Raw genomic sequence first — 56,934 nt, forward strand, 5'->3', positions numbered from 1 at the left:
GTGTATAAGAGACAGCGTCATGACGAGCCGACTCGGCGGTGAATCCCGTCAGTTCGTGCCGACTCGACAGAGGCTAGGTTTGCTTCCATGAAGCATCACCGGGGACGGCACGTCGACATCGAGTCCGTCGCGGAGCTGGACGGGCACGTGGCCGCCGGGGCGGGCAGTCTGAAGGGATGGCGGCTGCGGGCGCTGGATCTGAGCTCGCGCTCGGCCACGCTGCGCGAGACCGAGCTCGCCGGGGCGACGTTCCTCGGGTGCACGTTCGCCCCGGGGGACGTCGACTACGCCGAGAACGAGGGTGCACTGGTCATGCCGGTGATCCCGGAGGCACCGGTCGACGTCTACCGCTCCCGGCTCTACACGCCCGAGGAGCTCTACGACGACCCGATCTACGCCCGGAGCCTGGACGCGAAGGCGTACGCCTGGCTGCAACAGCCGCTCGATGCCGACGACGAGCTCGCGATGACCCTGCACGACCACGCGATCGACGCCGCTCTGGAGGCGTGGGTGCGCGCCCGACGCGACGAAGGGACGCGGATCGTCGGCGTGATGGGCGGGCACGCGCTGCAGCGGGGCGAGGAGGCGTACGCGACCGCAGCCCGCCTGGCCCAGCACCTGGCGAGCCGCCACGTGGTTGCCACCGGCGGCGGCCCCGGGGCGATGGAGGCCGCCAACCTGGGCGCCTTCCTCGCCGGGGCACCGAAGACCGCCCTGGAGGACGCGCTCGAGTCGCTGGCCGCGGTGCCGTCGTTCCGCCCCTCGATCAGGGCCTGGGCGCAGGTGGCCCTCGGCGTACGCAACCGGGTGGAGGGCAGGCCCGTACGGTCATTGGGGATCCCGACGTGGCACTACGGCCACGAGCCGCCCAACGTGTTCGCAGGCGCGATCGCGAAGTACTTCCGCAACGCCACCCGCGAGGCGGTGCTGCTGGAGGTCTGCGACGGCGGGATCGTCTTCCTGCCGGGCGCCGGGGGCACCGTGCAGGAGGTCTTCCAGGACGCCTGCGAGAACTACTACGCCGACACCAGCGCGGTCGCGCCGATGGTGCTGGTCGGGCGACGCTACTGGACCGAGGAGCTGCCCGTCTGGCCGCTCCTGCAGGCCCTCGCTCGTGGCCGCGCGATGGAGGACCACGTCCACCTCGTCGACACCGCCGAGGAGGTCCTCGAGGTCATCGCAGCTGGCGTGACCGGATGACGTCGCGGTAGTGGTCGACGAGGGCCGCGTTCACCGCACCCCAGGACTTGTGCGCGACGCTCTTGCGGGCCTCACGCCCCATCCGCAGCCGCAGCTGGGGGTCGTTGTGAAGCAGCGCGACATGGGAGCCGAGGTCGTCACGGCTGCCGGGCTCGTAGAAGAACCCGGTGACGCCGTCGGCGACCAGGTCCAGCGGCCCGCCGGAGCGTGGCGCCACCACGGGGACGCCGGAGGCGAGCGCCTCTTGGACCGCCTGGCAGAACGTCTCGTGGGAGCCGGTGTGCACGAACACGTCGAGCGAGGCGTACGCAGCGCCCAGCTCCTCCCCCTGCAGCACGCCCAGGAAGGTCGCCTTCGGGAGCAGCTGGCGCAGCTCACGCTCCTGGGGACCACCGCCCACGAGCACGACCCGGTACGCCGGGTTGCGCGCGAGCGCGGTCAGCAGGTGCAGCTCCTTCTCCTGGGCCAGGCGGCCGACGTACCCGACGATCGTCTCGCCGTTGGGCGCGAGCCGGGCGCGCAGGTCATGATCGACCCGGCTCGGGTGGAACAGCTCGACGTCGACGCCGCGCGGCCACAGACCGGTGCGCTGGACGCCGAGGCCCTCGAGCTGGGTGAGGGCCGAGGAGCTCGGCGCCAGGGTGCGGTCGGCGGCCGAGTGGGCCTGCCGGGTGAGCATCGCTGCCGCCTGCGGGCCACCGACCGCCTTGTACTTGTCCCAGAAGCCCACCAGGTCGGTCTGGTAGATCGCCACGCTCGGGATGCCGAGCTCCTTGGCCACCAGCACGGCCTGCCGACCGAGCAACGCGGGCGAGGCGACGTGGATGACGTCGGGGGCGAACCGGCGCATCACCGCGCGCAGCTTGCGCCGCGTCTCGAGACCGACGCGGAAGTCCTTGTAGACCCAGAACGTCGCGCCCCGGGTCCGGGTCACCGGGAACCCGGCATACTCGGTGGGTCCGGTGGGGGCGACGACCTCGACGGTGTGACCGTCGACGGCGAGATGCTCCAGGACGCGGCGTACGGAGTTCGTCACTCCGTTGACCTGCGGGAGGAACGACTCCGTGACGATGAGGACACGGAGCGGCTCCGAGTTGGCGGCGACCATCGGGACCCGATCGAGGCTGATGCTCATGTTTCTGATCGTGAGCGTCCTCCGGCAACGTGATCCCCGACTTGGTTGACGTGTCGGTGAACCTACCGTGGCCAGAACTCGGTGCCGGACGACAGATAGTCCAGGCGGTGTCATCAGCGGAAACGCTGCGTGACTCTCAGAAATCTGTCATCGCACCATCGTCGTCGACAGAAGCCGGTGAGCCCTCGTTCCTAGGCTCGCGACGTGCTGCGCGCGGCATCGTGAAGGGGGACGTACGCGGGCCGGGCCATTCGGGCCGGTCCGCGTACGTGGTGCCGATCGGCCGCGAGGGGTTGCCGTCCGCTCGCCCGTCTTGCCACGATCGCGGCATGACCACCGACGAGGAGCACATCCGGCCAGAAGGCGTCGACGACCTCACCGTCGAGGCGCTCGGCACCATCAGCGAGGCACTCGAAGCGATCGAGATCGCTCGCGGTCATCTGTACGCGCTGCATCGCATCACCGGCACGGCCGACCTCACTCTCGGCAAGGGCGTCCAGCAGCTGCGCGAGGCCGGCCACAGCGAGCTGGCGGACACGTTCGAGCGCGAGCTCGTGGGACGCAACGTGCTCTACGGCAGGTGGACGTTTCAGATCGTCGAGGAGTACGACGACGGCTACTACGCCACCTTCAAGCGGCTGGAGAAGGAGGCACGCGACACCCTCGTCGAGGGCAAGCGACACCTCTACGAGTCGGAGATGAAGGAAGCCCGCCGCACCCGAGGTCGCGACGGGCACGAACAACGGCCCGAACCAGAGGCCTGAGCCGGCCGATCGTGCAGTCCTCGTTGCGCGAGGACACGGCCCCAGCGGCTACTCGGCGGCGGCGAGCTGGCCGCAGGCACCGTCGATCTCGCGGCCGCGGGTGTCGCGGACGGTCGTGGAGATGCCCTTGGCCTCCAGGCGGCGTACGAACTCACGCTCGTCGGCCGGGTCTGACGCGGTCCACTTCGAGCCGGGGGTCGGGTTGAGCGGGATCAGGTTGACGTGGACCCAGCCCCAGTCGCCGTAGCCGTTCAGGACGTCGGCGAGGAGGTCGGCGCGCCAGGCCTGGTCGTTGATGCCGCGCATCATCGCGTACTCGATGGAGACGCGGCGCTTCGTGACGCGCGCGTAGTTCCAGGCGGCCTCGACGGTCTCGGCGACCGAGAAGCGGGTGTTGATCGGGACCAGCTCGTTGCGCAGCTCGTCGTCGGGCGCGTGCAGCGAGAGGGCGAGGGTCACCGGGATGCCCTCCTCGGTGAGCTGCTTGATCCTCGGGACCAGGCCGACCGTCGAGACGGTCACGTGGCGGGCGGAGAGGCCCAGGCCTTCGGGGGCGGGCGAGGTGAGGCGGCGTACGGCACCCATGAGCGCCTTGTAGTTGGCCATCGGCTCCCCCATGCCCATGAAGACCACGTTGGAGAGGCGGCCGGGACCGCCGGGGATCTCGCCGCTGGCCATCTGCCGCGCGGCGACGACGACCTGGTGGACGATCTCGGCGGTCGACATGTTGCGCTCGAGGCCGCCCTGGCCGGTGGCGCAGAACGGGCAGGCCATGCCGCAGCCGGCCTGGGAGGAGATGCAGACGGTGGCGCGGTCGGTGTAGCGCATCAGCACCGACTCGACCAAGGCGCCGTCGAAGAGCTTCCACAGCGTCTTGCGGGTGGTGCCCTTGTCGGCCTCCTGCTGACGGATCGGCGTCATCAGGTCGGGCAGGAACGTGTTGACGAGTTCTTCGCGCTGATTCGCCGGAAGATCGGTCATCTTGGCCGGGTCGTCGACCAGCCGCTCGAAGTAGTGCACCGAGAGCTGCTTGGCGCGGAAGCCCGGCAGTCCGGCCTCCTTCGCCGCGTCCTGTCGGCCGGCCAGGTCGAGGTCGGCCAGGTGGCGCGGCGGCTTTCCGCGACCCTTGGGCGGCGCCATCACCAACGGCAGGCGGCGCCCTTCCATCGCGGCGGCCTCTGCCTCGGGGCTGTGCGGGGCAGGTACGGTCACTGGGTCGGGCTCGGTCACCCCTCCAGTGTCCCACCGGGGTGCGGGGTAGGGCGAAACCTCGATCCGGCCCGACCGGTCAGCCCGTCTTGAGCAGGATCCAGAACACCAGCGCGCCGACGCCGACCACGACCAGCACGGTCAGGATGATCCCCAGCCAGACGAACTGGGCCAGACGGCGGGTCTTGCGCGGGATCAGCAGCGCCAGCGGCACGAGCAGGGTCAGCGCCACCCACGGGAACAGCTCCTCGGCCCGCTCCTGGCCGACGACCCAGGTCAGCAGGGCACCCCAGGTGCCGGGAACCAGGATCGCGTAGGCCAGGCCGAGATAGAACCCGACCAGAGCGGCGACGGTCGGGTGCGAGTCGTGCAGCCACGCCCACAGCCCACCGGACCCCGAGGACTCCTCCTCCGGGCCGTGATCAGCCTCGACTTCTGGATCGGGGTCCACGTCGAGGTCCGCGGGACGCTGGGTCACTCTTCAACCGTAGCGCCGAACCCAGCCCGTCTTTGGTAAAGAATCGCTGCCGTGGCGAACTCGGCGACCCCACGCGATCAGACGTCGACGGTGAACACGTCCGGGAAGCCGAGGCCCCGCCACCGGACGAGGTCCGGCGGCGCGCCGGTGAGGTCGCTCGCCAGGACGGTCCACGCGGTGCCGTGGCCGACGAGCACGACGTCCTCGCTCGCGTGGGCCGAGAGGATCCCGGAGACCGCCTTGGTCACACGGGTCCGGCACTCGGCAAGCGGCTCCCAGCCGTCGTACGCAGCCACGGCAGGTTCCGCGAAGGCGCGCTCGACCGTGGCCTCGAAGTCATCGATCCAGTCGGCACCACGGCGGTGCTCGCACAGCGCGTCGACCACGCCGACCTCACCGTCGGTGAGCAGCTGGGCGGTCTGCCGCGCCTTGGGCTCGGACGAGGAATACCACGCCGCCCCGGCCGGGAGACGGTCACGCAGAGCCCAGACGTCGTCGAAACCGGCCGGATCGAGCTCCCAGTGCTCCGCGGCGACGCCGCGGACCTGGAGGGGTCGGCCATGGCGTACGAGGTGGAGCATCAGAAGTAACCCCCTCAGAAAACCGCGTAGTGGAGGATCAGCCAGACCGGCGCGACGGTCGCCAGGAGCGAGTCGAGGCGGTCCATCAGGCCGCCGTGGCCGGGGATGATCTGGCTCATGTCCTTGATGCCGAGGTCGCGCTTGATCACCGACTCGACCAGGTCGCCGAGGACTGCCATCACGCAGGCAACCACGCCCAGCGCGACACCGACCCACCAGGATCCGTCGAGCAGCCACACGACCAGGCCGACGCCGGTCGCGACGGTGAAGACCACCGAGCCGGCGAAACCCTCCCAGGACTTCTTCGGCGAGATCACCGGCGCCATCGGGTGTCGGCCGAAGAGGACCCCGGCGACGTAGCCACCGATGTCGGACATGATCGTGAGCAGGACCCAGACGATGATGCCGCGTACGCCGTCGTCCGAGAGCCCGCCCGAGGTCCAGCCGCCGCCCTCGCCGAGCATGAGCGCGACGAAGGATCCCAGGAACGGCAGGTAGAACAGCGTGAGTACGGACGCTGCCGACGTACGCACGTAACCCTCGACCCCACGACGCAGCACCCACAGCATGATCACCAGAGCGGTGACCGCCGTGGCCGTCACCAGCGCGTCGGAGCCCAGGAAGTAGGCGACCAGGACCATCACCGTGCCGCCGATCATCAGCGGCTGCTCGGGGACGTCCATGTCCTTGGCCATGAGACCTCGGTGGAGCTCCCAGGTGGCCGCGACGACACAGCCGACGACGATCAGCATGAACGCCGTCTTCACGAACATCAGGCTGAGCGCGATGGCAACCAGCAGGACGACCGCCGAACCGATCGCAGCGGGCAGGTTGCGGCCGGCGCGGCCGTAGTCCTTCTTCGGTGGCTCGGAGGCTGATGAGGAAGGAGACGGCGGCGTCTGGCTCACAAGGGATTCCTTCATGCTCAGGTCTTTCTTCTGGATCCCGACCGCGCCGCTTGTGGGGCTCGCTACGTCGCTGACTGGATCTCGACACGCGGTCGCCGCTTCGCAAGCTCAGCGGCGCGCTCGCTCGATCTCTTCGCGTTGTGACCCTGCGACTCCGTCGCAGGGTCACAGGCTCAGACCTCGAGCAGCTCGGCTTCCTTGGACTTGAGCAGGTCGTCGATCGCGTCGGTGTGCTTCTTGGTGAGGCTGTCGAGGCGCTTCTCGGCGCCGGTGACGTCGTCCTTGCTCGCCTCGCCGTCCTTCTCGAGCTTCTCCAGACGCTGCTTGGCCTTCTGGCGCACCTGGCGCACCGAGACGCGGCCCTGCTCGGCCTTCTCCTTGGCGAGCTTGATGTATTCCTTGCGGCGCTCCTCGGTCAGCTCGGGGAAGACCGCACGCAGGATCTTGCCGTCGTTGGACGGGTTGACGCCGAGGTCGGAGTCGCGGATCGCCTTCTCGACGTTGGCCATCGCGCCGATGTCGAACGGGGCGATGTTGATGATCCGCGGCTCGGGGCTGGTGAAGGAGGCGAGCTGCTGGATCGGTGTCGGGGTGCCGTAGTAGTCGACCAGGATCTTGTTGAACATCTGCGGGGTGGCCCGGCCGGCGCGGATGGTGGCGAAGTCCTCACGCGTTGAGTCCACCGACTTCGCCATCTTGCTGTCGGCCTCGTTGAGGATGTCGTTGATCACCAGATGCTCCTGTGCGCTCGAAAGTGTTGTGGGTGTGGGGTGGCGTGTGGCTCGCGCCGCTCAGCCGGCGGTGACGAGCGTACCGATCTTCTCACCCTGGACGATGCGGTAGATCGCACCCTCGTCCTCAGCGCCGTAGACCACGATCGGCATCTTGTTCTCCATGCAGAGGGCGAACGCGGTGGCGTCGGCGATCTTGAGCTGCTTCTGCAGCGCCTCGCCGAAGGTGAGCTCATCGTACTTCGTCGCCGTCGGGTCCTTCTTCGGGTCGGCGGTGTAGATGCCGTCGACGCCGTTCTTGGCCATCAGGACGACCTCGGCGTGGACCTCCAGGGCCCGCTGGGCGGCGACGGTGTCGGTGGAGAAGAAGGGCATCCCGGAGCCGGCGCCGAAGATCACGACGCGACCCTTCTCGAGGTGCCGCATGGCCTTGCGCGGGATGTAGGGCTCGGCGACCTGGCCCATCGTGATCGCGGTCTGCACCCGGGTGTCGACGCCTTCCTTCTCGAGGAAGTCCTGCAGGGCCAGGCAGTTCATGACCGTGCCGAGCATGCCCATGTAGTCGGCGCGCGACCGGTCCATGCCGGCCTGCTGCAGCTCGGCGCCACGGAAGAAGTTGCCGCCACCGACGACGATCGCGACCTGCACGCCAGAGGCGGCGACGGCCGCGATCTCCTTGGCGATCGAGGCGACCACGATGGGGTCGACGCCGACCTCGCCACCGCCGAAGTTCTCTCCGGACAGCTTGATCAGGATGCGCTGGTAGCGGGTCATGCCGTGGCCTTTCCTCGGGCGACGTCTTGCGGGGTGGTGCCGGTGGGGGTGGCGTGCGAAAGGGCCGGTCCGATGATCACCATTCGGTTCATCGGACCGGCCCTTTCGTCGTACGTTGCTGCTCAACCTAACTGATCACGCCTCGCGGCGCGGGAATCAGGCTCGGTTCAGGCGCCGACGTCGAAGCGGGCGAACTGCTTCACCTGCGTGTTGGCGGCGTCGAGGACCTGCTTGACGGACTTCTTCGACTCGAAGACCGACTCCTGGTCGAGCAGGACGATCTCCTTGAAGAACGCCTTGATGCGACCCTCGACGATCTTGGCGACGGCAGCCTCGGGCTTGCCCTCCTCGAGCGTCTTCTTGGTGAGGACGTCCTTCTCGGCGTCGACCACGTCGGCCGGCACCTCGTCGGAGGTGAGGTACTGCGCCTTGAGCGCGGCAGCCTGCTGGGCGGCCTGCTTCGCGGCCGCCTCGTCACCCTCGTAGGCGACCAGGACGCCGAGGCTCGGCGGCAGGTCGGAGGCCTTCTTGTGCAGGTAGACCGTGGTCTCACCCTCGAAGTAGGCGACCTGGCCGAGCTCGATCTTCTCGCCGATGGTGCGGGCGAGCTCCTCGACGGTCTCGCCGACGGTCTTGTCGCCGAGCGAGACGGCCTTGAGGGCCTCGAGGTCGTTGATCTTGTTGGCGTCGGCGGCGTCGGCGATCTGCTGGGCAGCGGCGACGAAGCCCTCGTTCTTGGCGACGAAGTCGGTCTCCGAGAGGAGGCTGACCAGCGCGTTGCCGGAGGCGGCGACGAGGCCGGCCGAGGTGGTGCGCTCCGCGGCGCGGGCAGCAGCCTTGGCCGTGCCCTTGACGCGAAGGATCTCGACAGCCTTGTCGAAGTTGCCGTCAGCCTCGTCGAGCGCCTTCTTGCAGTCCATCATGCCGGCCTGGGTCAGCTCACGGAGCTTCTTGACGTCGGCAGCGGTGTAAGCCATGTGTGTCTTCCTCTGACTTGTTAAGTGGCTCTTGGGTGGACGATGAGGCTCAGGCCTCGGCCGGGGCCTCGGGGGTTTCGGCGGGGGTCTCCTCGGCGGCCTCAGCAGCCGGGGTCTCCTCGGCCTTGGTCTCCTCGGCGGCCGGGGTCGCGAGGAGCTCGCGCTCCCACTCGGCCAGGGGCTCCTCGGCGGTGGCGCCCTCGGTGCCCTCGGTCTTGCCACCGGAGCGGGCGATGAGGCCCTCGGCGACGGCGTCGGCGACCACGCGGGTCAGCAGGCCGACCGCGCGGATGGCGTCGTCGTTGCCCGGGATCGGGAAGTCGACCTCGTCGGGGTCGCAGTTGGTGTCCAGGATGCCGACGATCGGGATCCGGAGCTTGCGAGCCTCCTCGACGGCGAGGTGCTCCTTCTTGGTGTCGACGATCCACACGGCGGACGGGGTGCGACCCATCTCGCGGATGCCGCCCAGGGTCTTCTCGAGCTTGTCACGCTCCCGCTTCATCTGCAGGAGCTCCTTCTTCGTGCGGCCCGAGCCGGCGACGTCGTCGAAGTTGACCTCGTCGAGCTCCTTGAGGCGGTTGATCCGCTGGTGCACGGTCTGGAAGTTGGTGAGCATGCCGCCCAGCCAGCGCTGGTTGACGTAGGGCATCCCGACGCGCGTCGCCTGCTCGGCGATGGCCTCCTGGGCCTGCTTCTTGGTGCCCACGAACATGATCGTGCCGCCCTTGGCCACGGTCTCCTTGATGAAGGCGTAGCTGCGGTCGATGTAGGCCAGCGACTGCTGCAGGTCGATGATGTAGATGCCGTTGCGGTCCGTGAGGATGAACCGCTTCATCTTCGGGTTCCAGCGACGGGTCTGGTGTCCGAAGTGGACGCCGCTCTCGAGGAGCTGGCGCATGGTCACGACTGCCATGATGTTTTTTCTCCTAGGTGGTGGCCCGCGTGTGCACCGCTGGTGGCTCGACCTTGCGTTTCTCGAGGTCGGGCGGGTGTCGGCGCGAGCCGGTCGGTTTTCAGTTTCGCGCCCATCGGTGGTGATGGGCCCTGACGCCTGCACGCGGTCCGACCTGAGCGTGATGCTCGGGACTGAGGGCCGCGCCCGCGGGCGACCGGCGTCTCGGAGCGAGACACCGTCGCGGTCTGCTGGCGTGCGAAGTCAGCCCACAGGGGGCTGCCGGTCCAAGACTAGCCGTCGACGGGGGTCTCGGGCCAATCCCGCGCGGCTGGCTCCTTCGCGGGCCGATCGGTGTCCACAGGGGCATCTCGGGACGGGGTTGTCCACAGGACGTACGAAGCCCGTTGTGCGGGTCCTCGTCCCGGGGTTGTCTGCTCGTCATGACCTCGTTCTGCCTCACCGACCGGGCCCGCGCCCTCGTCGCGGCCCTGTTCCTCGTCGTCCTCATCGCCCCCGCAGGCCCAGCCCTCGCAACGCCACGTGTCGAGGTGGCGCCGCCAGGCGCCTCGCTGGGTGGGGCTGGGGGTCACGGCGAGGGTCCGAGTCCGGTCGGAGGGGCTGAGGAGGTGCCTCAGGGCGAATGGCCGCTGGCTCCCCGGCCGGAGGTGGTCCGTCGCTTCGACCCGCCGGACGCTCCGTGGGGTGCGGGGCATCGCGGCGTGGATCTGGCGGGGCCACCGGGGGCGATCGTGCGCACGGCGATGGCCGGAACGGTCGCCTTCGTCGGAGTGATCGCCGGGAAGCCGGTGGTGAGCGTCGACCACGGAGCGACCCGGACCACCTACGAGCCCGTGGCAGCCACCGTGACCGAGGGCGACCCGGTCGCGGCCGGTGCTCCCCTCGGGCGGCTCGGCATCGCCGGGTCCCACTGCTTCCCCGCAGCCTGTCTGCACTGGGGATGGATCCGCAACGCGGACGAGGTCTACCTCGACCCGCTGCTGCTCGTCGACACACCGCGGCCGGTGAGGCTCCTCCCCCTCTGGCGCGGCGACCCGATCCGATAGACGCGACCACCGGGCCGGGCACCCGCCGAATCGGTAGCTGTGGCGACCGAGTGGTGAGTTGTGGACGATGAAAGTCGAGTTTCGCCGCCCACAACTCACTTCTCGGCCGCCATTTCTGCAATCTCGGCCGACACGGCTGACGCCTCGGCGGGTCAGGCGCGGGGGTGGGCCTGGCGGTACGCCTTGCGGAGCCGGTCGCTGCTCACGTGGGTGTAGATCTGAGTGGTGGCGAGGCTGGCGTGGCCGAGGAGCTCTTGGACCGAGCGGAGGTCGGCGCCGCCCTCGAGGAGATGGGTGGCGGTGCTGTGGCGCAGTCCGTGGGGACCGAGGTCGGGGGCGCCGGGGACATCGACGAGGCGGCGGTGGACGAGGGTGCGTACGGCGCGCTGGTCGAGGCGGCCTCCACGTGCGCCGAGGAACAGAGCCGGACCGGAGGACTCGGTGATCAGCTGAGGACGGCCGCGGACGACCCAGCGATCCAGCGCCCGGGCCGCGGGGCCACCGAAGGGCACCATCCGTTCCTTGCGTCCCTTGCCGAGCACCCGGACGACCCGGCGTTCGTAGTCGACGTCGTCCAGGTCGAGGCCGACGAGCTCACCTACCCGGGAGCCGGTCGCATAGAGCATCTCCAGGACCGCGATGTCGCGCATCCCGACCGCGGTGCCGTCCTCGGCGGCCGCGATCGCTGCGGCGATGAGGGACTCGACCTCGTCGGGGCGTAGTACGGGCGGAAGGGTCCGGTGCGCCTTGGGCGAACCGAGTGCCGCGCCGGCGTCGACCTGGGCCCGACCGGTCCGAACGAGCCAACCGCAGAAGACGCGGGCCGCGGTGGCCCTCCGGGCCAGGGTCGTACGTGAGTGGCCGGTGGTCTGCTGCTTGGCCAGCCAGCTGCGCAGCGTGCGCAGGTCGATCGCCTCCGGATCCGTGCGGCCCATGCGGCCGGCGTGGTCGAGCAGGCTGCGGACGTCGCCCAGATAGGCCCGGACCGTGTGGTCGGAGAGGCCGCGCTCGGCACTCAGGTGTCGTTCGTAGTCACCCAGGAGCGCGGCGTAGGCCTCGGAGAGCTCCGCTTCCGCGGACCCGCCCTCCGCGTCTGCCTCCGGATCAGCGCTCACCCGAGCCAGGATAGTTCTTGACGGTCGGCTCAGGTGCGAGCCGCGCCAGGAGCCAGCTGCCAGCCCTCGGGGAACCGCTCGGCCAGGCCGAGCGCTTCGAGCCGCGACAGGGCGGTGCCGGCTGTCTTCGGGTGCAGGCAGGCCGACCTCGCGATGTCGAGCTGTGAGGAGGGACTGCTCACCGGGACGGCATCGAGGACCTGCTTCTCGACCGAGGTGAGGGAGTCGCGGCGGCGGACGGGGCCTCGGGGCTCCACAGGGAGCGCTTCGCCCATGTCACCCACCAGCTCGCGTACGTCGAGACCGTCGGTCACGAGGACACCCCTGCCGCTGCGTACGAGGTCATGGGTGCCGACCGACGTCATCGCCCCGACCTGTCCCGGCACCGCCATCACCGGGGTGTTGATGCTGTAGGCCCAGTGGGAGGTGTTGAGGGAGCCGCTGCGCGCCGCCGCCTCGACGACCACGGTGCCCCGGGCGAGGGCCGCGATGATGCGGTTGCGGGAGAGGAATCGATAGCGCGTGACGGGAAACCCGGGCGCGATCTCGGAGATCACCGCTCCGCTCTCGGCGATCGCATCCAGCAGACGCCGGTTGCGCAGCGGGTAGGGAACGTCGACACCGCCCGCGAGCACCGCGACGGTGCTCCCCGGCGGGCCGGTGAGCGCGCCTCGGTGCGCCGCGGCGTCGATGCCGACCGCTGCCCCCGAGACGGTCACGAAGTCGTTGACCGCGAGGTCCGCGGCGATCCGTGCCGCCGCGTCGGCACCATAGGCGGTCGCATCCCGGGACCCGACGACGGCGACCGAGCGGTCGAGATCGCTGAGCAGGAGCGGCCCTCGCACCCACAGGCCCAGTGGCGTCCCGGTGCGGTGCTGGAGCGGCTCCTGCCCGGCGAGCCGCTCGACCTGGGTGGGCCACTCCTCGTCGCCGGGGATGACGTAGCGGAAGCCGGCGTTGGTCGCCCGCTCCAGGTCGCGGTCGGGGTGGATCTGGGACAACCGCATCCTCGCCTCGAGCCCGTCGTCGCCGAGCTCGGGATCCTCCTCGGCGAAGCGCCGGTAGACCTCGGTCGCGGTGGATCCGACCATGCAGGTGTCGAGCAGCGGGGTGCCGGGCTCGACCAGCTGGGTCAGCGCGATCCTGGCCAGACGCTCGCGCTCGAGGTCGGTGATGGTCGGTGCGACCGGCGCCGCGGTCATGCCGACCTCCCCTCGATCGCCGAGACGGTGAGTGAACCGCCGCCGCGCAGCGCGAGCGCGGTCTCGGTCTCGGTGACCCCCGGCCAGTCGACGCCGGCGAGGTCGGCCACCGTCCACGCCAGGCGATGCACACGCACCGCACCGCGTCTGGTCAGGGCACCGGAGAAGATCCGTGAGTCGATGAGCGCCTCGGCCGCGGGCGGCAGCGGCCAGTTGTCGCGCAGCGCGATCCCGCTGGCCTGGCCGTTGAGCCGCCACCCGAAGTCGGCGTAGCGCTCGCGTTGGCGGCGCCTGGCCGCCGTGACCCGTTCGCGGATGTCGGCGCTGGTCTCCGACCCCCAGGGGTCGTGGTTCTGCTCGGACATCGGCCGAAGCGTGCGGATGATGTCGATGCGGTCGGTGATCGGTCCGGAGACCTTGCGGTCGTAGGCCTGGCGCTCGTTGGACCGGCAGATGCAGCCGTCCTTGGTGATCGAGGCGTCGTAGTTGCCGCACGGGCACGGGTTCGCGGCGAGCACGACGAGCGCACGTGCCGGGAGCGTCACCGACTCCTCCCCCCGGGAGACGGTGATGTCGCCGCTCTCCAGCGGCTCGCGCAGGCACTCGATGACGTCGCTCTTGAACAGCGGGAACTCGTCGAGGAAGAGGACGCCGGCATGGGAGAGCGAGACCTGGCCCGGACGGACCCGGCCGCTGCCGCCGCCGACGATGCCGGGTTTCGAGGCGTCGTGGTGGGGCGCCGAGAACGGCGGCCGGACCAGCAGTCCCCGGTCGACGTCGAGCACCCCGGCCAGCGACTGGACCGCCATCACCTCGAGCGACTCCTCGCGGGACAGGTCGGGCAGGATCGTCGGGATCCGCTCGGCGATCGACGTCTTCCCGCAGCCCTTGGGTCCCTTGAGCAGCAGGTGATGCCCACCGGCGGCGGCGACCTCGACGGCGAAGCGGGTCTCCGGCATGCCGCGGAGGTCGGACATGTCCATGTCGTCCAGCCTCCGGTCGCCGCGCCAGCCGAGCAGGCTGCCGCCGGTGCCGGTCGCCACCGGCGGCGCGTCGGGCACCGGCTCGCCACGCAGCTCTGCCACCACCTGGCCGAGCGACCGGAACCCGAGGATCTCCATCCCCGGCACCATCCGCGCCTCGGCCACCTGCGGCTCCGGGACCACGACCCGGGCGATCCCGGCGTGAGAGGCGGCGAGCACCATCGGAAGCACCCCTGAGGTCGGCCGCAGCCCGCCGTCCAGGGCGAGCTCGCCGATGAAGACCGTGCGCTCCAGCCCGGTCGTCTCGATCTCACCGCCGGCCGCGAGGATCGCCAACGCCATCGCCAGGTCGTAGTGCGACCCGCCCTTGCGCAGGTCGGCCGGCGAAAGCAGCACGGTGATCCGCTTGGTCGCAGGCCATTCGAGGTCGGAGTTGATGATCGCCATCCGCACCCGGTCGCGCCCCTCGGCCAGCACGCTGTCGGCGCGGCCGACCAGCGTCACCCCCACCAGACCCGGCGAGACGTCGGCCTGCACGTCGACCAGGTGACCGACCGCGCCGCGAAGTGCGACGCCATGAGCTCGCGCGTATCCCATCACAGGCCCCTGACATGCTCGACCAGCGCCGATCCGCGGGGTGCGTGCATCACCGCGACGAGATCGATCCGGATCCCCGGAGCTCGCACGCCGTGCTGCTGCAGCCAGGTGATCGCGAGCCGTTTCAACCGGTCGAGCTTGGTCTTGTCGACCGCCTCGTGCGGGGTGCCGCAGCCGTCATGGCTGCGGGTCTTCACCTCGCAGACGACCAGGGTGTCGCCCTCGCGGAGGACCAGGTCGATCTCTCCGTCGTCACACCTCCAGTTGCGGTCGAGCAGCGTCATGCCTGCCTCGACCAGATGCCTCTCGGCGACCGATTCGCCGTAGTTTCCCAGCGCGATCCGCGCCGGTGCCGTTGAACTCATCGTGGACCTCCTGCCCTTCGGCTTCGAGGTCCAGACTCATCGCGAGCACCGACAATCCGGGCTGGTTCCGGAGCGGCTGGGGATAACCCAGGATCGAGATCGCCCTGTGGACGGCAACTGGCCCGCAGAGCCGTGCGCCGTCAGTCCAGCGGCTGGTCGATGTCGGTCGGGTTGAGCGTCTCGACGTTGACGTCCTTGAAGGTGAGCACCTTGACCGCCTTCGCGAACCGCGCCGGCCGGTACATGTCCCACACCCAGACGTCGTTCATCGACACCTCGAAGTAGACGTCCCCCGAGTCCGTACGCGCCCGCACGTCGACCTGGTTGCACAGATAGAAGCGGCGATCGGTCTCGACGACGTACTTGAAGATGCCGACCACGTCGCGATACTCGCGGTAGAGGGTCAGCTCCATCTCGGTCTCGTACTTCTCGAGATCCTCCGCACTCATGATCAGGACTCTAAGACCAACGCCGGCGAAGTGCCGGGAAGACTCCACGAGCGGCGGTGATATGCCGAGGGACCGAGTCGTTCGAGCGCGGCGATGTGGGCGGGCGCGGAGTAGCCCTTGTTGTCGGCCCACGCATACTCGGGAAACTCCGAGTGCAGCGCGATCATCAGCGCGTCGCGCGAGGTCTTCGCCAGGATCGAGGCGGCGGCGACGGCCGCGCACTTCATGTCGGCCTTGATCATCGTCGTCACCGGCGGGACCTCGACCTCCTCCACCATCGCGGAGACCTCACCGAACAGCCCCTCCTGCACGGGCGGGGTCAGATAGTTGTGGTTGCCGTCAAGGAGCAGCGCGTCGGGACGTACGTCCAGGGCGCCGAGCGCGCGCTGACCGGCCAGCCGCATCGCAGCCATGATCCCGACCTCGTCGATCTCCGAGGCCAGCGCGTGGCCGACGGCCGAGTCGACGGCCCAGCGGCGCACCTTCGGTGCGAGCATCTCCCGGGCCTCGGGCGTGAGCAGCTTGGAGTCGCGTACGCCCTGCGGTGCTGTGCGCGTCGCCTCCGAGATCACCACGATCCCGATCGAGACCGGCCCGCAGAGCGCGCCTCGCCCCACCTCGTCGACGGCACCGAGATGGGTGATGCCGTCGCGCAGCATGGACCGCTCGACACGCAGGGTAGGCGCGGTGCTCACTGTGACGGCACGCCCTCGAAGCTCTCGGGCCGGTGGATCCACTTCGCCCGGTCGATCGGCCAGCCCAGGGCGACGACCTTGCCGACCACGTTGTCCTCCGGCACCCACGGCACCAGCGCGCAGTCGGTCTCGTTGGCCGTGCACATGTGTACGGTCGAGTCGGCCGAGTTGGCCCGGTTGTCGCCCATCACGAACAGCGATCCATCCGGGACCGGACCGACCTCCCAGTGCCGGGTGCCGGGCATCGGCCCGAAGCACTCGCCCTCCTTGTTGGGGCGGCCGCACTTGGTCTCGGAGGGCCGCGCGTACGGCTCGTCGATCGGGACGCCGTTGACGATCAGCCGGCCCTGCTTGTCGCAGCACTCGATGACGTCGCCGGGGACTCCGATGACACGCTTCACCAGGTGGCCGCCCTCGGGGTAGAGACCGATGACCGCGAGGCTCTTGCCGATGATGTTGTCGGGACCGGCCGAATCGTCGGCCCCGAGCCAGGAGCCGGGGTCGGAGAAGACCACGACGTCACCACGCTGAGGCGTGCCGGAGAGCCAGTAGGACGGCTTCTCGACGAGCACCCGGTCGTCGGTGGCCACCGAGGGACCGCCCTGCAGGCCGGGCTCCATGGACTCGGAGGGGATGTAGAAGGCCTGCACGAACAGCGCCTTCACGACGACCGCCACCAGCACGGCGAGCACGACCAGGACGATGCCCTCCTGCCAGGCCGACAGGCGCGGCTTGTGCTCCTCCTCGTGGGCCGGCGGGGCCTGGCGCGGCGCCGGGCGCGGACCGTTGCCCGGATGGTTGCCCGGATGGTTGCCCGGGCCCGCCTGCGCGGCGGACCAACGCGGAGCCTGGGGGGAAGACGAGAACGACCGCGATCCCCCCATGTCGGGCCCGTCCCAGCGGGCCTGGGGCCCGACGCCGACGGAAGGATCGCGGTCGTTCGAAGTCACGCGGTGAGTCTAGAGAGTTCCTCCACAACGAGCCTCATCGACTCGCAATGCTCAGGAAACCCTCAGACCTCCGAGGCTCGCGCCTCGGTCTGGGGCAGATCGGGCGTCGCTTCGCTCCGCCGATCGAACCCCAGCCGCTCACGCCTCGCGGCGCTCCTTGATCTTCGCCTTCTTGCCGCGCAGGTTGCGCAGGTAGTAGAGCTTCGCGCGACGGACGTCACCACGGGTGACGACCTCGATCTGCTCGAAGATCGGGGAGTGCAGCGGGAAGGTGCGCTCGACACCCACGCCGAAGGAGACCTTGCGGACGGTGAAGGTGCGGCCGATGCCGGAACCGTGGATGCGGATCACGACGCCCTGGAAGACCTGGACGCGGGACCGGTTGCCCTCGACGACCTTCACGTGCACCTTGACGGTGTCACCGGCGCGGAACTCCGGCAGGTCATCGCGCTTGGAGGCGTTGCCGACCTCAGCGAGTACGTTGCTCATCATCTCTCCTCACGCTCGCCACAGGCCGATCGCGGTCATCAGTGCCCTGGTCAGGGCGATCTTCGGCGGTGGTCCAGACACGCTGGCCGGCGGCGCACGGTTCCCCCTGTGGCAGGAGCCCGTCGCGACACCTCCGGGTGTCTTCTTCGGAGCGTGCCTCGGCCGACTGGACCGGCCCACAAGTCTGCCACAGCGCCACGGACCGCCAGGAATCGAGACGACCGGCGAGCAGCCGCGCGGAGCTCGCAGACGTACGCAGCAGCTGGGCGCCCGTGCAAGGATTCCCCCGTGACCGACAGCGACTGGCCGCCGCACACCTACGTGACGCGCCCCTACCGGCAGCGGATCCCGCGCGGGCCGCGCGCGGACAGGTTGCTCCGCGAGGTCACCGTGGCGTTGCCGCCCCACATCGCCGACCTCGACCTGGCACTCGAGCGCCCGGTGGCGGCGATGACGACGGCCAGCGCCGGAGCGCTTCGACACCTCGATCTGGTCCACGGCCGGACGATGGACGGGCTCAACCACCTACAGCTGCGCACCGAGGCGATCGACTCCTCCAAGATCGAGCACGTCGAGGCCAGCCTGGCCGACTACGGGCGAGCTCTGCTCGGCATCGGCGCCAACTCCTCGGCGACCTCGATGGCGTCCGCGACCCAGGCGATGCAGCGACTGATCAGCGAGGCCGACACCACCCGCAAGATCACCTCCGACGCGATCCTGCGCGCCCACCGGGACCTGTTCGCACGGCACCCCGACGAGGCGGCCAACGCCGGCAGGTTCCGCGTCGTGCAGAACTGGGTCGGCGGCTCCGACTACGCGCCCCGTGACACCCTCCACGTGCCGCCACCACCGGAGACCGTGGTCGACTACATCGAGGACCTGGTCGCCTTCGCGAACCGCGACGACCTCTCCCCCGTCGCCCAGGCGGCCATCGTGCACGCCCAGTTCGAGTCGATCCATCCCTTCATCGACGGCAACGGCCGCATCGGTCGGGCGCTCATCCACGCCGTGCTCCGACGACGCCGTGCCTCCCGCCACCTGGCCGTCCCGATCGCCTCCGCCCTCGTCGCCCACCGCGACCGCTACTTTGCCGCCCTCAACGACTACCGGGCCGGAACGGCGTCCACGATCATCGCCATGCTCGCGGCCTCGACGACCATCGCGACGACGGAGTCCTGGAAGACGGCCGAGACGCTGGAGAGCATTCGGGGAGCCTGGGGCGAGGCGGCCGGCGGCCCTCGACCGGGGTCTGCTGCGTACCGTCTTCTCGACCTTCTCACCGAGGAGCCCATCCTCAACGCCGAGCTCGTGACCGAGCAGCTGGGGATCGAGAATGCCGACGGGACGATCGAGGGTCTCGAACAGGCCGGGGTCCTCACCCGTGCCAAGCGCACCCGCCGATCCCCCGTGTGGCTCGCGCCGGCGGTGCTGGCCGAGGTCGAGGACCTCAGCGCCCGCATCCAGCACCAGGCCAGGCAGCTGCCCTACGGGCCCCGCTGAGGGCCTGTTGGTCCAGCAAGGTATGCAGCCGAGACAACACATCCCGCGCGGAGCTCCGCCAGGGATGTGTGAGTTCGCCTGCATACCTTGACGAACATCCCCGTACGCAGCGAGGCCCGCCCCGGCGAACCGGGACGGGCCTCGTCGAACCTGAGAGGTCAGCCGACCTCTTGGTAGCCGGGCTCGTGGATGGCGAGGTCGATACCGGCGACCTCGTCCTCCTCCTTGGCGCGGAAACCGATGGTCTTCTCGATCGCCATGCCGACGACGTAGGCGACGACGAACGCGAAGGTGATCACGGCCAGCGAGGAGCCGAGCTGCTTGATGAGCTGGTCGAAACCGCCACCGAAGAAGAGGCCGGCGCCGCCGACCTGGGCGAAGAAGCCGAGGTAGACACAGCCGATGAAACCGGCGACCAGGTGGATGCCGACCACGTCGAGGGTGTCGTCGAAACCGAGCTTCCACTTCAGCTCGACGGCGAGGCAGCAGACGACACCGACGAGGAGGCCGAGGAAGATCGCCCAGATCGGGGCGATGTGGGCACAGGCCGGGGTGATCGCGACCAGGCCGGCGACGACGCCGGAGGCGGCGCCGACAGCGGTGGACTTACCGTCCTTGAACTTCTCCACGATGATCCAGCCGATCAGACCCGCGGCCGGGGCGATCAGGGTGTTGAGGAAGATCAGCGTGGTCTGGCCCTGGGTGGTGCCCGGGACGCCGGTGTTGAAGCCGAACCAGCCGAACCAGAGGATCGCGGTGCCGATCAGGACCAGCGGTACGTTGTGAGCAGCCGTCTCCTCCTTGGAGAAGCCGACCTTGCGCTGACCGAGGACGAGCGCCAGGGCGAGCGCGGCCGCACCGGCGGCCTGGTGGACGATCGTGCCGCCGGCCCAGTCCAGGGCACCCCACTTGCCGATCCAGCCGATGTAGTCGCCGTCGGCGTTGAGGGCCCACACCCAGGCCTGGCCCGGGAAGTAGACGACGGTCGCCCAGATGCCGGCGAAGAGCAGCCACGGCCAGAACTTCGCGCGGTCGGCGATCGAACCCGAGATAAGCGCCACCGTGATGATGGCGAAGGAGCCACCGAAGGCGAGGCCGCCGAAGAAGTTGGTCGAGTCCTCGACCGCCGTGCCGTCGTCGAACTCCTTGACCAGGTCACCGAAGGCGCCGGTCAGACCGAAGTCCTGGAACGGGTTGCCGAAGTAGTTCGTGATGCCGGACTCGGAGATGGTTCCGATGCCGCTGAAGCCGTAGAGCACCCACAGCAGGGTGATCAGGCCGAGGGAGCCGAAGCTCAACATCATCATCGACACGACGCTCTTAGACTTCACGAGGCCGCCGTAGAAGAAGGCGAGGCCAGGAGTCATGAAGAGCACGAGCGCCGTGCACAGCAGCTGCCATGCAAGATCGGTAGTCATTCGTACCTCATAGGGTCGGGGTTCGGATCGCGTGAGCCGAGCACACGTTTCGCCGGATCTTGTCGAGCCCCCGTTTCGGTAACAAACTCTTTATGTTACAGACGCGTAACAGACTTCCGATGTGGGTGACTTGTTATCCAACTGCTCGCCTGGGTTTGGTGAGGATCACAGCGCCGGGCGGCGCGTCGAGGTCACGACGGAGCCTGAAACCGGCCTTCTTGTAGATCTTCTGGTTCCTCTCGCTCTTCGCCCCGGTGAAGAGCGCGAGGGTCGTGGCGCCGGCCGGAGCCACCGCCTGAATGTGGTCGAGCAGCTGCCGGCCGAGCCCTCGTCCGTGCATGTCCGGGGCGGTCATCAGCCGGCCGATCTCCCACACGTCGCCCTCGAGCCGGGCGCGGACCGAGCCGACCAGCCGTCCGGCGGAACGGACCACGTAGACGTCGTGCGTCTCCAGCGCGCGGACCGTGTCGTCGAGCGACTCGTGGAGCGGCGGGATCAGGACACCGGGGTTGTCGTGCATCTCCTGCACCCAGCAGGCGAGCTGCAGCGTGTGCAGCTCCGGCGCGTCGGCGCGGACGGCGGGAACGACCTCCCACTCCGTGGCTGCCTGGGACGCGTGGAGCAGGTCGGGGCGGCGTACAGAGGTTCTTTCCACGGCCTGCTGGTGACGCCACTCGGCGATGCGCTTGTGGTCACCGCTGAGCAGCACCTTCGGGACCTCGAGGTCGCGCCAGGAGGCCGGTTTCGTGTAGACCGGGTACTCCAGCAGGCCGTCCTCGTGGGACTCCTCCACGAGCGACTCGGCGTTGCCCATGAACCCGGGAAGCAGGCGTACGACGGCCTCCGTGATCGCCATCGCGGCGACCTCTCCCCCATTGAGCACGTAGTCGCCCAGGGAGATTTCACGGACCTCGGCACGCGTGGCGGCATGGTCGAGGACCCGCTGGTCGATGCCCTCGTAGCGGCCGAGCAGGAAGACCAGCCGGGTCCGGGTCGAGAGCTCGCGCGCGAGGCTCTGGGTGAACGGCTCACCGCTCGGCGTCGTCACGATCACGGTCGCGCCGTCGATCCCCAGCTCGTCGAAGGCCTCGCCGAACGGCTCCGGCTTCATCACCATGCCGGCTCCGCCGCCATAGGGGGTGTCGTCGACGGTGCGGTGCTTGTCATGTGTCCAGTCGCGTACGTCGTGGACGTGCATCTCCAACAGCCCGGACTCGATCGCCTTGCCCGGCAGGCTCAGCCGCAGCGGTGCCAGGTAGTCGGGGAAGATGGTGAGGTAGTCGAGCCTCACCTGGTCTCGTCCTCGTCCTCGGTGCTCTCGGGGAAGGGCGTGACCAGGCCGGGCCGGTCGGCGATGACGACCTTCTTCTCGGCGAGGTCGACGACCGGCACCAGCGCCTTCACGAACGGCACCAGCGCGTCGCGCCGGTCAGGGGTACGGATCGTCAGCAGGTCCTGCGCGCCGCCGTGGACCAGCGCCTTGACGGTGCCCAGCTCACGGCCCTCCTCGTCGAAGGCGGTCAGGCCGATGAGCTGGTGGTCGTAGTACTCGTCGGGGTCCTCGGGCGACTCTTCGGCCGGGACGTCGGCGAAGAGCAACGTTCCGCGGGCCGCCTCGGCCTCGTTGCGGTCGGTGATCTCCTCGAAGGCGACCTGGAGCACCTGCCCGTGCCAACGAGCGCCCTCCACGGTCAGCCGCTTCGCGGCGTACGTCGATCCTTTGGGGGGCTGCGTGCGCAGCACCGTCCCCTCGGCGAACCGCCTCTCGGGCTCGTCGGTGCGCACCTCGACAGTCACGAACCCTCGGATCCCATGCGGCTTGCCGATCCGTCCGACCAGCACCTCGATCAACTCCACGAGGTGAGCCTAGAGGGTCGCGTACATCGGGCCGAACTCCTCGGTGCGGGCCGCGGGGGACGGCTGTAACACGCAACGGGCGCCACCCCCGAAGGAGTGACGCCCGTTGTGAGTTGGTGCAGCCGGTGCTCAGCGACCGCCGTCGACGTCGACGTCGACGAAGTCGATCCGCGCGCCGCCCTTACCGGCCAGCGCGGAGATGACCGTGCGGAACGCGGTGGCGGTGCGGCCGCCGCGGCCGATCACCTTGCCGAGGTCGTCGGGGTGGACCCGGACCTCGAGGACGGAGCCGCGACGAAGCTGCTTGTCGCGCACGCTCACCTCGTCCGGGTTGTCGACGACTCCTCGGACGAGGTGCTCGAGAGCTTCGGCGAGCATGCTGCTCAGGCCTCGGCCTCGGCGGCCTTGGGCTCCTCGGCCGGGGTCTCCTCGGCCTTGGGCTCCTCGGCCTTCGGCTCCTCGGCCTTGGGCTCCTCGGCCTTCTTGGCGGACTTCTTGGTGACGGCCTCGGCACCGGCGGAGGCGTGCGCCTCGGCGAGAGCCTTGTTGAAGAGCTCCAGCTTGTCGGGCTTCGGCGGGGCGACCTTGAGGGTGCCCTCGGCGCCCGGGAGGCCCTTGAACTTCTGCCAGTCGCCGGTCACCTTGAGGATCGCCTCGAGAGCCGGGGTCGGCTGGGCGCCGACGCCGAGCCAGTACTGGGCGCGCTCGGAGTCGACCTGGATGAAGCTCGGCTCCTCCTTGGGACGGTAGAGACCGATCTCCTCGATGACAGCGCCGTCACGCTTCTTGCGGGAGTCGACGATGACGATGCGGTACTGCGGAACCCGGATCTTGCCCAGGCGCTTCAAGCGGATCTTGACAGCCACTGTTGGTGGTATTCCTTCGGAATCGAATATGGGTGAAGAGGCCCGTGTCGGTGTGGGGACACCCGTCAGGCAACTTCGGCGGGCACTGAGCGCCGGGTGAGAGGGTCCCTGCGCACAGGACACGCGGCTCAGTTTGCCAGAGGTCCCCGGCACCGGCGAAATCTCAGGCGTAGATCTTCCCCCGGAGTACGACGGCGGTCGGACGGCCGAGGACGGTGAGGTCGTCGAGGGGGTTGGTGTCGTAGACGACGAAGTCGGCCGGGTCACCCTCGGCGAGGCCGGGGTTGTGGCCGAGCCACTCCCGGGCGCGCCACGAGGCGGCGCCGAGGACGACATCGGCCGGGAGGCCGAGGCGGTGCATGGCGAGGACCTCCGTCGGAAGTACGCCGTGCAGCTGGTCCCCCGCGCCGTCGGAGCCGGCGAAGAGAGCGACCCCCGCCTCGTAGGCGCTCATGATCGTCTCGCGACGGCGGGCGTAGAGGTCCTCCATCGTGGCGGCGTACGTCGGAAACTTGGGCGCCGCGGCGGCGGCCAGACCGGGGAAGATCTCCAGCTGGGCCACGGTGGGGACCAGCGCGGTGCCCTGCTCGGCCATCGTCTCGACGAGATCCGGGGTCAGCCCGGTCCCGTGCTCGATGCAGTCGATCCCGGCCTCGATCAGGCCCGGCAGGACCTCGTGGCCGAAGCAGTGCGCGGTCACCCGGGCGTCATTGTCGTGGGCCACCTTGATCGCCTCGGCGAACGACTCGGCCGGGAAGGAAGGCTTCAGGTCTCCCTCGGCACGATCGATCCAGTCACCGACCAGCTTGACCCAGCCGTCGCCGGAGCGGGCCTGCCGCTCGACGGCCTCGGCGAGGCCGTCGGGCTCGACCTCGTCGGCGTAGTTGCGCATGTAGCGCTTCGTACGTCCGATGTGGCGGCCGGCGCGGATCAGCCGCGGCAGGTCGTCGCGGGACTGGACCCAGCGGGTGTCGGCGGCGCTCCCGGCATCGCGCAGGAGCAGGGCACCGGCGTCGCGGTCGGCGACGGCCTGGGCCTCGGCGGTCTCCTGGTCGACTGCGCCGTCCGGCCCCAGCCCGATGTGGCAGTGGGCGTCGACGAGGCCGGGGACGATCCAGCCGGACGCGCCGGTCTCCGCCCCCGACGGCCGCTCATAGGTGATGCGGCCGTCGAGGACGTAGAGGTCGCGCACCTCTCCGTCGGGAAGGACCGGGCCGGAGAAGCGCAGAGCAGTCATGTGACGCAGGCTACTAGCCTTGCTGCCGGGGTCACTTCCTCGCCGCGGACACGTCGACCCCGGCCGCCTCGAGGATCGGGAAGTGCTGGGCGAGCGGGATGACCTGGCCCGTGACGACGTTGTTCTCGTCCCAGCCGATGGAGGTCGGTACGCCGACGAGCTCACCGTCGTCGTTGACCGCGGCACCGCCGGAGTTGCCGCTGGAGATGCGGGCGGTGACGTCGAAGACGGCCCGCTCCTCCCCCTCGAAGGAGAGGATCGTCGCCACGTTGCCCTCGGCGACGGTCGGCGGCTGGAAGAGCACGCCCTCCTTGTCCGCGAAGCTCTCCTTCGGCAGCATCGGGAAGCCGATCGTGGCGATGAAGTCGCCGCGGTCGACCGCGTCGGAGTTGCCGAGCGAGATCGTCGGCAGGTCCAGCGAGGACGGGTTCACCGGATTGCCCTCGCCGTCAGCGATGATCTGCACGACCGCACTGTCGACCTCGCCGTCGGACTCGATGACCTTGGCGACGTAGTCGGGCTCGCCGACCTTGTAGCCCTCGGCCGGGTCGGTCAGGTGGATGTTGACGAACTCGGGCGAGACCTCGCCCTTCGCGGCGTACTCCGGGATCTTCGCCGGGTCGGCGACATGGGCGTTGGTGAGGATCTTGCCGTCCTCGGTGACGATCGAGCCGGAGCCCATCGCGATGGTGTCCTCGGTCGGCGCGTAGGTGATCCAGACGGCGGCCCGCTGGGCGCTGTTGAGCTCGTCCTTGGTCAGGCTGTTGTCCTGGGCGGCCGGGTCGCCGCCGGGGACCACGAACATCGCCACGACGAGCCCGATGACCACGATCGCGGCCGCGGCCCCGATCCCACCCCACAGCAGGAGCTTGTTGCGGCGCTTGGCGGCTGCCCGGGCGACCTCGACCTCGGCCGCGTAGATCGGGATGACCTTGAGGATCTCGCCGGCCACCGGGTGCCCCAGGCGGATCTCGGTCTCCTCGTCGATCTCCTCCCGCGCCAGCGGCTTGCCCTTGAGGAACGAGCCGGTCTGGGAGGCGTTCTCGAAGGTCCAGCCGCCGGGCTTGGCGACCAGCCGGGCGTGCTGGCGCGAGACACCCTGGTCCTCCAGCACGACCGAGTTGTCGGCCGCGCGGCCGATGGTGACCGTGACCGGGTGGCGGAAGCGGTGCTCCTTGCCCTCGGCCACCAGCAGCAGGTCGGGTCCGGTCGGCGGGGTCGGCGGCTGCCCGGGGGCGGTCGGCCGCGCCATCCCGGGGGCGATCGTCATCTCCGAGATCCCGTCGTCGGCCGACGGAGCCGGGGGCGCGGGCGGCCGGTATCCGGGAGCAGCGGGGGCCGCTGCGGGCACACCCGCGGGCGGGGCCACGGTCGCGCCGGGCCCGGCAAAACCCGCCGGCGGAGGCGGAGGAGCCGGCGCCTGCGCCCGTGGAGCCCCGGCCGCCACCGGGGCGTCGTCGAGGGTGACGGTGATCGTCGAGCCCGGCCCCGCCGGTCCGAGCTGGACCTCGGTCGCCCCGGTCAACGGCACCTCGGTGACGCGGCTGCCAGAGACGTACGTCCCGCCGGCGGAGCCCACGTCGACCAGCTTCCACCCGGTGGGATCCGGGCGGAGCTCGGCGTGAGCACGCGAGACCGAGGAGGACGAGAGCACCACGTCGGCATCGATCGAGCGTCCGATACGGACGATCTTGTCGGGCGGGAAGCTGAGCGCACGTCCCGATACGTCTACGCGAAGCGTCTGCATGCACGAATCATGCACCGAAATGGCCCGATCCAAGTGTCGCGAATCGAAGATTCGGACAACTCGGACCGGGCCAGTTCTGCTATCGGTGGGTCCGCAGCCCGTGTCCGTACGCGAACAGCGGGTCGTAGTCCGGGTCGCCGATGTTGATCGGCTCCTGGTCGACCGAGCGCGGCCAGGTCACCGGGAGCTTCCCGGTGAAGGGACGCTTGCCGAAGAGCACATCGGCGACACCCTTGCCTTCGCTGCCCGGCAGCCAGGAAGCGACCAGGGCGTCGATCTGCCCGAGCAGCTCGGGCGGGATGATCATCGGGCGCCCGGAGACGACCAGCACGGTGCAGGTCGCCGCGGCCGCGCAGACCGTCTCGATCGCCGCGGTGTCGGCGTCGCTGAGGTGCATCGTCAGCGCCGGCCGTTGCACGCCGCCCTCGCCCGGGTCGTAGCCCCAGCGCGGGCCGCCGACGTCACCGAAGCCCTCGGCGTACGGGTGCTCGCCGACGACCACGACACCGTGGGCCCCGGCCGGGACCGGCGCGGAGGCGTCGGGCGAGTGGGTCACCTCGCCGCGGGCGGCCGACTCGATGCCGTCGAGGACGGTGTCGCCGGGGATCTGGTGGGTCGAGTTGCCCTGCCAGGTGATCGTCCAGCCACCGGCCTGGTCACCGATGCTGTCGGCCTTGCTGCCCGCGACGTAGACGTCGTCGCCGCCGGCGAGAGGAAGCGTGTGTCGCCCGTTCTTGAGCAGGACCTGCGACTTCGCCACCGCCTCACGCGCGACGCGACGGTGGGCGGCGCTGCCGATCTCGTCGATGTTGCGCCGGTCGGTGAACGGCTTCTCGAAGAGGCCTAGATCGAACTTCGCGGTCAGGATCCGGGAGACGGCATCGTCGATGCGGGCCATCGGGACGGCGCCGTCCTCGACCGCCGCGGTCAGCGTCTCGATGAACTGCGGATATCCGACCGTGTCACCGGAGAACGGCTCCATGAACATGTCGACGCCGGCGTTGACCGAGATGGCGACCTGCTCGGCGTAGGTCCCCGGGATCTGGTGGATCGCCCGCCAGTCGGAGATGACCAGGCCGTCGAAGCCCTGCTTCTCCTTCAGCCAGCCGGTGACGAGCTCCTCGTGGGCGTGCATCTTGAGCGGGTTGCCGAGGCCGTCCTCGGTCCAGTCGACGCTGGAGAAGGACGGCATCACCGAGCCGACGTCGTGCTTCTTGATCGCGGTGACGTAGGGCGAGAGCGCGAGCTTGGCGAACTCGGCGCGCGAGGCCTGGGTGATGCCCTGGTCGATCGTGTAGTCGCCCTCCCCGGTGCCGAAGGTCGTGAACCCGTCACCGGCGAAGTGCTTGGCGGTGGCGAGCACGCGGTCGGGGTCGTCGAGCTCGCCCCGGTCGCCCTGGAACCCCTCGATCATCTGGGACATCTTGGCGGCCAGCCTCGGGTCCTCGCCGAAGGACTCGTAGGTCCTCCCCCACCGGTCGTCGCGGGCGACGCAGATGCACGGGGCGAAGTTCCACTGCGGTCCGGAGGCGCGGGTCTCCTCGGCGGTGATGTGCCCGATCTTCTCGGCGAGCTCCGGGTCACGGGTGGCACCCAGGCCGATGTTGTGCGGGAAGACCGTCGCGCCGTTGAGGTTGCCGTGACCGTGGACCGAGTCCACGCCGTAGAGAAGCGGGATGCCGAGCCGGGTCGAGAGGGCCTGCTCCTGGAAGGCGTCGACCGTGTCGGCCCATGCCTCGGGGGTGTTCTCGGCCGGGGTCGAGCCGCCGCCGGAGAGTACGCTGCCGAGCCCGAGCTCGGCGATCTGAGCGGGGTCGGCGGCGACGTCCGCGCGCTCGGCCTGGGCCATCTGGCCGACCTTCTCGGCCAGCGTCATCCGGGCGAGCAGGTCGGCGACGCGGGTCTCGGTGGAGAGGCGTGGATTCTTGTAGGGCAGCGCGTGGCCCGAGCGGGTGGCTGCGGTGTCGGCTGCGGTGTTGGCAGAAGCCGCGGTGGACGCGGGAGTGACGAGGAGCGTGGCGCAGAGCAGGCCGGCGAGAGCCGAAGCTCCGCCGATCGCGCCGCGCTGTCTGTGTGATCGCACGGGACAGGCCTCCTGAGAGTGATCTGCCGGCGCCTCACCGTCGAGGCGCCAGGGCTCGTGAGAGCGCTCCCAGAGTGGCGGTGATCACATCAGGGGTCAATGGCTACGCGTGCGTAACCCGCCGAATTCCTCAGATCTGGTCAAGCAACCAGGACGGTCCCAGGGCTGTGGCGCCGCCACAACGCGCCTGCAGCATCCGGTCGGCGCTCACCAGGGTCACCCGATCGCCCTTCTCCACCGCCTCGCGGACGACCTCGACGATCGCGGCATCACCGTCCTTGGGCGCGTGGACGGTCTGCACGTGGGCGTCCCGCCCCGGACGTACGCCGCCCTTGGCCTGTCCCTCCAGGACCAGGACGATCCGGTCGTGCGGGAGATCGGCCACCAGCAGCGCCTCGTGCAGCCGGCGCGCGGCCCCGGCGCGGTCCTTCCACCAGCCGTCGGGGCGGGCACCGACGACGTTGGCGCCGTCGACGACCAGGACCGTCGCCACTAAAGCCTCGACCAGGAAGTAGTCGGCGCGTCGCGACGCAATGGCACGCACTCCGCAGCGTTGCCCCGCCTCGGAATACCCCGGTATGCCTTCGACGGGAAGCCTGAACGAAGTGGCCCTTGCGGAGCACGCACCCTGACGACGCGAAACATCCAACTAGTTCCTGTTCGAGCCCTACTTTAGGAACTTGGAGAAGTCCGCGGGCAGGTTGAGGTCGGCGGCGGCCTTCTCATAGTCGATCTCCTCGCCGCCGGGCACGCCGAACGGGTTGGCGGCGACCGGCTTCTTCTCGGCCTCGGCCTTGGCCTGCTGGGCCGCCTTGGCCGGGTTGCCGGACTTGCGCGCGCCCTTGCCCTTCTTCTTCTGGGCGACCTGCTTGGCGCCGGCGCGCTTGCCGAAGCCGGCACCGGGCGCGCCGGGCATCCCCGGCATGCCGCCGCCGGAGGCGAGCTGCTTCATCATCTTCGACGCCTCGGTGAAGCGCTGGATGAGCTGGTTGACGTCGGAGACCTGGCGGCCCGAGCCCTTCGCGATGCGGGCACGGCGGGAGCCGTCGAGGATCTTCGGGTTGGCGCGCTCGGCCGGGGTCATCGACTGGATGATCGCCTTGATCCGGTCGATCTCGCGCTCGTCGAAGTTGTCGAGCTGCTCGCGGAACTGCCCCATGCCGGGCAGCATGCCCATCAGCTTCGACATCGAGCCGAGCTTCTGGAGCTGCTGCATCTGCTTGAGGAAGTCCTCGAGCGTGAACTCGCCGCTCGCGATCTTGGCCGCGTCCTGCTGGGCCTGCGCCTGGTCGAAGGTCTTCTCGGCCTGCTCGATCAGGGTGAGCATGTCGCCCATGTCGAGGATGCGGCCGGCCATCCGGTCGGGGTGGAACAGGTCGAAGTCGGTCATCTTCTCGCCGTTGGAGGCGAACATGACCGGCTTGCCGGTGATCTGGACGATGGAGAGCGCCGCACCACCGCGGGCGTCACCGTCGAGCTTGGTGAGGACCACACCGTCGTAGCCGACGCCGTCGAGGAAAGCCTGCGCGGTGTTGACCGCGTCCTGACCGATCATCGCGTCGACGACGAAGAGGACCTCGTCGGGGTTGACCGCTGCCTTGATGTCGGCAGCCTGCTTCATCAGCTCCTCGTCGATGCCGAGGCGGCCGGCGGTGTCGACGATGACCACGTCGTGGAGCTTGCGCTTGGCCTCCTCGACGGCGTCGCGGGCGACCTCGACCGGGTTGCCGACACCGTTGCCGGGCTCGGGCGCGTAGACCGGGACGTTGACCCGCTCACCGTTGACCTGGAGCTGGTTGACCGCGTTGGGCCGCTGCAGGTCGGCGGCCACCAGCAGCGGTGCCTTGCCCTGCTCCTTCAGCCACAGCGCGAGCTTCGCGGCCAGGGTGGTCTTACCGGCACCCTGCAGACCCGCGAGCATGATCACGGTCGGGCCGGTCTTGGCGTAACGCAGACGGCGGGTCTCGCCACCGAGGATCGTGACCAGCTCGTCGTTGACGATCTTGACGATCTGCTGGGCGGGGTTCAGCGCCTGGCTGACCTCCTCGCCGCGCGCCCGCTCCTTGACCCGGGCGACGAACTCGCGCACCACCGGCAGCGCGACGTCGGCCTCGAGCAGCGCGATCCGGATCTCGCGAGCGGTGGCGTCGATGTCGGCATCGGTGAGGCGGCCCTTGCCCCGGATGTTCTTGAACGTCGTGGCGAGCCGGTCGGAGAGCGTGGCGAACAAAGCGGTCCTTCAGCGGTCAAGTGGCGGTCTGTCAAAGACTAACGAACAGATGTACGCGAGGTGGCATCCTGCTGGCCGCCGCCCGCGGCGGGTGGATGCTCAGCAAGGTATGCAGCCGAGCATCCACTCCCCGCACGGAGTTCCGCCAGGGAAGCGCATGCTCGTCTGCATACCTCGACGAGCATTCACCCCGCGAGCGCCGCCCGCACCGCATGCGCAGCCTCCGCGGCCCGCTGGTCGGTGAGCGCCCCGGCGGAGGCCTCCTGCAGGTAGAACACGTCGACGGCCTGCGGGCCGAGGGTGGAGATGTGGGCGGAGCGGACGGCGATCTCCATCCGCGCGAGCGCGGCGGCGACGGTGTAGACGACCCCGGGGCGGTCGATGGTGCGCACCTCGAGGACGGTGGCCTTGCTGGACGCCTCGGGGCGTACGACGACCGAGGGCTCGCTCCCCCGCGCGGCCGCGCTCGGCGCCAACCGGGTCGCCGGGTCGAGCCGGCCCTCGGTGATCGCCGAGAACCGGGTACGCAGCACCGCGGCGTCGACGTAGGAGTCGTCGAGGTCCCACACGCTGACCCCGAAGCCTGCCTGCTGCCAGGCGCGACACGCCCTGACCGGCAGCCGGGCGACCGCGAAGGTGGCGGCCAGGTCGGCGAGCAGCCCGAGCCGGTCGGGCGCGATCACCCGGACCCGGGCGCCGTCGGCGAGCGGCTCGGAACTGAAGGAGACCGACCCGGAACGTACGCTCTCGGGGATCTCCACGGCGGCCTGCGGCCGCTCCCCCGCTGCGATGCCGGTGTCGAGCACCCTCGCGGCCCGCGCGGCGAGGTCGCGGATGAGCCGTGCGCGCCAGCTGGTCCAGGCCTGGGCGCTGGTCGCCCGCGCGTCGGCCTCGGTGAGCGCGGTGAGGAGCGCGAGCGCCTCGGCGTCGCCCATCGTGTCGACCACGAGGTCGACGGTCGCCGGGTCGTCCGGGTCGCGGGTGGTCGCGGTCGTGGACAGCAGCAGGTGCCAGCGCACCAGCAGCGAGATCAGCTCGACCTCCTCGTCCGGGAACCCCATCCGGGTGGCGATCCGGCGGGCGATCGGCTCCCCGGCGACGCTGTGCTCGGTCAGCGATCCCTTGCCGATGTCGTGGAGCAGCGCCGCGACCAGCAGCACGTCCGGGCGGGCGACACGCGGCAGCAGCGCGACCGCCTCGATGCAGGTCTCGATGGTGTGCCGGTCGACGGTGAAGCGGTGGATGATCGAGGCGTGCGGAAGCAGCCGGATCCGCTCCCACTCGGGCAGGATCCGCGAGACCGCGCCGGTCTCCTCGAGCGTCTCCCAGACCGCGAGCAGCCCGCGCCCGGCCCCCACCAGCCGTACGAAGAGACGGCGTGCCTCCTCCGGCCACGGCTCGGCCAGCACCGGGGTGTCCCGGGCCAGTCGCGCGGCCGTCGGCGGAGCCAGCGCGACGCCGTGCTCGGCGGCGAGCGCCGAGGCGCGCAGCAGCATCAGCGGGTCCCGCGACGGGCGGGCACCCGGCACCAGCACCACCTCGCCGGAGGCGAGTGCCAGGCCGCCTCCCAGCGGCGCCAGCTTGGGACGGCGCGGCGCTCCGGGACGCGACCGCTCGAGCACTCCGTCCACCCGCCGCCAGGCGAGACGGGAGAGGTGGGTCAGGCGGCGGCCGATGGTGCGTACGTGGGCCTGTGCGGTGCGCGCGTCGGCCAGCTCGAGACGCTCGGCGAGCTGGTCCCACATCTCCGGCACGACCCGGTCGGTGGCCCGGCCGGCGATCTCCTGGACGAGGTCACGCACGTCGAGCAACGCCCGCCGCGACTTCTCCAGATCGACTGCGGGCACGTCGACCAGCCAGGTCGCCACGATCGCCTTGATCACGACCGCGTCCCGCAGCCCGCCGTACATCTCCTTCAGGTCGGGCACCGACGCGTGCGCGAGCTCCCCGGCGCGCCGGTGCCGCTCCACGCTCATCGTCCTCAGCTCGGGCAGCAGGGACCGGGCGTGCTTGCGCCAGTGCGCCAGCATCGTCGTACGCAGCCGCAGCACCAGCCCGCGGTCGCCGGCCAGGTGCCGGATGTCGAGCAGTCCGAGGGCGACGCGGAGGTCGCCGGTCGAGGCGGAGAGCATCTCGGAGAACGAGCGCACCGAGTGGTCGAGCTTGGGCGCGGCGTCCCAGAGCGGATACCAGACCTGCTCGGCCACCGGCCCGGGCGAGACGGCGTCGTCGTGCACCAGGACGAGGTCCCAGTCGGAGAAGGGCGCGAGCTCACCGCGCCCGTATCCCCCGACCGCGACCAGGGCGACCCCGACCTCGGGGCCGCCGGCCGCGGCGTACGCCTTGACGCACTGCTCGTCGGCCTGGGCCGTGCGCTCCGCCCGTCCCTCGGCGGTCACGCGCCGGCCCCGTCCATAGGTCAGATAGCGGCGTCGTCGCGGTCGCCGGTGCGCACGCGCACGATGGTCTCCAGCGGGGAGACCCAGACCTTGCCGTCGCCGATGCGCTCGGTCTTCGCCGAGGTCTCGATGGCGCTGACCACCGACTCGACATCCTCGTCGGGAACGGCGATCTCGATGCGGATCTTCGGCACCAGGGCGACGTCGTACTCAGCGCCGCGGTAGACCTCGGTGTGGCCCTTCTGACGACCGTAACCCGAGACCTCGGAGACGGTCATGCCGGTGACACCGACAGCTTCCAGGGCGACGCGAACGTCCTCCCACTTGTGGGGTTTGATCACTGCGGTGACGAGCTTCATTTCTCTCCTCCGGTGGGATTCGATGGACCGGCACTGCGACGAAGCCTAGTCAGAGCGCGTCCGTGTCGCGCGCACCGGTCCGTACGCGGACGACGGACTCGATCGGGCTGAGCCAGACCTTCCCGTCGCCGATCCGTCCGGTCTGTGCGGTCTTCACGACGATCCCCACGACGTCCGCCGCGTCCTCGTCCTCCACCACGATCTCGATGCGGATCTTCGGCACCAGGGCGATGTCGTACTCGGCTCCGCGGTAGACCTCGGTGTGGCCCTTCTGACGGCCGTAGCCGGAGACCTCCGAGACGGTCATCCCGGTCACGCCGAAGGCCTCCAGGGCCTCACGCACGTCCTCCCACTTGTGGGGTTTGATCACTGCGGTCACGAGCTTCACGAGAGGGCGCCTCCAGAGGTCCTTGATCCTGCCATCTTCACCGCCACCTTCACCCGGGGAGGTTTCGACACCCCGCGGCGTGTGTTTCCACTGTGTAACAGACCTTTTGACCGTACGTCGCCGAAGCGTCGAAACACCCGCAAATCACCCGCGCCGCACCCGCGCAGGGCCACCAAAGGTCGCTACCCTCGTCGCATGTCGCTTTACGCCGTCGAGATCGACCTCGATCACCCCAACACCAGCCACGTGCAGGTCCTCGACCTGGCTGGGGCGACCGCCTCGGCGGGCGAGGGGAAACGGGTCCTCGACGTCGGCTGCTGGACCGGCGAGATCGGCCGGATCCTCACCGAGCGCGGTTGCACGGTCACCGGCATCGAGATCGACCCCGAGGCGGCGAGCCTGGCCGAGAAGGTCCTCGACAAGGTGGTCGTCGCCGACCTCGACGCGACGCCGCTGACCGAGATCGTCGAGCCCGGCTCCTTCGACGTGGTGATCTTCGCCGACGTCCTCGAGCACCTCGCCGACCCGCGGGCGGCGCTGGAGCAGGCCCGTGACCTGCTCACCCCCGGCGGCAGGGTGGTCATCTCGATCCCCAACGTCACCCACGGCTCGCTCCGTCTCGCCCTGCTGCAGGGCCGCTGGCAGACCACCGACACCGGGCTCCTGGACCGCACCCACATCAAGTTCTACTCGCGCGAGGGGCTGCTGCAGCTCTTCGCGGAGGCGGGCTACGCGGTCGAGGACCTGCGCGGCACCACGGCCGACCCGCTCAACGTCGAGGTCGCGGTCGATCCCGACCGGCTTCCCGACGTCGCGGTCGAGTGGGTGCGTCAGCAGCGCGACGCGCTGGTCTACCAGTTCCAGCTGGCCGCCCGGCCGCTCGCCGACGGTGAGGTCGCCCCGGCGCCGCCCGACCTCGTCCAGGCCGCCCCCGCAGACGAGGTCCGGATCCGCGATGCCCACACCAGGCAGTTCGAGGAGGTCACCCGCTCCCGGCTGGCCACGCGCGACCACATCCTCGGCATCCAGGCCTCGGCCAACTCCGCCCAGGCGCGGGTCGGTTCCCTGTCCAAGCAGCTGCGCGAGGCCCGCGAGGTCAACCGGCGCCGCCGCGAGCGGATCGAGCGGCTGCGCGGCAAGGTCGCCGGTCTCGAGGCCGACCTGACCTACGCCACCCGTCACCCCGTGCGCAACTTCGGCCGCCGCGTCGTCCGCCGCCTCCGCCGCGCCGCCCAGGGCTGACCGACCCCGTCAGTTTGCGCCAGGTCACCGCACGCCGTTGGAGTAGCGCTCGCGTACGTCCATGTAGTTGCCCCACCGGTTGTTGACGAAGTCCTTCTCCCAGTCGTGGACCGCGTTGTCGCGGCTGACCGACTCGAAGTGGAAGAGGACGACGTCGTGGAGCCAGACCAGCCGCAGGCCGAGTGAGCGACGGACCTTGAGGCACAGGTCGACGTCGTTGTAGTTGACCGGCAGCCGCTCGCTGAAGCCGCCGGCGTCGAAGAAGACCTCGCGCCGCATCGCGACGCAGGCGCCGGTGAGCGCGGAGGTCTCCCGGTTGATGTGCAGCTCGCCGTGGTTGCCGCGCTCCTCGGGGCGGGCCCGGTAGTAGGCGTGGGTGATGGTGCCGCTGCCGTAGATCAGGCCGGCGTGCTGGATGCGGAGGTCCTCGAAGAGCAGCTTGGGGCCGGTCATCCCCACGTCGGGCTCGCGCAGCGGCGCGATCAGGTGCTCGATGACGCCGTCGGAGTAGGCCTCCATGTCGTCGTTGAGGAAGATCAGCACGTCGCCGCGGGCGTGCGCGGCGCCGACGTTGCACTTGGCGCTGAAGCTGAACTTCTCGGTGAACTCGACGAGCTTGATGTCGGCGCCCTCGATCGCCCGCAGCGCCTCGAGCACCGGGGCGGGGGTCGGGGTGTCGTAGACGATCACGAACTCCACGTCGCGGTGCTTGGTCGAGGCCACGACGGAGCGGACGGTCTCGACGACCATCGCGCGCTTCTCGCCCCACACGATCGCGCTGGTGCCGATCGTCGGGATGATCACGCTGACCGGGGTGTCGAGGTCGGGCTCCCGCTCGACCCGGTAGAGCCCGGGCGAGACGCCACGGGTGGCCCTCGCCCGGATCCCGAGCCGGTCCAGGTGGGCCTGGACCGCGCGTACGCCGGCGTCCCAGGCGTACGGCTTGGCCTGGTTGTCCGCGGCGGCCGAGCCGGGCACCTGGCGCCAGTGGTAGAGGGCGCCGGGGACGTGGACGATGCGCCGGGCCCGCTCGCTGACCCGCAGCACGAGGTCGTGGTCCTGAGAGCCGTCGAAGCCCTCCTGGAAGCCGCCGACCTCTTCCACGACCGAACGGCGGAACACCGAGAAGTGGGTGCAGTAGTTGTGGTGGCGCAGCCGCTCCGGGGACCAGTCGGGCTTGTAGTAGGCGTCGCGGAGCTCTCCGGCGTCGCTCATCAGGTCCTGGTCGCTGTAGGCGTAGTCGAGGTCGTCGAACCGGTCGTAGGCGGCGACCATCTTCGCCATCGCGTTCGGCTCGAGCACGTCGTCGTGGTCGAGCAGGGCGACCAGCTCGCCGTTCGCCTCGGCCAGCGAGGAGTTCGACGCGGCCACGATGCCGCCGTTCTCGGCGCGCTCCACGATCCGCACCCGCGGCTCCTTCGCGGCCAGCTCGCGCAGCCGCGGAAGCACCCAGGGTTGCGGTGATCTGTCGTCGCTGAGGATCCATTCCCAGTCCTCGAAGGACTGGCCGAGGACCGAGGCGATGGTGTCCTCGAAGGCATCTGCGGGCGGGTTGTAGACAGCGGTGATCAGGGACAGCCGGGGCGATGGCATGGTCTTCAGCCTATGCCGCTCACCGCCGGTACGCAGCACCCGACACGGGCCGCGCGACCGTTAGGGTGATGGCCGACATCACATCGTCTCGGAGGTTTGGTCGTGTCCCGGTTGGCAGTGTTGGCGACGTACGACACCGAGGGCCGGCTGTGGCCGCACGTGCGCCGCCAGATCGAGGCGTACGCAGCGGCAGCCGAGCTGATCGTCGTCTCCGCCGGTGGCCTGGGTGAGGAGGACCGGGCCTGGGCGCGGGCCAGGGCGCAGGTGATCGAGCGCGACAACGTCGGCTACGACTTCGCCTCCTACAAGGCCGGTCTGGACGCCGCCGGGGACCTGACCCGCTTCGACCTGGTCGTGCTCGTCAACGACAGCTTCATCGGGCCGGTCGTGCCGCCGGAGCGGATCTTCGAGGAGATGGCCGCGCGCGGCGTCGACTTCTGGGGGCTGACCCGTAACGAGGAGCTGGGCGACCACGTCCAGAGCTACTTCGTGGGTCTCACGCCGACCGCGATCGCCTCGGCGGCGTTCGCCGAGTTCTGGCGCGACTTCGTGCCGCTCGACGACCGCGCCGAGGTGATCACCCGCTACGAGGTCGGGCTGACCCGCCGGCTCGCCGAGGCCGGGCTCACCTACGACGCCTACTTCGTGCCGCGCGCGCACGAGCACCGCCGTGCCCGGGCGCGAAGGTCGTGGATGGGCGTCAACATCACCTTCGACCCCGACACCGACCCGCACCTGCTCCCGGACAAGACCGCGGAGTGGAACCTCGTCCGCACCATCGGCGACCAGCCGCCCAACCCGTGCAACACCATGGCCGACAGCGTGCTCGACGCCGGCCGGCTGCCGATCGTCAAGATCGAGACGCTGCGCGACGATCCCTACGCCCTCGACGCCGAGGCCCTGCTGAGGCACTGCGAGCAGGCGTATCCGAGCGTGTTCGCGGGCGTGCGTGACCATCTCGACCACACCCGGGCGGCCCGCGGGCGCCGGCTCACCAAGGTCACGCCGCTGAGCACCGAACGTCGTCTCGACGGCCGGGCGCTGGCCTACTGTGCGCCCGTGGCGGGGCCGGACGAAGGGCTCCGAGCCTCGAACCGGTTCCCGCCGGGCTCGCTGGTGGGCGAGAACACTCCCCCGGCCCAGATCGCCGCACTGGTCGGCTCGGCGCCGAACGTGCTCGAGGTCGGCTGCTGGACCGGACAGCTCGGCCGCCGGCTCGGCGCCCAGGGGTGCCGGGTGGCGGGTGTCGAGGCGGACCCGGAGGCCGCTGCACACGCGGGTGAGGCGCTGGCCGAGGTGGTCGTCGCCGACCCCGCCGCCACCGCGTTGAGCGACCTGTTCGATCCCGGCAGCTTCGACGTCGTCGTGCTCGCCGACCAGGTCGAGTACGCCCCGGACCCGGCCGCTGTCCTCGAGGACGCCCATGCGCTGCTCGCTCCCGGCGGGCGGATCGTGGTCTCCGCTCGCAACGCCTCCCACGGCTCACGGCGTCTCGCCGCCCTGCAGGGGCACTGGTCGGCGACCGCGCTGCCGGTGGACCGCACCCCGCGGCGATCGTTCAACCGAGCAGGCCTGCTGCGGCTCGTGTCCGACGCCGGTCTGGTGGCCACCGACCTGCGCGGCACCGTCGCCGACCCGCTGGTCTCCGACTTCGGCGTCCCGCAGAAGACACTGCCGTACGGCATCGCCGAGTGGGTCCGCGACCAGCCCGACGCCATGGTCGAGACCTTCCAGGTGGCCGCGCGGCCGGCGGTTCCCGGCGAGCGCGTCGAAGCCCCGGAACTCGTCCCCGCCGTGGCCCCCGAGACCGTACGTCTCACCGACGCCCACACCGAGCGGGCCGAGCGGGTCAGGGCCGAGCGGCGCGCCGGCCGCCGGCTCCCCGAGCGGGTCGCGGAGCTCGAGGAGCAGGTCCAGCAGCTGGAGGCGGAGCTGGCCCGCCACCCGTTACGACGGGCGGCGGGCCAGCTCAAGCGGCGCGTGCTCTGAGATCGGTCAGTAGCGCAGGCGGCGCAGGTAGGAGTAGCCGACCTCCGCGGTGTGGAGCGGGCTGATCTCCGGGGTGTCGTTCTCGACGATGTACTCCTCGACCTCGTGGGCCGCGAAGACCTTCGCGAAGTCGATGAATCCGGTGCCGAGGTCGACGTGGTCGCCCGTGGCGGGATTGCGGTCCTTGACGTGGTACTGCCGCACCCGCTGCGGCCCCGCCTTGATCGTGTCGATGGCGAAGTCGACGGCCTCGTCGTTGGACAGGCCGCGGTTGACCCCGCCCGTCACGGCCCAGTAGATGTCGATCTCGAGGTGGACCAGCGCCGGGTCGAGCTCGGTGGTGAGGACGTCCCAGGGAGTGACGCCGCCGCCGAGATCGGTCGTGAACTCGTGGGCGTGGTTGTGGTAGCCGTAGGCGATCCCGTAGCGCTTCGCGGCGGCCGCCTCGACGTTCATCTGCTCCGCCCAGGTCTGCCAGTCGGAGAGCGAGCTGGAGGCGAGGTAGGGCACCACCATGTAGCGCTGGCCGAGGGTCGCCGCGTTCTGCAGCTTGGTCTGCAGGTCGGCGGGCGTGGCGCTGATGCCGTCGTGGGAGGAGGAGGCGCGGATGCCGAGATCGTCGTAGAAGGCCCGCAGCTCGGCCGCGGTCCGGTCGAAGTAGCCCAGCGCCTGCTCGACCCGCGGATAGCCCATCTCGGCGATCGAGGTCAGGGTCGCGTCGAAGCCGGGGTCGCCCCACAGCGCGTCGCGGACGGTCCAGAGCTGGATGCTGATCCGGCCCGGAGGCACCCGGCAGGCGCCGTGCTCGGCCGTCACGGCCGCTCCGGCCGGGGAGAGCAGGCCGGGCACCGCGGCCAGCATGGCACCGCCCGCGACGGCGCCGAGCGCGCCCTTGACCATCGAGCGACGGCTCAGGCCGCGCTCCTCCAGCGAGCGGCGCAGCGCGCCCTCGCCGTCGAATCCGTAACACATGGCTGTTTCCTCTCGGGGGGGGGTTCGAACTCTCGGGGTCGAGTCAGTCGTTGGTGCTGAAGGCGGCGTCGAAGGCGGCCTCCGGGGCATCGAAGGCGAGCCGGCGCACGAACTCGAGCGCCTCGGGGGCGCCGACGAGGCGGTCCATGCCGGCGTCCTCCCACTCGACCGAGATGGGGCCCTCGTAGCCGATGGCGTTCAGCATCCGGAAGCACTGCTCCCAGGGGACGTCGCCGTGGCCGGTGGAGACGAAGTCCCAGCCGCGCCGGGGGTCCGCCCAGGGGAGGTGGGAGCCGAGCCGGGCGTTGCGGCCGTTGCCCGTCTGCAGCTTCGTGTCCTTGCAGTCCACGTGGTAGATCCGGTCGCGGAAGTCCCACAGGAACCCGACCGGATCGACCTGCTGCCACACCATGTGGCTGGGGTCCCAGTTGAGGCCGAACGCCTCCCGGTGCCCGATCGCCTCCAGGGTCGCGACGGTGGACCAGTAGTCGTAGGCGATCTCGGAGGGGTGCACCTCGTGGGCGAACCGCACCCCGCACTCGTCGAAGACGTCGAGGATCGGGTTCCACCGGTCGGCGAAGTCCTGGTAGCCCGCCTCGATCGTCTCCTGGGAGACGGGCGGGAACATCGCGACGTACTTCCAGATGGCGGAGCCGGTGAAGCCGACGACGGTCTCGACGCCGAGGTTCTTCGCCGCCCGGGCGGTCATCTTCATCTCCTCTGCGGCCCGCTGACGTACGCCCTCGGGGTCGCCGTCGCCCCAGATCTTGGCGGGCAGGATGTCGCGGTGGCGCTGGTCGATCGGGTCGTCGCAGACCGCCTGACCCTTGAGGTGGTTGGAGATCGTGAAGACCTTGAGGTTGTGCTTGGCCAGCAGGTCCAGCTTCGCCTGGACGTACGTCTCGTCCTCGGCCGCCTGCCAGACGTCGAGGTGGTCGCCCCAGCAGGCGATCTCCAGGCCGTCGTAGCCCCACTCGGAGGCGAGGCGGCAGACCTCCTCGAACGGCAGGTCGGCCCACTGGCCGGTGAAGAGGGTGATCGGTCGGGTCATGGTTGTCCTTCCACGTGGGGTCTGAGGGGTCAGAGCAGGGATGCGAGCAGGTCACGGACCTCGGTGGCCTCGAACCGGTCGCGTTTGACGGAGGCGTCGGAGCAGACGAGCACCGGGCCGTGCTCGGGGTCGTCCGGCAGCCGGCCGTGGCTGCCGGAGACCGGGGCGGGGTCGAGCGGCACCACACTCATCGCGTAGCGCAGCCCGGCCGTCTTGCGGGCCAGGGTGGCGGCAGCACGGAGCTTGACCCAGCGGTCCTCGGGGTCGAGGAACAGCTCGGCGGGGTCGTAGCCGGGCTTCTTGTGGATCTCGACGCCGCGGGCGAAGTCGGGCGCGTTCGCGTCGTCGAGCCAGTAGTAGTAGGTGAACCAGGCGTCCGGCTCGGCCACCACGACCAGCTCGCCGGCGCGCTCGTGGTCGAGTCCGTACGCCGCCTGGCCGGTGCGGTCGAGGACCTCGGCCACCCCGTCGAGCCCGGCGAGCAGGTCCCGGACGCGCTCCAGGTCGTCGGGGTCCTTGATGTAGACGTGGGCGATCTGGTGGTCGGCGACCGCGAAGGCCCGCGAGGTCCACGGGTCGAGCAGCTCGCCGGTGGCGTTGTGGTGGACGTGGAGCAGGCCCTCGCGGCGCAGCAGCCGGTTGATGTCGACCGGTCGGGAGGCGGCGGTGATGCCGTACTCGCTCAGCAGTACGACGCGGACCCCCGCCGCCTCGGCGTCGTCGAGCAGCGGCGCCAGGGTGGCATCGACGTCCCGGGCGGCCTGGACGGCCTGCGGGCTGTCGGGGCCGAAGCGCTGCAGGTCGTAGTCGAGGTGAGGGACGTAGACGAGGGTGAGGTCGTGGTAGGGCATGACCTTGCGGGCGGCCGCTACGATCCACGCCGAGCTCTTGATCGAGGCCGTGGGACCCCAGTAGGTGAACAGCGGGAACGGCCCGAGCTCCTCGGTGAGCTCGTCGTGGAGCGACGGAGGCCAGGTCCAGCAGTCGGGCGACTTCTTGCCGTCTGCGTGGTAGGCCGGGCGCGGGGTGACGGTCGTGTCGACGTCGGCGCCCATGGCGTACCACCAGCAGACGTTGGCGACCTTGGCGCCGGGGCGCCGGCGGCGTACGACGTCCCACAGCTTCTCGCCCTGCACCAGCGCGTTGTGCTGGCGCCACAGCAGCACCTCGCCGAGGTCGCGGAAGAACCAGCCGTTGCCGACGACGCCGTGGTCGCGTGGCAGCGCGCCGGTCAGGAAGGTCGACTGGACCGAGCAGGTGACCGCGGGCAGCACGGTGCCGAGCTCGGCGGTGAACCCCGACTCCCCCACCTGCCGCACCCGCGGCATGTGCCGGAGCAGGTCGGGCGTCATCCCGACCACGTCGATGACCAGCAGCTTCTCACTCACGTTGTCGCTCATGCCGATGCCTCCTGCAGCTGTTCGAGCCCGGCCTCGAGGAGCCGGTCGCGTGTCCAGCCGAGCTCAGCCGCGATGCCCGCGACCAGGCCGGCGTCCCCGTCGGGGCGGACCTGCTCGGGCAGGACACCCCAGGTGTAGGTCTCCACCTCGAGATGGTCGGTGTGCGCGACCGGGCCGCCGAGGAGCGCGTCGAGCGTGCCGGCAAGATGATCGCGGGTGCTGCGCAGCGGCGGAGCCGGGTCGGCGTGCAGCGGTACGTGGAAGTGCACCCGCCACGGATGCTCGGCCGCCAGCGGACGATGGCCACCGAGCGCCTCGGGCAGGTCGTCGCGGCTGTCCACCCGCGCCCCGCGTGGCTCTCGGGTCTGGTGGAGGAAGCGGTCCTCGGAGTAGGAGGCGAGGGCGTCCCGGGTCGCCGGGTCGCTCGGGTCGTCGGCGTGCAGGGCCGCGGAGACCTGGACCTTGACGACCGGCAGCCCGGCCACCTGCAGCCGGTCGAGCGCCTCGGTGGCGTCCTCGAACTGGGTGGCGAGGTGGCAGGTGTCGACGCAGATCCCGAGGTGCTCGGGGGCCAGCCCGGCGAGCCGTGTCACCGCGTCGCGGGTCGTCTCCACGACGCAGCCCGGCTCCGGCTCGAACCCGACCCGGATCGTCCGGCCGTGCTCGGCCTCGATGCCGGCCAGGCCGTCGGCGAGCTCGCCGATCAGCTCCCGGGCGGCCCGGTCGCGGTCGGTGAACCACGGGGTGCGCCAGCCCAGCGGGAGCGTCGAGATGCTGCCGCGGGTGGCGTCGTCGGGCAGCAGCGCCGCCAGCACCCGGGCGCAGTCGAGGGTGTAGTCGAGGCGGCGCCGGGTCGACCAGTCCGGGGAGTAGACGTCGCGCTTCACGACCGGGGCGTGGAACCCGGCGTACGGGAAGGCGTTGAGGGTGACCACCTCCAGGCCGTGGCGCTCCAGGCCGGTGCGGAGCCGGTCGAGGGTGGCCGGGTCGCCGGCCAGCTCGTGGGCGGTCGCGGCCGGGAGCCAGAGCCCGAGGCCGAGCCGGGGCTCGCCGAGCCGCGCCCGGACCTCGCCGGCGTAGCGGCGGAGCTGGTCGAGGATGCCGTCGACGTCCTCGGCCGGGTGCACGTTGCTGCAGTAGCCGAGGTGGACGACGGTGCCGTCGCGGTGCCGGAACCTCATGCCCGCTCACCTCGCAGCAGCGAGTTGCCGGCGAAGGTCGCGCTCCGGTCGGCCTCGGGTACGTCGAGCAGCAGCCGTCCGCTCTGGCCGAAGAACTCCACCGGGTTGCGCCACAGCACCCTGTCGACATCGTCCTCGGAGAACCCGGCGGCGAGCATCGCCTCGCCGGTCGCCCGTGTGCGCAGCGGATCCGACCTGCCCCAGTCGGCGGCGGAGTTGACCAGCACCCGGTCGAGTCCCCGCCGCTGGAGTATCGCGACCATCCGGTCAGGGTCCATCTTGGTGTCGGGGTAGATCGAGAAGCCCATCCACGCGCCCGCCTCGTCCACGACGTCGACGGTGACCTCGTTGAGGTGGTCGACGACGACCATGCCTGGCTCGATCCCGGCCGCCTCGACCAGATCGAGGGTGCGGCGGGTGCCGGCGAGCTTGTCGCGGTGGGGCGTGTGCACCATGGCCGGCAGCGCGAACTCGCGAGCCAGCTCGAGCTGCCTGCTGAACGCCTTCTCCTCCTCCTCGGTCATCGAGTCGAAGCCCACCTCACCGACCGCGACGACCCCGTCCTTGGCGAGGTAGCGCGGCAGCAGGTCGAGCACCGGCGTGCAGCGCGGGTCGTTGGCCTCCTTCGGGTTGAGCGCGATCGTGCAGTGGTGGGCGATGCCGAACTGCGAGGCCCGGAAACGCTCCCAGCCGACCAGCGCGTCGAAGTAGTCGACGAACGAGTCGACGCTGGTCCGCGGCTGGCCGAGCCAGAAGGCCGGCTCCACCAGAGCGCGGACGCCGGCGGCGTACATCGCCTCGTAGTCGTCGGTCGTGCGTGAGGTCATGTGGATGTGCGGGTCGAAGATGCGCATCAGGACTCCCGAGTCGTGGTGGTGGGGGCGGGAAGGAACGGCAGGGCGTCGTCAGGCACCCCGCGGCCGGCGGCCCGCCGTTCGGCGGCGTAGTCGGCGACCATCCGGCGCAGCTCCTCGTCGGCACGGCCGTCGAGGCCCGCGACCAGACGTAGGGGTACGCCGACGAAGAGGCACTTGAGGACGGCCTGACGCCACGCGGCGTCGTCGAGACGGGCGGCGTACGTCCCCATGGCGGCGGCCACCAGCCGCGGGTCGTTGGTGCGCAGCGCGTCGTGGAGCAGGTCGACCGCGCGGTCGCCGAGCGCGGCCTGGAGGGGTCCGAGGCCGGCCAGGACGGCGCGCCGCTCGTCGGCGTCGCCGAAGCGGTAGAGATCGTGCACCTCGGCGCTCAACGCGTCGGCGTCGCCCAGGAGGCCACGGCCGAGCGCGCCCAGCAGCCGCACCCGTACGTCGTCCTCGACCCGGTCGGCACCCGGCTCGGGCGAGGTGCCCGGCGTGCGGCCGATCTCCCTGGCCGCTGCCGGGAAGCGGGTCCGGATGCGGGTGGGGTCGGTCTCGATCTCGGCACACCATTCGGCGAGAAGCGTCTCGTTCATGTCCGCACCTCCGTGGGGTCGGGAAGGGCCGCATAGGTGTCGCGGAGGAAAGCCAGGGAGCGTTCGGCGACGACCGGGGCCGCGTGGGACTGGCGGGGCAGCTCGAGCGAGGCGAGACCGGTGTAGCCGATCTCGGCGAGGGTGCCGAGCGCGGCGGCGAAGTCGACCTCGCCGGTGCCCAGCTCGAGGTGCTCGTGGACGCCCTCGACCATGTCGTCGACCTGCACGTTGGCCAGCAGCGGCCCCGCCCGGCGGATGGTCTCGGCCATCCCCCGCGGCTCGTTGCAGACGACGTGGCCGAGGTCGAGGGTGACGCGGAGCAGCGCGGGGTCGTCGAGCCGCCGACGCAGCTCGAGCACGGCGTCGAGGGTGTCGACGAAGTGCCCGGGCTCGGGCTCGACGGCACACACGACCCCGCGCCGGGTGGCGAGATCGAGGACCTGCCAGACACCGTCGCACAGCCGGCCCCAGGCACGGTCCTCGTCGACGCCGGCGGGAAGGCTGCCGGACCAGAACGAGACCGCCTCGGCACCGAGGTCTGCGGCGACCTCGACCGCGCGGTGCAGGTAGTCGACCCGGCGGCTCGCCTCCGGACCCGGGTGAAGCAGGGTCGGGTAGTGCTTGCGGCGGGGGTCGAGGATGTAGCGGGCGCCGGTCTCGACCACGACCGACAGGCCGAGCTCGTCGAGCCGGTCGCCGAGTCGTGCCACCCGGCCCGCGAGATTCGGCCGGTAGGGGTCGAGGTGGAGGTGGTCGAGGGTCAGGGCGACGCCGTCGTAACCCAGGTCGGCCAGGACGGCCAGGGCGTCCTCGAGCCGGTGGCTGTGCATGCCGTTGGTGCCGTAGCCGAACCGCAGCGTGCTGGTCGCGCTCATGTCGGCGACACCGCCTTCGAGGCGGCCCTGACGATCGGGCCGGCGGCCAGCAGCCCGAGCGCGGCCAGCGGTGAGCGACGGGCGACGAGGGCGGCCTGGAGCGGGATCATCCCGCGGATCCCGGCGCCGGTGGCGCGCCGGACCGTGCCGGCATCCGGCGAGGAGACGGCGGCCAGCTGGGCGGAGCCGACACTGCCTGCGTACGACGCGGCGAGGGCGACGGGGAGCGCCGCCCGGCCGTGGCCGGCCGCCAGGGCCGCGGTCACGACCGTGACCCCTCCGGCCAGGCCCGCGGTGAGGGGCCGGGTGCCGTGGACCTCGCCGCGGCTGAGCAACGTGACACCAGCGGTGTGTGCGGCGAGCAGGCCGGCCGGGACGAGTCCCGCCCGCGTACGCCCGGCAGCAGCCGCCCCGAGGAACACATCGAGACCTCGCGCCGCGGCCATCGCGAACGGCCCGGCCGAGGTGTCCTTGAGGACGGTGTCATAGGCCCACACGGCACCGGCCAGGGCCGCCGCCGTCGCCGCGGCCGGACGTCCTCCGGCGAGCGCGGCCAGCCCGACACCCGCCGCGGTCAGCCCGACGGCCGCCCCCAGCGCCTGGCGGGGGCTGACCCGGCCCGACGGGATCGGTCGCTCCGGTCGCTCGACGGCGTCCAGGTCGCGGTCGGCCCAGTCGTTGAGCGCCATCCCGGCCCAGTAGAGCGCCACCGACGCGGCCGGCATCGCGGCTGACCGGGCCCGCAGCGGACCGGCCGCAGCCGCCCCGGCCATGGTGTCGCCCGGCACGGTGAGCGCGGCCGGCAGCCGGACCAGCTCGGCGAAGGCTCGGGCACGAGGCGTCATACGCCCACCCGACGGCACCACGCGACCAGCTCGTCCCACTGCGTACCGAGCCGGTGCTCGGTGGAGCCGGCCGGGTCCTTGAAGAAGAACCCGAACGGCAGCGGCCCGCTCTCCCCCACCTCGGCCGCCCGCAGGGTCAGCCGGGCGAGGTCGAGCACCAGCGGCGCGGCCAGCGCCGAGTCGCAGCCGCTCCAGGTGAACTGCAGCGACATCCGCACCCCGAGGAAACCCTCGAAGGAGACGTGGTCGATGGCGGTCTTCCAGTCGCCGTGGTCGGGCACGTAGTCGATGTGCATCGGCCCCTCCACCGGGTGACCGAGCATCGCCTCCAGACCCTGAGCCTTGGTGACCAGCTTGCTCTGCGCATTGGCGGGGTCGGCGAGCGTGGCGCCGTCACCGCCGCCGAGCATGTTGTAGGACGCCCAGGCGTTGACCTGCAGCGCCCGGGTCGCGAACATCGGCGCCAGGGCTGACTTCAGCAGCGTCTCACCGGTCTTGCCGTCCGAGCCCGCCCACGGGAGCCCGGCCCGCTCGGCGAGCGTGACGAGCACGGGCAGCCGCGGGCCGGGGCTCGGCGTGAACGAGACCACCGGGCAGCCTGCCCGGTAGGCGGCCAGGACGTAGACCGAGCTGGCCGGCAGCGGCGACTCCCCCGCTGCCAGGGCGGCGTCGAGGGCATCGGGGTCGGCCAGCGGCCCGCCGTCGGTGACCTCGGCCGGCGGCTCGGTGCTCGCGACGTCCACCACGACCACCCGCTCGAGCCCGTGGGCCTCGCGGAAGGCGACCAGGTCGGCGCTCAGCCTCGCGATCGCCTCTCGTTGGGGCTCCTCGCTCGAGACGTCATAGCCCGTACGCAGCCCCGACCCGATCGCTTCCAGCTCACCCGCGATCGCCGGCAGGATCGCGGCCGGAACCACCCCGCCCGCCGCGAGGCGCTCGGCCCGCTTCACCAGCGGGTCGGTGGCGAGGTCGTGGCCTCCGATGACGAGCTCGTCGAGGGATGGCAGTCCTGCCGCAGCGATCTCCGGCTGCTCGGTCACGAGCCCGACCCGGCCGGCGAGCCCTGCCCGGACAGCCAGGGCCCCGACGATCGTCGTGACCCCGACCGATCCACGTGCACCGATCAGCCAGAGGCCGACCTTCCCCACCCCGGTGCTCTGCCCGGTCACCCGTCCGCTCCGGCCCTGAACGGCGCGGCTCCGGCGACCATCTGGATGCCGCCAAGCACGTGGGAGAGGAACTCCGGCTCGGTGAACGACTCGTTGGTGTGGCCCATCCCGGTGTAGAACGCCCGACCACCGTCGTACTCATGGCACCAGGCGATCGGGTGCGGCTCACCCATCGCGAACCGGCCCGGGTCATAGCTGCGCTCATCGAGGTCGGCGAGGATCCTGACCGAGTCGGCAGGACGGTCGCGGAAGCTGTACCACTCGTCCCAGCGCGTCCACCGCTTCGGCAGCTCGGCCGTGGCAGCGGTGTTGTGCGCACGCACCTTCACCGTCGCGGTCTGCTGAGCGGGATGACCGGCGAAGTACGCCCCGACCAGGCCGCCGTACCAGGGCCAGTCGTACTCGGTGTCGGAGGCCGCGTGGACGCCCACATACCCGCCACCGCCCTGGATGTAGCGCTCGAAGGCCGCCTGCTGGCCGCCGTCGAGAACGTTCCCGGTCGTGGAGAGCCACAGCACCGCCGCGTACCCCGCCAGGTCGGTGTCGTTGAACACCGCTGCGTCCTCGGTGGCGGTCACCGTGAAGCCGTTCTCGACCCCCAGCTTCTCGATCGCCGCGATGCCGTAGGGGATGGACCCATGTCGGAACCCTGCGGTCTTGGAGAACACCAGGACCTTGTACGTCCCCACCGCCTCGCCCACGCCGGAGCCGGCTGCTCGCGCGGCCGGTGCCGACGACAGACCCGGGGCCACGGCAGCCGCGGCCACCAGTCCTGCTCCCGCGATCACGTTTCTTCTCGATGCGTACTTCATGGTGCGTCCTTTCCGAACTGCGTGGGAGAGTCGTTCCAGGCGAGAGCTGGGGGTGGATCAGGCAGGGATCTCCTGCCACGTCCTGGTGTCGGAGCTGGTCTCGACGGCGGCGAGCACGCGCTGGACCTGGAGGCCGTCGGCGAACGACGGTGCCGGCTCGGTCCCCTCGCCGAGCGCGCGGACGAGGTCGACGACCTGGTGGGTGAAGCCGTGCTCGTAGCCGAGGCCGTGGCCCGGGGGCCACCAGCCCTCCAGCCACGGGTGCTCGGGCTCGGTGACCACGATCCGCCGGAAGCCGCCCTCGGCGTCCGGCAGGGTCGCGTCGTGGAAGTGCAGGACGTTCATGTCCTCGAAGTCGAAGGCCAGGCTGCCCTTCGAGCCGTTGATCTCGATCCGGATCGCGTTCTTGCGGCCGGTCGCGAAGCGGGTGGCCTCGAAGGAGCCGACCGCTCCCCCGGAGAACCGGGCCAGGAAGACCGCGCTGTCGTCGACGGTCACCGGACCGCGACCCGTCCCGGCGGTGGCGGAGAGCCCGGAGGAGGCCTCGGCCACCGGGCGCTCCTTGACGAAGGTCTCCAGCATCCCGGAGACCTCCTGGATCCGGTCGCCGGTGATGTGCTGGGTCAGGTCGATGACGTGGGCGCCGATGTCACCGAGCGCCCCCGAGCCGGCCTTGCTCTTGTCGAGCCGCCAGCTCAGCGGGGTCTCCGGGTCGGCGAGCCAGTCCTGGAGATACTGCGCCCGCACATGGTGGAGCTCCCCGAGACGACCGTCGGCGACCAGCTTCCGGGCCAGCGCGATCGCGGGCACCCGGCGGTAGGTGAACCCCACCATCGCCCGTACGCCCCGCTCGGCGGCAGCAGCGGCGGCCGCGGCCATCCGCTCGGCCTCGGCCACGGTGTTGGCCAGCGGCTTCTCGCACAGCACGTGCTTGCCGGCCTCCAGCGCGGCGATCGCTATCTCCGCGTGGGTGTCGCCGGGTGTGCACACGTCGATCAGGTCGACGTCGTCGCGGGCGATCACCTCGCGCCAGTCGGTGGCGCTCTCCTCCCAGCCGAAGCGGGTCGCGGCCTCGGCCACGCGGGCGGCGTCACGGCCGCAGACGACCTGCATCCGTGGGGTGAGGGGGAGGTCGAAGAAGCGGTGGGCACTGCGCCAGGCGTGGGAGTGGACGGCGCCCATGAAGGCGTAGCCGATCATCCCCACCCCGAGTGTGGCGTTCTGCTCGGTCATCGGAACTCGATCCTGTGTTCGGTGGTGTCGCTCCGCGCCCGAGCGCGGAGCGACCTTGCGGTCTGGCTGGGTCAGGCGGTCAGGACTCGAAGGCCGTGGGGAGGAACTCCGCCACGTTCTCCTTGGTGACGACCGGCGCGTCCAGCTGGATCGTGCGCGGCACGGTCACCTCGACCAGGTCGGACATCGCCTTGTCCTGGGCCAGGAGCCGGGCGAGCTTGATCCCGTCGGCGGCTTGGGTGGAGGGGTAGATGACCGTCGCCTTGAGGACGCCCTTGTCCGACTCGATCTCGCGCATCGCGTTGGCCGAGCCGGCGCCACCGACCATGGTGAACTCGTCGCGGCCGGCGTTGTTGATCGCGGCGAGGACGCCGACGCCCTGGTCGTCGTCGTGGTTCCACAGGAAGTCGATCTTCGGCGCGGCCTGGAGCAGGTTGGAGGCCGCCTTCTCGCCGCCCTCGACGGTGAAGTCGGCAGCGACCCGGTTGTCGACATCGAGGTCGCACTTGGCCAGCGCGTCCTTGAAGCCCTGGCTGCGGTCCTGGGTCAGCGGCAGCGAGTCGATGCCGGCGATCTCGGCGACGACCGCGTCCGTCTTGCCGCCGGCCTGCTCGCAGACGTACTCGCCTGCCGAGACGCCCATGCCGTAGTTGTCACCGAGCACGGTGACGCGGGCGGCGTTGGGGTCGTTGAACTCACGGTCGACGTTGATGACCGGGATGCCGGCCTCCATCGCCTTGAGCGCCACCGGGGTCAACGCGGCGCCGTCGAAGGGCAGCAGCACGATGGCGTCGACCTTGTCGTTGATGAAGGTCTCGACCTGGCTGATCTGCAGACCGACCTCGTTGGTGCCTTCCGCCAGGCGGAAGTCGACGTCCTCGTAGGCCTCGGCAGCGGTCTTGGCCTGCTCGCTGATCGCACCCATCCAGCCGTGGTCGGCGGCGGGCGCCGAGAAACCGATGACGACCGTGTCGCCCTTCTCGTCGTTGGAGCCGGCCTCGGCGTTGGAGGTGCCGCCGACGTTCTCGGTCTTCTCAGGCGTGTTGCTGATGCAGGCCGAGAGGGCGAGCACCGAGAGGCCGGCGACGAGGCCGGTGCCGAGGCGCCGGGCGACCGGGCCGGTGATCTTTGCTGAGGTGAACTTCATGGGAGGTGCTCCTAGATCGTGCGGAGGTGGAGGGGATGTGTCCGAGACCCGAGGACGGCTGGTGGGACGGCGTAGGGCGGTCATGACCCTGGCTGTCGTGAGAACCGCTTCTGCAGCAGCACGGCGGCGATGATGATCAGGCCCTTGGTGAAGGCCTGGGCGGAGATCGAGAGGTTGTTGAGCACGAACACGTTGGTGAGGGTCATGAAGATCAGCACCCCGAAGACGGTGCCGATGATGTTGCCGCGCCCGCCGGAGAGCAGGGTGCCGCCGATGACGACCGCCGCGATGGCGTCCAGCTCGTAGAGCTGGCCATGGGTGGCGCTGCCGGTCGTGGTGCGGCTGATCAGCATCACCGCGGCGATGCCGCAGCAGAGGCCGACGAGCACGTAGAGGAGCACGGTGTGGCGGCGTACGTTGATGCCGGCCAGGCGCGAGGCCTCCGGGTTGCCGCCGATGGCCAGCGTGCGCCGGCCGAAGGTGGTGCGGTTGAGCAGCACCCAGCCGATCACCGCCACGATGGCGAAGATCCAGATCAGCACCGAGATCCCGAAGATGTCGCGCGAGAACGCGTCGGTGAAGCCCGGCACGCTGACGATCTGGGTCTTGCGCGCCGAGATGATCTCGGCCAGACCGCGGGCGCTGGCCATCATCGCCAGCGTCGCGATGAACGGCACCACCCCGCCGTACGCGATCAGCAAGCCGTTGATCAGACCAGCGCCCGCGCCGACCAGGAGCGCGGTGGTGACGATGATGATCCAGTGGATGTCGTTGGCCATCGTCTGGGTGGCCAATGTGGTGCACCAGATCGAGGACAACGCGACCAGCGCACCCACCGACAGGTCGATGCCGCCGCCGGTGATGACGAACGTCATCCCGATGCTGACCACGCCGATCACCGCGGCGAGGCGCAGGATCGTCATCACGTTGTCGACCGAGGCGAACCGCTCACCGCCGGTGGCGACGCCGATGACGGCCAGCAGCGCCAGCGCCAGGACCAGGCCCAGGTTGTGACCGGCGCCGCTGCGGAGCAGCTGGCCCAGACCACCGGGCTCGGCCCGGCGGGCCGCTTCCTTCTCGACCCGAGCCGTGTCCCCCTGGGCCACAGCAGCGTTCGTTGGCGTGGAGTCGCTCATGCGACCTCTCCTTCCATCACGAGGTCCAGGACCTTCGACTCGTCGATCTCGGTGGCGGGTCCCTCGTGGACGACGGAGCCCTCGCTGATGACGAGGACCCGGTCGGCGAGACCGAGCACCTCCTCCACCTCGCTGGACACCACGACCACGGCGACACCTTCGTCGGCCAGGCGGCGGACGAGGTTGTAGATCTCGCTGCGTGCCCCGACGTCGACGCCCCGGGTGGGCTCGTCGAGGAGCAGCACCTTGCAGTCGCGCAACAGCCACCGGGCGAGCACGACCTTCTGCTGGTTTCCGCCGGACAGGTTGCGGACCGGCCGGTCCACCCCCGCAGGACGTACGTCGAGCGAGCGGCTGAGCTCCTCGGCGGCGCGGCGCTCGGCGCCGCTGTCCAGGAAGCTGGCCTTGGAGAACCGGCCCAGGGACGAGATCGTCACGTTGCGGTAGACCGCCTGGTCGAGCAGCAGCCCCTGGCTCTTGCGCTCCTCGGGAGCCAGCCCGACCCCTGCGGCGACCGCGGCACGGACCGAGCCGCCGCGCAGCCGGCGCCCGTTGATGGTGACCGTGCCGGCGCTGGAGCGGCGGGCGCCGTAGATGGTCTCCAGGATCTCCGAGCGACCGGAGCCGACCAGGCCCGCCAGACCGACGATCTCGCCGGCGTGGACGCGCAGGTCGATGTCGTGGAAGCGGTCCCCGGACAGGCCGCTGGCCTCGAGCACCGGCGCCGCGTCCCGACCGGATCGCGTCGCGGGGCGATCGGGGAAGACGTACTCGATCTCGCGGCCGGTCATCAGCGTGATCAGCTCCCGGGTCGGGGTCTCCGCGACGGAGAGCCCGGTGGCCACGGTGCGGCCGTCCTTGAGGACCGTGATCCGGTCGCCGATCTGCCGGATCTCCTCGAGACGGTGGGAGATGTAGACGATCGCGACGCCCTCCGCGGTGAGGCCGCGGACCACCCGGAAGAGGTTGTCGACCTCCTCCTGGTCGAGCACCGCCGACGGCTCGTCGAGGATGAGCAGGCGGGTATCGTGCGACAGCGCCCGCGCCATGCTGACGATCTGCTGCCCGGCCGGCGAGAGGTCACCGACCAGGCGGTTCGGGTCGACCTCGCTGTGGCCGAGCCGCGCCAGCAGCGTACGCACCCGCTGGGTCGCCTCGGCGCGGCGGGTGAACCCGGCGGTGGCGAGCTCGTGGCCGAGGAAGATGTTCTCCGTCACGGTGAGCCCGGGCACCAGGTCGAGCTCCTGGTAGATCGTCGAGATGCCGCGCTTCATGGCGGCGACCGGGGTGGTCAGCCGAACCGGCTCGCCTTCCCACAGGATCTCCCCCTCGTCGGGCTGGTACGCCGCCGAGAGCACCTTGATCAGGGTCGACTTGCCGGCGCCGTTCTGCCCGAGCAGGCAGTGCACCTCGCCTGCCCGGACGTCGAGGTCGACACCGCCGAGGGCGAGCACGCCAGGGAAACGCTTCACGATCCCGGTCATCTCCAGCAGTACGTCACCCCCGCCCGCGCCGGCGGTGGGGCCGTCGGGCGACGGCGTCGGGGTCTGGGTCATCGGGTTCCTCCGTGCAGTTCGGGCAGGTCGGCGAGGACGGTGGGATCGGAGAGCACCGGCTCGAGGGAGACCAGTGCGCCGCCGCGGACCGCGGCGGTCGGGCCGAGAGCTGAGATCGCGACCCCGGTGCCGCCGGCGCGGGGCGCGAGGACGTCGGCGGCGAGCCGGGCCTCGACTGCCGGCCGCAGCCACTCGCCGAGCACGGCGTAGTAGCCGCTGAGCACGACGGTGCCGGGGTTGAGCGTGTTGACCAGGACGGCGGCGCCGGTGCCGAGCCACGTCCCGACCTCGTCCAGCGCGGCCAGGGTGCGACCGTCGGCGAGCCGGGCCCGCTCGACCAGGGTGGCGAGCCGCTCCTCCAGGGTCAGCGCCGGGTCCCGGATCGGGTCGTCGGGGTCGGTGGCCGCCTCGAGCAGCGCCCGCAGGCCCACCACGGTCTCCCAGCAGCCTCTGCGGCCGCAGCCGCAAAGACGACCGCGGGGATCGACCGGGAGGTGACCGATCTCCCCGGCCCAGCCGTACCGGCCCGGGGCCACCCGGCCGCCGCTGACGACCGCGCCGCCGAGGCCCACCTCGCCGTAGAGCACCACCATGTCGGCGCGGTCGTCGTCTGTGGGGTCGAGCTCGGCGGTGGCTGCGAGGTTGGCCTCGTTGGCCACCCGCACCGGCGGCACCGGCTCGTCGGGGGTGGCCGCGGCGGCCAGCCGGCGACGTACGTCCTCGGCGACGTCGATGTCGCGCCAGCCGAGGTTCGGAGCGAGCGTGACCCGCTCGGTGGTGGCGTCGACGAGGCCGGCGACCCCGACGGTGATGCCGGCGACCGCGGCACCGGCGGTCCGGGCCTCGGCGAGGGCCTCGGCGATCAGGCCGGCGAGCTCGGACAGCACGCCCTCTGGCGGGAGGTTGCGGCCGTCGATGCCTCGGCGGGCCTCGGCGATCACGGTCCCGGCCAGGTCGACGGCCACGACGGCGAGGTGGTCGACGTTGATCTCCGCGCCGACCCCGCACACGGAGCGGCCGACGAGGCGGACCTGGACACCGGGGCGCCCCGCGCCACGGCGGTCGCCGTCCTCGCGAGAGACCAGCCCCAGACCGGCGAGCTCGTCGACCAGCCCGTTGGCGACCGTCCGGGTCAGCCCGGTCTCCTCGGCCAGGCGCCCCCGCGTGCGCGGGCCGCGGTCGCGCAGCGACCGCAGGAGAAGACCCAGCCGGGCGGTCCGCACCGCAGCCGGGTCGGCGGTGGCGGAGACCCGCACGGTGATGTCTGCGTCGTGCACGGGGCCTCCTCTCGGATCGCGATGGGTCACTCCATGACCACGGCCTGTGATGGCAGTCACAGAATTCCGCGGCCGAGAGACAAACTAGTGACCCGGCTCACGTTGTACAACCCTTTCGCGGCGGTTTCTGCAAAGTTTCTGTTGGACTTTGAAAAGTAATTGGACAAAGTGGCCGAAAAGGGCACCCGGCCAGAGCTGGCCGGGTGCCCCTGTTCAGTCGATCGCGGGCGTCATTCGCTGGGTGCGATCACCACCTCGTCGGTGCCGGTGAGCGCCGGGATGTCGCCCTCGCCCGGGTCGGTGTACTCCGCCACGAAGACGGCGTTCAGATCGTCCTGGCCGGGGTCGTGGCCTCCGGGGACGGTCGTCACGATCGAGCCGCTGCAGCCGTTGGCGGTGGTCTGCGGGTGGCCGTGCTCGTCGTGGCCCAGGACGTACGTCACCGAGACCCGGTCGCAGTCGACCGGCTGGTCGTCGGTCACCTCGACCTGGAACTGCACGGTGTCGCCGAAGTGGAACGTCCCCCCGGGCGCCGGGCTGGTGGTCAGGGTCACCACGGGCACGTCGTTGCCGACGATCACGTCGACGTCGGCCGAGGCGTGCTTGCCGCGACCCGCCTTGCCCTTGTCCGTGACGGTCAGGGTCGCGCGGTAGGCCCCCGGCTCGGCGTAGGTGTGAGTGGCCTTCGGTCCGGTGGCGTCGAAGGTGCCGTCACCGTCGAAGTCCCACTGGTAGACGAGCTTGTCGCCGTCGGGGTCGGTCGTCCCGGCGCTGTCGAAGGCGACGGTCAGCGGCGGCTGGCCGGCGGTCTTGTCGGCGCTGATCACCGGCTTCGGCGAGTGGTTGCCGGTGCGGGCGATGTAGTCGATCCGGGAGACCTGGGCCTCCTCGTTCTCGCTGAAGAACCCGTCGCCGTACTCGAGCATGTAGAGCGAGCCGTCCTTGCCGAACTCCAGGTCCATCACGTTGTCCGTGACGAAGGTGGAGAGCACCGACTCGATGCCGGTGAGCTCGCCGTCGGCGTCGAGCCGCATGCCCTTGATGTAGTCACGACCCCACTCCGCGAACAGCGGAACGCCGTCGTAGTACTCCGGCCAGGCCCCGGAGAGCGGGTCCTTCGTCGCGGACCTCTGGAAGTCGTACGCCGGGCCGGCCATCGGGGCGATGCCGCCGGTGCCGAGCTCGGGGAACGCCTCGGACTGGCCGTAGGTGTACCAGACCGTCGGCTGCGTCACGGGCGGGAGCTGGGTCAGGCCGGTGTTGTGCCGCGAGTCGTTGACAGGCGCCTCGCAGTCGAACGCCGGACCCGAGACCCCGGTCCCGAAGTCGTAGTCGCGGTAGGGCAGCTCAGCGGTCGCGCACAGCGGCCAGCCGTAGTTGGCCGGCTTCGTGACGACGGTCCACTTGCCCTGGCCGGCCGGGCCGCGGTCCGGGTTCGCGGAGGACGCGTCGGGCGAGTAGTCGGCCACGAAGACGCGGTCGGTCTCCCGGTCGATCTCGATCCGGAACGGGTTGCGCAGGCCCATCGCGTAGATCTCCGGACGGGTCTTGTCGGTGCCCGGCGCGAACAGGTTCCCGGCGGGGACGGTGTAGCCACCGCCTGCCTTCGGCTTGATCCGCAGGAGCTTGCCGCGCAGGTCGTCGGTGTTGGCCGCCGTACGCCGCGCGTCGAAGGCCGGGCTGCGGTTCTCCCGGTCGTCGAGCGGCGCGTAGCCGTCGGACTGGAACGGGTCGGTGTCGTCACCGGTGGCGAGGATCAGGTTGCCCGCCGAGTCGAAGACGATGTCGCCGCCGACGTGGCAGCAGCGCCCGCGGTCGACGGGTACGTCGATGATCTGCTGCTCGGTGGACAGGTCGATCTTGCCGCCCGCGTACTGGTAGCGGGAGAGGCGGATCGCGCCCTTGAACGGCTCGAACTCGGCGGGTGTGCCGAACTCCGGCGCGTCACCCTCGTTGACGTCAGGCGTGGCCGGGTCGTCGACGGGGGTGTTCATCGGGGGCGAGTAGTAGACGTAGACCCACTTGTTGGTCCGGCCGTTGTATCCGGGGTCCAGAGCGATGCTCTGCAGACCCTCCTCGTCGTGCTGGTAGACGTCGAACTCGGCTGCGACACTGTTGACGCCGGTGTCGGCGTCGTTGAGCCACACCTTCCCGGCCCGGGTGGTGTGGAGGACGTCCCCGTCGGGCAGGACCGCGAGGTCCATCGGCTCACCGGGACGGTCGTTGAGGGTCACCTTCTCGAAGTCGGTGTCCGGTGGGGGCGCGGCCGTGGGGGCCGCATCCGCGGACGTCGTGAGGGGGAGCACCAGGAGCCCTGAGACCACGGTCGTGGCGACGCTCCAGAGGGTGAATCTGCGC

53 protein-coding genes (1 of these 53 only partly in view) are annotated in these 56,934 nt (G+C 70.6%); 6 read left to right on the forward strand and 47 right to left on the reverse strand.

Annotated features, from left to right (window positions below):
- Positions 1-87 precede the first annotated feature (87 nt).
- The gene (locus ACFVDI_RS06650; RefSeq protein ID WP_378901872.1) at positions 88-1,200 is read left to right on the forward strand and encodes an LOG family protein; all 1,113 of its coding nucleotides are present in this window, start codon (positions 88-90) and stop codon (positions 1,198-1,200) included.
- On the opposite strand, the gene ACFVDI_RS06655 is transcribed toward ACFVDI_RS06650, so the two are convergent.
- The gene (locus ACFVDI_RS06655) at positions 1,175-2,335 is read right to left on the reverse strand and encodes a glycosyltransferase family 4 protein (RefSeq protein WP_378901875.1); all 1,161 of its coding nucleotides are present in this window, start codon (positions 2,333-2,335) and stop codon (positions 1,175-1,177) included. The two genes, ACFVDI_RS06650 and ACFVDI_RS06655, sit on opposite strands and share 26 nt — an antisense overlap.
- 329 nt (positions 2,336-2,664) lie before the next feature.
- On the opposite strand from ACFVDI_RS06655, the gene ACFVDI_RS06660 reads away from it, so the two are divergent.
- Complete coding sequence (locus tag ACFVDI_RS06660) at positions 2,665-3,099, forward strand: hypothetical protein (RefSeq protein ID WP_378901878.1); 435 nt, start codon at positions 2,665-2,667, stop codon at positions 3,097-3,099.
- Between the two features lie 48 nt (positions 3,100-3,147).
- On the opposite strand, the gene rlmN is transcribed toward ACFVDI_RS06660, so the two are convergent.
- The 8 genes from rlmN to rpsB form a co-directional block, all read right to left on the reverse strand.
- On the reverse strand, positions 3,148-4,266 hold the full coding sequence (rlmN, locus tag ACFVDI_RS06665; RefSeq protein WP_378902127.1) for a 23S rRNA (adenine(2503)-C(2))-methyltransferase RlmN: 1,119 nt from the start codon (positions 4,264-4,266) through the stop codon (positions 3,148-3,150).
- Between the two features lie 121 nt (positions 4,267-4,387).
- On the reverse strand, positions 4,388-4,786 hold the full coding sequence (locus tag ACFVDI_RS06670; protein WP_378901881.1) for a hypothetical protein: 399 nt from the start codon (positions 4,784-4,786) through the stop codon (positions 4,388-4,390).
- A 77-nt stretch (positions 4,787-4,863) separates the two neighbouring features.
- Positions 4,864-5,367, reverse strand: coding sequence for a histidine phosphatase family protein (locus tag ACFVDI_RS06675; protein ID WP_378901884.1), 504 nt, complete (start codon positions 5,365-5,367; stop codon positions 4,864-4,866).
- Positions 5,368-5,381: 14 nt separating this feature from the next.
- Positions 5,382-6,275: a phosphatidate cytidylyltransferase gene (locus ACFVDI_RS06680; RefSeq protein WP_378901887.1), complete on the reverse strand. Its 894-nt coding sequence runs from the start codon at positions 6,273-6,275 to the stop codon at positions 5,382-5,384.
- A 173-nt stretch (positions 6,276-6,448) separates the two neighbouring features.
- The gene (gene frr, locus ACFVDI_RS06685; protein WP_378902130.1) at positions 6,449-7,003 is read right to left on the reverse strand and encodes a ribosome recycling factor; all 555 of its coding nucleotides are present in this window, start codon (positions 7,001-7,003) and stop codon (positions 6,449-6,451) included.
- A gap of 63 nt (positions 7,004-7,066) precedes the next feature.
- Positions 7,067-7,780, reverse strand: a complete 714-nt coding sequence (gene pyrH / locus ACFVDI_RS06690) for a UMP kinase (RefSeq protein WP_328531688.1) — start codon at positions 7,778-7,780, stop codon at positions 7,067-7,069.
- Positions 7,781-7,947: 167 nt separating this feature from the next.
- A complete protein-coding gene (gene tsf / locus ACFVDI_RS06695) occupies positions 7,948-8,757 on the reverse strand; it encodes a translation elongation factor Ts (RefSeq protein WP_378901890.1) in 810 nt (269 codons plus the stop codon).
- A gap of 49 nt (positions 8,758-8,806) precedes the next feature.
- Entirely contained in the window at positions 8,807-9,670 is an 864-nt protein-coding gene (gene rpsB / locus ACFVDI_RS06700) for a 30S ribosomal protein S2 (RefSeq protein WP_328531690.1), read from the reverse strand.
- A gap of 422 nt (positions 9,671-10,092) precedes the next feature.
- On the opposite strand from rpsB, the gene ACFVDI_RS06705 reads away from it, so the two are divergent.
- Entirely contained in the window at positions 10,093-10,716 is a 624-nt protein-coding gene (locus ACFVDI_RS06705; RefSeq protein ID WP_378901893.1) for a murein hydrolase activator EnvC family protein, read from the forward strand.
- A 152-nt stretch (positions 10,717-10,868) separates the two neighbouring features.
- Here ACFVDI_RS06705 and ACFVDI_RS06710 read toward each other — a convergent pair whose 3' ends face one another.
- The 8 genes from ACFVDI_RS06710 to rplS all read right to left on the reverse strand — a co-directional run bounded on the left by ACFVDI_RS06710 (position 10,869) and on the right by rplS (position 17,561).
- Positions 10,869-11,831: a tyrosine recombinase XerC gene (locus tag ACFVDI_RS06710; protein ID WP_378901896.1), complete on the reverse strand. Its 963-nt coding sequence runs from the start codon at positions 11,829-11,831 to the stop codon at positions 10,869-10,871.
- Between the two features lie 29 nt (positions 11,832-11,860).
- Positions 11,861-13,033 (reverse strand): DNA-processing protein DprA, encoded by a 1,173-nt coding sequence (locus ACFVDI_RS06715; RefSeq protein ID WP_378901899.1) that lies wholly within the window; start codon positions 13,031-13,033, stop codon positions 11,861-11,863.
- A complete protein-coding gene (locus tag ACFVDI_RS06720; RefSeq protein ID WP_378901901.1) occupies positions 13,030-14,613 on the reverse strand; it encodes a YifB family Mg chelatase-like AAA ATPase in 1,584 nt (527 codons plus the stop codon). Before ACFVDI_RS06720 ends, ACFVDI_RS06715 begins: the two co-directional genes overlap by 4 nt.
- Positions 14,613-14,978, reverse strand: a complete 366-nt coding sequence (locus ACFVDI_RS06725) for a YraN family protein (protein ID WP_378901903.1) — start codon at positions 14,976-14,978, stop codon at positions 14,613-14,615. Before ACFVDI_RS06725 ends, ACFVDI_RS06720 begins: the two co-directional genes overlap by 1 nt.
- A 140-nt stretch (positions 14,979-15,118) precedes the next feature.
- Complete coding sequence (locus ACFVDI_RS06730) at positions 15,119-15,427, reverse strand: DUF2469 domain-containing protein (RefSeq protein WP_045550889.1); 309 nt, start codon at positions 15,425-15,427, stop codon at positions 15,119-15,121.
- 2 nt (positions 15,428-15,429) lie between these two features.
- A complete protein-coding gene (locus tag ACFVDI_RS06735) occupies positions 15,430-16,122 on the reverse strand; it encodes a ribonuclease HII (RefSeq protein ID WP_378901906.1) in 693 nt (230 codons plus the stop codon).
- Entirely contained in the window at positions 16,119-17,072 is a 954-nt protein-coding gene (gene lepB, locus ACFVDI_RS06740; protein ID WP_378901909.1) for a signal peptidase I, read from the reverse strand. Before lepB ends, ACFVDI_RS06735 begins: the two co-directional genes overlap by 4 nt.
- A gap of 138 nt (positions 17,073-17,210) precedes the next feature.
- The gene (gene rplS / locus ACFVDI_RS06745) at positions 17,211-17,561 is read right to left on the reverse strand and encodes a 50S ribosomal protein L19 (protein WP_008363321.1); all 351 of its coding nucleotides are present in this window, start codon (positions 17,559-17,561) and stop codon (positions 17,211-17,213) included.
- A gap of 288 nt (positions 17,562-17,849) precedes the next feature.
- Here rplS and ACFVDI_RS06750 point away from each other — a divergent pair, with 288 nt between their 5' ends.
- Complete coding sequence (locus tag ACFVDI_RS06750) at positions 17,850-19,061, forward strand: Fic family protein (RefSeq protein ID WP_378901913.1); 1,212 nt, start codon at positions 17,850-17,852, stop codon at positions 19,059-19,061.
- A 158-nt stretch (positions 19,062-19,219) separates the two neighbouring features.
- Here ACFVDI_RS06750 and ACFVDI_RS06755 read toward each other — a convergent pair whose 3' ends face one another.
- The 13 genes from ACFVDI_RS06755 to ACFVDI_RS06815 all read right to left on the reverse strand — a co-directional run bounded on the left by ACFVDI_RS06755 (position 19,220) and on the right by ACFVDI_RS06815 (position 33,645).
- Positions 19,220-20,479, reverse strand: a complete 1,260-nt coding sequence (locus ACFVDI_RS06755) for an ammonium transporter (protein ID WP_378901916.1) — start codon at positions 20,477-20,479, stop codon at positions 19,220-19,222.
- A 133-nt stretch (positions 20,480-20,612) separates the two neighbouring features.
- On the reverse strand, positions 20,613-21,770 hold the full coding sequence (gene trmD, locus ACFVDI_RS06760) for a tRNA (guanosine(37)-N1)-methyltransferase TrmD (RefSeq protein WP_378901919.1): 1,158 nt from the start codon (positions 21,768-21,770) through the stop codon (positions 20,613-20,615).
- Positions 21,767-22,336 (reverse strand): ribosome maturation factor RimM, encoded by a 570-nt coding sequence (rimM, locus tag ACFVDI_RS06765; RefSeq protein ID WP_378901922.1) that lies wholly within the window; start codon positions 22,334-22,336, stop codon positions 21,767-21,769. The genes trmD and rimM overlap by 4 nt, the downstream gene beginning before the upstream one ends.
- 129 nt (positions 22,337-22,465) lie before the next feature.
- Positions 22,466-22,714: an RNA-binding protein gene (locus ACFVDI_RS06770; protein ID WP_378901925.1), complete on the reverse strand. Its 249-nt coding sequence runs from the start codon at positions 22,712-22,714 to the stop codon at positions 22,466-22,468.
- A gap of 5 nt (positions 22,715-22,719) precedes the next feature.
- Positions 22,720-23,202, reverse strand: a complete 483-nt coding sequence (gene rpsP / locus ACFVDI_RS06775; RefSeq protein WP_378901928.1) for a 30S ribosomal protein S16 — start codon at positions 23,200-23,202, stop codon at positions 22,720-22,722.
- 163 nt (positions 23,203-23,365) lie between these two features.
- Entirely contained in the window at positions 23,366-24,439 is a 1,074-nt protein-coding gene (locus tag ACFVDI_RS06780) for an amidohydrolase family protein (protein ID WP_378901931.1), read from the reverse strand.
- Between the two features lie 31 nt (positions 24,440-24,470).
- The gene (locus ACFVDI_RS06785) at positions 24,471-26,186 is read right to left on the reverse strand and encodes an FHA domain-containing protein (RefSeq protein WP_378901934.1); all 1,716 of its coding nucleotides are present in this window, start codon (positions 26,184-26,186) and stop codon (positions 24,471-24,473) included.
- A gap of 79 nt (positions 26,187-26,265) precedes the next feature.
- Positions 26,266-28,269 carry a glycoside hydrolase family 3 protein gene (locus ACFVDI_RS06790; RefSeq protein WP_378901937.1) on the reverse strand — a complete coding sequence of 668 codons (2,004 nt, stop codon included), beginning with the start codon at positions 28,267-28,269 and terminating at the stop codon, positions 26,266-26,268.
- Positions 28,270-28,399: 130 nt separating this feature from the next.
- Positions 28,400-28,813 (reverse strand): hypothetical protein, encoded by a 414-nt coding sequence (locus tag ACFVDI_RS06795; protein WP_378901940.1) that lies wholly within the window; start codon positions 28,811-28,813, stop codon positions 28,400-28,402.
- A 123-nt stretch (positions 28,814-28,936) separates the two neighbouring features.
- On the reverse strand, positions 28,937-30,499 hold the full coding sequence (gene ffh / locus ACFVDI_RS06800) for a signal recognition particle protein (RefSeq protein WP_378901943.1): 1,563 nt from the start codon (positions 30,497-30,499) through the stop codon (positions 28,937-28,939).
- A 185-nt stretch (positions 30,500-30,684) separates the two neighbouring features.
- Entirely contained in the window at positions 30,685-32,898 is a 2,214-nt protein-coding gene (locus tag ACFVDI_RS06805) for a [protein-PII] uridylyltransferase (RefSeq protein ID WP_378901946.1), read from the reverse strand.
- A 20-nt stretch (positions 32,899-32,918) separates the two neighbouring features.
- Positions 32,919-33,257: a P-II family nitrogen regulator gene (locus tag ACFVDI_RS06810; protein WP_357340416.1), complete on the reverse strand. Its 339-nt coding sequence runs from the start codon at positions 33,255-33,257 to the stop codon at positions 32,919-32,921.
- Between the two features lie 49 nt (positions 33,258-33,306).
- The gene (locus ACFVDI_RS06815; protein WP_165110363.1) at positions 33,307-33,645 is read right to left on the reverse strand and encodes a P-II family nitrogen regulator; all 339 of its coding nucleotides are present in this window, start codon (positions 33,643-33,645) and stop codon (positions 33,307-33,309) included.
- 195 nt (positions 33,646-33,840) lie between these two features.
- Between ACFVDI_RS06815 and ACFVDI_RS06820 the strand changes: the two genes are divergently transcribed.
- Positions 33,841-34,887: a class I SAM-dependent methyltransferase gene (locus ACFVDI_RS06820; RefSeq protein WP_378901951.1), complete on the forward strand. Its 1,047-nt coding sequence runs from the start codon at positions 33,841-33,843 to the stop codon at positions 34,885-34,887.
- Between the two features lie 24 nt (positions 34,888-34,911).
- Here ACFVDI_RS06820 and ACFVDI_RS06825 read toward each other — a convergent pair whose 3' ends face one another.
- Complete coding sequence (locus tag ACFVDI_RS06825; RefSeq protein WP_378901954.1) at positions 34,912-36,480, reverse strand: glycosyltransferase; 1,569 nt, start codon at positions 36,478-36,480, stop codon at positions 34,912-34,914.
- A 102-nt stretch (positions 36,481-36,582) separates the two neighbouring features.
- Here ACFVDI_RS06825 and ACFVDI_RS06830 point away from each other — a divergent pair, with 102 nt between their 5' ends.
- The gene (locus tag ACFVDI_RS06830; protein ID WP_378901957.1) at positions 36,583-38,469 is read left to right on the forward strand and encodes a rhamnan synthesis F family protein; all 1,887 of its coding nucleotides are present in this window, start codon (positions 36,583-36,585) and stop codon (positions 38,467-38,469) included.
- Positions 38,470-38,475: 6 nt separating this feature from the next.
- On the opposite strand, the gene ACFVDI_RS06835 is transcribed toward ACFVDI_RS06830, so the two are convergent.
- The 16 genes from ACFVDI_RS06835 to ACFVDI_RS06910 form a co-directional block, all read right to left on the reverse strand.
- On the reverse strand, positions 38,476-39,441 hold the full coding sequence (locus ACFVDI_RS06835) for a sugar phosphate isomerase/epimerase family protein (protein WP_378901960.1): 966 nt from the start codon (positions 39,439-39,441) through the stop codon (positions 38,476-38,478).
- Positions 39,442-39,484: 43 nt separating this feature from the next.
- Entirely contained in the window at positions 39,485-40,492 is a 1,008-nt protein-coding gene (locus ACFVDI_RS06840; RefSeq protein ID WP_378901963.1) for a sugar phosphate isomerase/epimerase family protein, read from the reverse strand.
- A 29-nt stretch (positions 40,493-40,521) separates the two neighbouring features.
- Positions 40,522-41,892, reverse strand: a complete 1,371-nt coding sequence (locus ACFVDI_RS06845) for an alkaline phosphatase family protein (protein ID WP_378901966.1) — start codon at positions 41,890-41,892, stop codon at positions 40,522-40,524.
- Positions 41,889-43,073 carry a metabolite traffic protein EboE gene (eboE, locus tag ACFVDI_RS06850; protein ID WP_378901969.1) on the reverse strand — a complete coding sequence of 395 codons (1,185 nt, stop codon included), beginning with the start codon at positions 43,071-43,073 and terminating at the stop codon, positions 41,889-41,891. The genes ACFVDI_RS06845 and eboE overlap by 4 nt, the downstream gene beginning before the upstream one ends.
- The gene (locus tag ACFVDI_RS06855) at positions 43,070-43,927 is read right to left on the reverse strand and encodes a TatD family hydrolase (RefSeq protein WP_378901972.1); all 858 of its coding nucleotides are present in this window, start codon (positions 43,925-43,927) and stop codon (positions 43,070-43,072) included. Before ACFVDI_RS06855 ends, eboE begins: the two co-directional genes overlap by 4 nt.
- Complete coding sequence (locus ACFVDI_RS06860) at positions 43,927-44,526, reverse strand: EboA domain-containing protein (protein WP_378901975.1); 600 nt, start codon at positions 44,524-44,526, stop codon at positions 43,927-43,929. The genes ACFVDI_RS06855 and ACFVDI_RS06860 overlap by 1 nt, the downstream gene beginning before the upstream one ends.
- Complete coding sequence (locus ACFVDI_RS06865) at positions 44,523-45,401, reverse strand: sugar phosphate isomerase/epimerase family protein (protein WP_378901978.1); 879 nt, start codon at positions 45,399-45,401, stop codon at positions 44,523-44,525. Before ACFVDI_RS06865 ends, ACFVDI_RS06860 begins: the two co-directional genes overlap by 4 nt.
- Complete coding sequence (locus tag ACFVDI_RS06870; RefSeq protein WP_378901981.1) at positions 45,398-46,246, reverse strand: SCO3242 family prenyltransferase; 849 nt, start codon at positions 46,244-46,246, stop codon at positions 45,398-45,400. Before ACFVDI_RS06870 ends, ACFVDI_RS06865 begins: the two co-directional genes overlap by 4 nt.
- The gene (locus ACFVDI_RS06875; RefSeq protein ID WP_378901984.1) at positions 46,243-47,415 is read right to left on the reverse strand and encodes an inositol-3-phosphate synthase; all 1,173 of its coding nucleotides are present in this window, start codon (positions 47,413-47,415) and stop codon (positions 46,243-46,245) included. The genes ACFVDI_RS06870 and ACFVDI_RS06875 overlap by 4 nt, the downstream gene beginning before the upstream one ends.
- A complete protein-coding gene (locus ACFVDI_RS06880; protein ID WP_378901987.1) occupies positions 47,412-48,227 on the reverse strand; it encodes a ThuA domain-containing protein in 816 nt (271 codons plus the stop codon). The genes ACFVDI_RS06875 and ACFVDI_RS06880 overlap by 4 nt, the downstream gene beginning before the upstream one ends.
- Before the next feature lie 57 nt (positions 48,228-48,284).
- Entirely contained in the window at positions 48,285-49,460 is a 1,176-nt protein-coding gene (locus ACFVDI_RS06885; RefSeq protein WP_378901990.1) for a Gfo/Idh/MocA family protein, read from the reverse strand.
- A 79-nt stretch (positions 49,461-49,539) separates the two neighbouring features.
- Complete coding sequence (locus ACFVDI_RS06890) at positions 49,540-50,607, reverse strand: substrate-binding domain-containing protein (protein ID WP_378901993.1); 1,068 nt, start codon at positions 50,605-50,607, stop codon at positions 49,540-49,542.
- An 80-nt stretch (positions 50,608-50,687) separates the two neighbouring features.
- On the reverse strand, positions 50,688-51,743 hold the full coding sequence (locus ACFVDI_RS06895; RefSeq protein ID WP_378901996.1) for an ABC transporter permease: 1,056 nt from the start codon (positions 51,741-51,743) through the stop codon (positions 50,688-50,690).
- Positions 51,740-53,299: a sugar ABC transporter ATP-binding protein gene (locus ACFVDI_RS06900; protein WP_378901999.1), complete on the reverse strand. Its 1,560-nt coding sequence runs from the start codon at positions 53,297-53,299 to the stop codon at positions 51,740-51,742. The genes ACFVDI_RS06895 and ACFVDI_RS06900 overlap by 4 nt, the downstream gene beginning before the upstream one ends.
- Positions 53,296-54,576: an ROK family protein gene (locus ACFVDI_RS06905; protein WP_378902002.1), complete on the reverse strand. Its 1,281-nt coding sequence runs from the start codon at positions 54,574-54,576 to the stop codon at positions 53,296-53,298. The genes ACFVDI_RS06900 and ACFVDI_RS06905 overlap by 4 nt, the downstream gene beginning before the upstream one ends.
- A 230-nt stretch (positions 54,577-54,806) precedes the next feature.
- Positions 54,807-56,934 carry the 3' portion of a PQQ-dependent sugar dehydrogenase gene (locus ACFVDI_RS06910; RefSeq protein ID WP_378902005.1) on the reverse strand. 2 nt of this gene lie beyond the right edge of the window, so the window shows 2,128 of its 2,130 coding nt (coding positions 3-2,130); its start codon straddles the right edge of the window (only 1 of its three bases is visible, at position 56,934); it ends in the stop codon at positions 54,807-54,809.

Origin of the sequence: Nocardioides sp. NPDC057767 (assembly GCF_042798275.1) — a bacterium.
Classification (GTDB): Bacteria; Actinomycetota; Actinomycetes; order Propionibacteriales; family Nocardioidaceae; genus Nocardioides.

Excerpts from the sequence above, each read along its gene's own strand:
- ACFVDI_RS06650 (WP_378901872.1), top strand. The coding sequence starts at position 88 with ATGAAGCATCACCGGGGACGGCACGTCGACATCGAGTCCGTCGCGGAG.
- ACFVDI_RS06655 (WP_378901875.1), bottom strand. The coding sequence starts at position 2,335 with ATGAGCATCAGCCTCGATCGGGTCCCGATGGTCGCCGCCAACTCGGAG.
- ACFVDI_RS06660 (WP_378901878.1), top strand. The coding sequence starts at position 2,665 with ATGACCACCGACGAGGAGCACATCCGGCCAGAAGGCGTCGACGACCTC.
- rlmN (WP_378902127.1), bottom strand. The coding sequence starts at position 4,266 with ATGGAAGGGCGCCGCCTGCCGTTGGTGATGGCGCCGCCCAAGGGTCGC.
- ACFVDI_RS06675 (WP_378901884.1), bottom strand. The coding sequence starts at position 5,367 with ATGCTCCACCTCGTACGCCATGGCCGACCCCTCCAGGTCCGCGGCGTC.
- pyrH (WP_328531688.1), bottom strand. The coding sequence starts at position 7,780 with ATGACCCGCTACCAGCGCATCCTGATCAAGCTGTCCGGAGAGAACTTC.
- tsf (WP_378901890.1), bottom strand. The coding sequence starts at position 8,757 with ATGGCTTACACCGCTGCCGACGTCAAGAAGCTCCGTGAGCTGACCCAG.
- rpsB (WP_328531690.1), bottom strand. The coding sequence starts at position 9,670 with ATGGCAGTCGTGACCATGCGCCAGCTCCTCGAGAGCGGCGTCCACTTC.
- ACFVDI_RS06705 (WP_378901893.1), top strand. The coding sequence starts at position 10,093 with ATGACCTCGTTCTGCCTCACCGACCGGGCCCGCGCCCTCGTCGCGGCC.
- ACFVDI_RS06715 (WP_378901899.1), bottom strand. The coding sequence starts at position 13,033 with ATGACCGCGGCGCCGGTCGCACCGACCATCACCGACCTCGAGCGCGAG.
- ACFVDI_RS06720 (WP_378901901.1), bottom strand. The coding sequence starts at position 14,613 with ATGGGATACGCGCGAGCTCATGGCGTCGCACTTCGCGGCGCGGTCGGT.
- ACFVDI_RS06725 (WP_378901903.1), bottom strand. The coding sequence starts at position 14,978 with ATGAGTTCAACGGCACCGGCGCGGATCGCGCTGGGAAACTACGGCGAA.
- ACFVDI_RS06730 (WP_045550889.1), bottom strand. The coding sequence starts at position 15,427 with ATGAGTGCGGAGGATCTCGAGAAGTACGAGACCGAGATGGAGCTGACC.
- rplS (WP_008363321.1), bottom strand. The coding sequence starts at position 17,561 with ATGAGCAACGTACTCGCTGAGGTCGGCAACGCCTCCAAGCGCGATGAC.
- ACFVDI_RS06755 (WP_378901916.1), bottom strand. The coding sequence starts at position 20,479 with ATGACTACCGATCTTGCATGGCAGCTGCTGTGCACGGCGCTCGTGCTC.
- ACFVDI_RS06770 (WP_378901925.1), bottom strand. The coding sequence starts at position 22,714 with ATGCTCGCCGAAGCTCTCGAGCACCTCGTCCGAGGAGTCGTCGACAAC.
- ACFVDI_RS06780 (WP_378901931.1), bottom strand. The coding sequence starts at position 24,439 with ATGACTGCTCTGCGCTTCTCCGGCCCGGTCCTTCCCGACGGAGAGGTG.
- ACFVDI_RS06785 (WP_378901934.1), bottom strand. The coding sequence starts at position 26,186 with ATGCAGACGCTTCGCGTAGACGTATCGGGACGTGCGCTCAGCTTCCCG.
- ACFVDI_RS06810 (WP_357340416.1), bottom strand. The coding sequence starts at position 33,257 with ATGAAGCTCGTCACCGCAGTGATCAAACCCCACAAGTGGGAGGACGTT.
- ACFVDI_RS06820 (WP_378901951.1), top strand. The coding sequence starts at position 33,841 with ATGTCGCTTTACGCCGTCGAGATCGACCTCGATCACCCCAACACCAGC.
- ACFVDI_RS06825 (WP_378901954.1), bottom strand. The coding sequence starts at position 36,480 with ATGCCATCGCCCCGGCTGTCCCTGATCACCGCTGTCTACAACCCGCCC.
- ACFVDI_RS06835 (WP_378901960.1), bottom strand. The coding sequence starts at position 39,441 with ATGTGTTACGGATTCGACGGCGAGGGCGCGCTGCGCCGCTCGCTGGAG.
- ACFVDI_RS06840 (WP_378901963.1), bottom strand. The coding sequence starts at position 40,492 with ATGACCCGACCGATCACCCTCTTCACCGGCCAGTGGGCCGACCTGCCG.
- ACFVDI_RS06845 (WP_378901966.1), bottom strand. The coding sequence starts at position 41,892 with ATGAGCGACAACGTGAGTGAGAAGCTGCTGGTCATCGACGTGGTCGGG.
- eboE (WP_378901969.1), bottom strand. The coding sequence starts at position 43,073 with ATGAGGTTCCGGCACCGCGACGGCACCGTCGTCCACCTCGGCTACTGC.
- ACFVDI_RS06855 (WP_378901972.1), bottom strand. The coding sequence starts at position 43,927 with ATGCGCATCTTCGACCCGCACATCCACATGACCTCACGCACGACCGAC.
- ACFVDI_RS06860 (WP_378901975.1), bottom strand. The coding sequence starts at position 44,526 with ATGAACGAGACGCTTCTCGCCGAATGGTGTGCCGAGATCGAGACCGAC.
- ACFVDI_RS06865 (WP_378901978.1), bottom strand. The coding sequence starts at position 45,401 with ATGAGCGCGACCAGCACGCTGCGGTTCGGCTACGGCACCAACGGCATG.
- ACFVDI_RS06870 (WP_378901981.1), bottom strand. The coding sequence starts at position 46,246 with ATGACGCCTCGTGCCCGAGCCTTCGCCGAGCTGGTCCGGCTGCCGGCC.
- ACFVDI_RS06880 (WP_378901987.1), bottom strand. The coding sequence starts at position 48,227 with ATGAAGTACGCATCGAGAAGAAACGTGATCGCGGGAGCAGGACTGGTG.
- ACFVDI_RS06885 (WP_378901990.1), bottom strand. The coding sequence starts at position 49,460 with ATGACCGAGCAGAACGCCACACTCGGGGTGGGGATGATCGGCTACGCC.
- ACFVDI_RS06890 (WP_378901993.1), bottom strand. The coding sequence starts at position 50,607 with ATGAAGTTCACCTCAGCAAAGATCACCGGCCCGGTCGCCCGGCGCCTC.
- ACFVDI_RS06895 (WP_378901996.1), bottom strand. The coding sequence starts at position 51,743 with ATGAGCGACTCCACGCCAACGAACGCTGCTGTGGCCCAGGGGGACACG.
- ACFVDI_RS06900 (WP_378901999.1), bottom strand. The coding sequence starts at position 53,299 with ATGACCCAGACCCCGACGCCGTCGCCCGACGGCCCCACCGCCGGCGCG.